The 57671-nt window shown below is 30.8% G+C and carries 58 protein-coding genes (2 of these 58 only partly in view); 41 read left to right on the forward strand and 17 right to left on the reverse strand.

Going from position 1 to position 57671, the window contains the following annotated elements; all coding sequences use genetic code 11:
* Positions 1-586, reverse strand: the start of a protein-coding gene (locus WH52_RS03630) for an NADH:ubiquinone reductase (Na(+)-transporting) subunit B (RefSeq protein ID WP_086029573.1). The gene continues 620 nt to the left of window position 1, outside the view; only the first 586 of its 1206 coding nucleotides appear in the window; its start codon is at positions 584-586; its stop codon lies off the left edge, out of view.
* Positions 587-589: 3 nt separating this feature from the next.
* Entirely contained in the window at positions 590-1942 is a 1353-nt protein-coding gene (locus WH52_RS03635) for a Na(+)-translocating NADH-quinone reductase subunit A (RefSeq protein ID WP_086029574.1), read from the reverse strand.
* 193 nt (positions 1943-2135) lie between these two features.
* On the opposite strand from WH52_RS03635, the gene WH52_RS03640 reads away from it, so the two are divergent.
* Genes WH52_RS03640 through WH52_RS03655 form a run of 4 tightly spaced genes read left to right on the forward strand, consistent with a single transcriptional unit; the run spans position 2136 to position 5451 of the window.
* Positions 2136-2678, forward strand: coding sequence for a hypothetical protein (locus tag WH52_RS03640; RefSeq protein ID WP_086029884.1), 543 nt, complete (start codon positions 2136-2138; stop codon positions 2676-2678).
* Positions 2671-3891, forward strand: coding sequence for a type IX secretion system plug protein (locus WH52_RS03645; protein WP_086029575.1), 1221 nt, complete (start codon positions 2671-2673; stop codon positions 3889-3891). The genes WH52_RS03640 and WH52_RS03645 overlap by 8 nt, the downstream gene beginning before the upstream one ends.
* A 52-nt stretch (positions 3892-3943) precedes the next feature.
* Positions 3944-4330 carry a Co2+/Mg2+ efflux protein ApaG gene (gene apaG / locus WH52_RS03650; RefSeq protein ID WP_086029576.1) on the forward strand — a complete coding sequence of 129 codons (387 nt, stop codon included), beginning with the start codon at positions 3944-3946 and terminating at the stop codon, positions 4328-4330.
* Complete coding sequence (locus WH52_RS03655; RefSeq protein ID WP_086029577.1) at positions 4330-5451, forward strand: DUF3667 domain-containing protein; 1122 nt, start codon at positions 4330-4332, stop codon at positions 5449-5451. Before apaG ends, WH52_RS03655 begins: the two co-directional genes overlap by 1 nt.
* Positions 5452-5457: 6 nt before the next feature.
* Here WH52_RS03655 and WH52_RS03660 read toward each other — a convergent pair whose 3' ends face one another.
* Positions 5458-6144, reverse strand: a complete 687-nt coding sequence (locus tag WH52_RS03660) for an NRDE family protein (protein ID WP_086029578.1) — start codon at positions 6142-6144, stop codon at positions 5458-5460.
* Between the two features lie 198 nt (positions 6145-6342).
* On the opposite strand from WH52_RS03660, the gene pruA reads away from it, so the two are divergent.
* From pruA to WH52_RS03675, 3 genes are all read left to right on the forward strand, one after another.
* On the forward strand, positions 6343-7968 hold the full coding sequence (gene pruA, locus WH52_RS03665) for an L-glutamate gamma-semialdehyde dehydrogenase (protein WP_086029579.1): 1626 nt from the start codon (positions 6343-6345) through the stop codon (positions 7966-7968).
* A gap of 143 nt (positions 7969-8111) precedes the next feature.
* Positions 8112-9182: an acetoacetate decarboxylase family protein gene (locus WH52_RS03670; protein WP_086029580.1), complete on the forward strand. Its 1071-nt coding sequence runs from the start codon at positions 8112-8114 to the stop codon at positions 9180-9182.
* Position 9183: 1 nt separating this feature from the next.
* Entirely contained in the window at positions 9184-10155 is a 972-nt protein-coding gene (locus tag WH52_RS03675; RefSeq protein ID WP_086029581.1) for an acetoacetate decarboxylase family protein, read from the forward strand.
* Positions 10156-10221: 66 nt separating this feature from the next.
* Here the strand turns inward: WH52_RS03675 and WH52_RS03680 are convergent, their stop codons facing one another.
* Entirely contained in the window at positions 10222-10857 is a 636-nt protein-coding gene (locus WH52_RS03680) for a YceI family protein (RefSeq protein ID WP_143592041.1), read from the reverse strand.
* A 127-nt stretch (positions 10858-10984) separates the two neighbouring features.
* Between WH52_RS03680 and WH52_RS03685 the strand changes: the two genes are divergently transcribed.
* The 4 genes from WH52_RS03685 to WH52_RS03700 all read left to right on the forward strand — a co-directional run bounded on the left by WH52_RS03685 (position 10985) and on the right by WH52_RS03700 (position 13812).
* Positions 10985-12217: a DEAD/DEAH box helicase gene (locus WH52_RS03685; protein ID WP_086029583.1), complete on the forward strand. Its 1233-nt coding sequence runs from the start codon at positions 10985-10987 to the stop codon at positions 12215-12217.
* 105 nt (positions 12218-12322) lie between these two features.
* The gene (locus tag WH52_RS03690) at positions 12323-12658 is read left to right on the forward strand and encodes an ArsR/SmtB family transcription factor (protein WP_086029584.1); all 336 of its coding nucleotides are present in this window, start codon (positions 12323-12325) and stop codon (positions 12656-12658) included.
* A 49-nt stretch (positions 12659-12707) separates the two neighbouring features.
* Positions 12708-13175 carry a DUF6428 family protein gene (locus WH52_RS03695; RefSeq protein WP_086029585.1) on the forward strand — a complete coding sequence of 156 codons (468 nt, stop codon included), beginning with the start codon at positions 12708-12710 and terminating at the stop codon, positions 13173-13175.
* A gap of 10 nt (positions 13176-13185) precedes the next feature.
* Entirely contained in the window at positions 13186-13812 is a 627-nt protein-coding gene (locus WH52_RS03700) for an arsenate reductase/protein-tyrosine-phosphatase family protein (RefSeq protein ID WP_086029586.1), read from the forward strand.
* Here the strand turns inward: WH52_RS03700 and rsmG are convergent, their stop codons facing one another.
* The gene (gene rsmG / locus WH52_RS03705) at positions 13813-14442 is read right to left on the reverse strand and encodes a 16S rRNA (guanine(527)-N(7))-methyltransferase RsmG (RefSeq protein WP_086029587.1); all 630 of its coding nucleotides are present in this window, start codon (positions 14440-14442) and stop codon (positions 13813-13815) included. It abuts the gene before it with no gap.
* A gap of 270 nt (positions 14443-14712) precedes the next feature.
* Between rsmG and WH52_RS03710 the strand changes: the two genes are divergently transcribed.
* Complete coding sequence (locus WH52_RS03710; RefSeq protein WP_086029588.1) at positions 14713-15804, forward strand: fatty acid desaturase family protein; 1092 nt, start codon at positions 14713-14715, stop codon at positions 15802-15804.
* 27 nt (positions 15805-15831) lie between these two features.
* Positions 15832-17019: a pyridoxal phosphate-dependent aminotransferase gene (locus tag WH52_RS03715; RefSeq protein WP_198938369.1), complete on the forward strand. Its 1188-nt coding sequence runs from the start codon at positions 15832-15834 to the stop codon at positions 17017-17019.
* Positions 17020-17076: 57 nt separating this feature from the next.
* Here WH52_RS03715 and WH52_RS03720 read toward each other — a convergent pair whose 3' ends face one another.
* Positions 17077-17292: a hypothetical protein gene (locus tag WH52_RS03720; protein WP_086029589.1), complete on the reverse strand. Its 216-nt coding sequence runs from the start codon at positions 17290-17292 to the stop codon at positions 17077-17079.
* Positions 17293-17479: 187 nt separating this feature from the next.
* Positions 17480-17962 carry a retropepsin-like aspartic protease gene (locus tag WH52_RS03725; RefSeq protein WP_086029590.1) on the reverse strand — a complete coding sequence of 161 codons (483 nt, stop codon included), beginning with the start codon at positions 17960-17962 and terminating at the stop codon, positions 17480-17482.
* 36 nt (positions 17963-17998) lie between these two features.
* On the opposite strand from WH52_RS03725, the gene WH52_RS03730 reads away from it, so the two are divergent.
* Genes WH52_RS03730 through WH52_RS03740 form a run of 3 tightly spaced genes read left to right on the forward strand, consistent with a single transcriptional unit; the run spans position 17999 to position 20367 of the window.
* Entirely contained in the window at positions 17999-18763 is a 765-nt protein-coding gene (locus WH52_RS03730; protein WP_086029591.1) for a TatD family hydrolase, read from the forward strand.
* Between the two features lie 16 nt (positions 18764-18779).
* Positions 18780-19877, forward strand: a complete 1098-nt coding sequence (locus tag WH52_RS03735) for a glycoside hydrolase family 3 N-terminal domain-containing protein (protein WP_086029592.1) — start codon at positions 18780-18782, stop codon at positions 19875-19877.
* A gap of 1 nt (position 19878) precedes the next feature.
* The gene (locus WH52_RS03740) at positions 19879-20367 is read left to right on the forward strand and encodes a methylated-DNA--[protein]-cysteine S-methyltransferase (protein WP_086029593.1); all 489 of its coding nucleotides are present in this window, start codon (positions 19879-19881) and stop codon (positions 20365-20367) included.
* Here the strand turns inward: WH52_RS03740 and WH52_RS03745 are convergent.
* Together WH52_RS03745 and WH52_RS03750 are read right to left on the reverse strand one after the other, a co-directional pair.
* Complete coding sequence (locus WH52_RS03745; protein ID WP_086029594.1) at positions 20364-20813, reverse strand: nucleoside deaminase; 450 nt, start codon at positions 20811-20813, stop codon at positions 20364-20366. The genes WH52_RS03740 and WH52_RS03745 overlap by 4 nt on opposite strands.
* Positions 20810-21364 (reverse strand): MOSC domain-containing protein, encoded by a 555-nt coding sequence (locus tag WH52_RS03750; protein WP_086029595.1) that lies wholly within the window; start codon positions 21362-21364, stop codon positions 20810-20812. The genes WH52_RS03745 and WH52_RS03750 overlap by 4 nt, the downstream gene beginning before the upstream one ends.
* Positions 21365-21424: 60 nt before the next feature.
* Here WH52_RS03750 and WH52_RS03755 point away from each other — a divergent pair, with 60 nt between their 5' ends.
* Entirely contained in the window at positions 21425-22189 is a 765-nt protein-coding gene (locus WH52_RS03755; RefSeq protein ID WP_086029596.1) for a UDP-2,3-diacylglucosamine diphosphatase, read from the forward strand.
* 37 nt (positions 22190-22226) lie between these two features.
* On the opposite strand, the gene WH52_RS03760 is transcribed toward WH52_RS03755, so the two are convergent.
* Positions 22227-24860, reverse strand: coding sequence for a TonB-dependent receptor (locus WH52_RS03760; protein ID WP_086029886.1), 2634 nt, complete (start codon positions 24858-24860; stop codon positions 22227-22229).
* A gap of 212 nt (positions 24861-25072) precedes the next feature.
* Here WH52_RS03760 and WH52_RS03765 point away from each other — a divergent pair, with 212 nt between their 5' ends.
* From WH52_RS03765 to WH52_RS03840, 16 genes are all read left to right on the forward strand, one after another.
* Positions 25073-26062 carry an AAA family ATPase gene (locus tag WH52_RS03765; protein ID WP_086029597.1) on the forward strand — a complete coding sequence of 330 codons (990 nt, stop codon included), beginning with the start codon at positions 25073-25075 and terminating at the stop codon, positions 26060-26062.
* A gap of 86 nt (positions 26063-26148) precedes the next feature.
* On the forward strand, positions 26149-26478 hold the full coding sequence (locus tag WH52_RS03770) for a hypothetical protein (RefSeq protein ID WP_086029598.1): 330 nt from the start codon (positions 26149-26151) through the stop codon (positions 26476-26478).
* 3 nt (positions 26479-26481) lie between these two features.
* Positions 26482-27348 carry a DUF58 domain-containing protein gene (locus tag WH52_RS03775; protein ID WP_086029599.1) on the forward strand — a complete coding sequence of 289 codons (867 nt, stop codon included), beginning with the start codon at positions 26482-26484 and terminating at the stop codon, positions 27346-27348.
* A 25-nt stretch (positions 27349-27373) separates the two neighbouring features.
* On the forward strand, positions 27374-28288 hold the full coding sequence (locus WH52_RS03780; RefSeq protein ID WP_086029600.1) for a hypothetical protein: 915 nt from the start codon (positions 27374-27376) through the stop codon (positions 28286-28288).
* Positions 28278-29282, forward strand: a complete 1005-nt coding sequence (locus tag WH52_RS03785; protein ID WP_086029601.1) for a vWA domain-containing protein — start codon at positions 28278-28280, stop codon at positions 29280-29282. The genes WH52_RS03780 and WH52_RS03785 overlap by 11 nt, the downstream gene beginning before the upstream one ends.
* Before the next feature lie 5 nt (positions 29283-29287).
* Positions 29288-30328: a VWA domain-containing protein gene (locus WH52_RS03790; protein WP_086029602.1), complete on the forward strand. Its 1041-nt coding sequence runs from the start codon at positions 29288-29290 to the stop codon at positions 30326-30328.
* A 12-nt stretch (positions 30329-30340) separates the two neighbouring features.
* Positions 30341-31150 carry a tetratricopeptide repeat protein gene (locus WH52_RS03795; RefSeq protein WP_086029603.1) on the forward strand — a complete coding sequence of 270 codons (810 nt, stop codon included), beginning with the start codon at positions 30341-30343 and terminating at the stop codon, positions 31148-31150.
* Between the two features lie 79 nt (positions 31151-31229).
* Complete coding sequence (locus WH52_RS03800) at positions 31230-32996, forward strand: BatD family protein (RefSeq protein ID WP_086029604.1); 1767 nt, start codon at positions 31230-31232, stop codon at positions 32994-32996.
* Positions 32996-33748, forward strand: a complete 753-nt coding sequence (locus WH52_RS03805) for an SH3 domain-containing protein (protein ID WP_086029605.1) — start codon at positions 32996-32998, stop codon at positions 33746-33748. Before WH52_RS03800 ends, WH52_RS03805 begins: the two co-directional genes overlap by 1 nt.
* Positions 33749-33813: 65 nt before the next feature.
* On the forward strand, positions 33814-34107 hold the full coding sequence (locus WH52_RS03810) for a hypothetical protein (RefSeq protein ID WP_086029606.1): 294 nt from the start codon (positions 33814-33816) through the stop codon (positions 34105-34107).
* Between the two features lie 113 nt (positions 34108-34220).
* The gene (locus WH52_RS03815; RefSeq protein ID WP_086029607.1) at positions 34221-35741 is read left to right on the forward strand and encodes a SulP family inorganic anion transporter; all 1521 of its coding nucleotides are present in this window, start codon (positions 34221-34223) and stop codon (positions 35739-35741) included.
* A 133-nt stretch (positions 35742-35874) separates the two neighbouring features.
* Positions 35875-37740, forward strand: coding sequence for a SulP family inorganic anion transporter (locus WH52_RS03820; protein ID WP_086029608.1), 1866 nt, complete (start codon positions 35875-35877; stop codon positions 37738-37740).
* A gap of 20 nt (positions 37741-37760) precedes the next feature.
* Positions 37761-38390, forward strand: a complete 630-nt coding sequence (locus WH52_RS03825; protein ID WP_086029609.1) for a carbonic anhydrase family protein — start codon at positions 37761-37763, stop codon at positions 38388-38390.
* Positions 38391-38717: 327 nt separating this feature from the next.
* Positions 38718-39026, forward strand: coding sequence for a hypothetical protein (locus tag WH52_RS03830; RefSeq protein ID WP_143592043.1), 309 nt, complete (start codon positions 38718-38720; stop codon positions 39024-39026).
* A 70-nt stretch (positions 39027-39096) separates the two neighbouring features.
* Entirely contained in the window at positions 39097-39861 is a 765-nt protein-coding gene (locus WH52_RS03835) for a GLPGLI family protein (RefSeq protein WP_086029611.1), read from the forward strand.
* Complete coding sequence (locus WH52_RS03840; protein ID WP_086029612.1) at positions 39837-42530, forward strand: carboxypeptidase-like regulatory domain-containing protein; 2694 nt, start codon at positions 39837-39839, stop codon at positions 42528-42530. Before WH52_RS03835 ends, WH52_RS03840 begins: the two co-directional genes overlap by 25 nt.
* A 24-nt stretch (positions 42531-42554) precedes the next feature.
* On the opposite strand, the gene WH52_RS03845 is transcribed toward WH52_RS03840, so the two are convergent.
* A complete protein-coding gene (locus WH52_RS03845) occupies positions 42555-43076 on the reverse strand; it encodes a CvpA family protein (RefSeq protein WP_086029613.1) in 522 nt (173 codons plus the stop codon).
* A gap of 67 nt (positions 43077-43143) precedes the next feature.
* On the opposite strand from WH52_RS03845, the gene WH52_RS03850 reads away from it, so the two are divergent.
* On the forward strand, positions 43144-43500 hold the full coding sequence (locus WH52_RS03850; protein WP_086029614.1) for a hypothetical protein: 357 nt from the start codon (positions 43144-43146) through the stop codon (positions 43498-43500).
* Here WH52_RS03850 and WH52_RS03855 read toward each other — a convergent pair.
* Positions 43493-44287, reverse strand: coding sequence for an SDR family oxidoreductase (locus WH52_RS03855; RefSeq protein ID WP_086029615.1), 795 nt, complete (start codon positions 44285-44287; stop codon positions 43493-43495). The two genes, WH52_RS03850 and WH52_RS03855, sit on opposite strands and share 8 nt — an antisense overlap.
* 127 nt (positions 44288-44414) lie before the next feature.
* On the opposite strand from WH52_RS03855, the gene WH52_RS03860 reads away from it, so the two are divergent.
* The gene (locus WH52_RS03860; protein WP_086029616.1) at positions 44415-45791 is read left to right on the forward strand and encodes a TlpA family protein disulfide reductase; all 1377 of its coding nucleotides are present in this window, start codon (positions 44415-44417) and stop codon (positions 45789-45791) included.
* An 11-nt stretch (positions 45792-45802) separates the two neighbouring features.
* On the opposite strand, the gene WH52_RS03865 is transcribed toward WH52_RS03860, so the two are convergent.
* From WH52_RS03865 to WH52_RS03875, 3 genes are all read right to left on the reverse strand, one after another.
* Positions 45803-46162 (reverse strand): YraN family protein, encoded by a 360-nt coding sequence (locus WH52_RS03865; RefSeq protein ID WP_086029617.1) that lies wholly within the window; start codon positions 46160-46162, stop codon positions 45803-45805.
* Entirely contained in the window at positions 46162-47229 is a 1068-nt protein-coding gene (locus WH52_RS03870; protein ID WP_086029618.1) for a cytochrome-c peroxidase, read from the reverse strand. The genes WH52_RS03865 and WH52_RS03870 overlap by 1 nt, the downstream gene beginning before the upstream one ends.
* 70 nt (positions 47230-47299) lie before the next feature.
* Complete coding sequence (locus WH52_RS03875; RefSeq protein WP_086029619.1) at positions 47300-48280, reverse strand: S66 peptidase family protein; 981 nt, start codon at positions 48278-48280, stop codon at positions 47300-47302.
* Positions 48281-48399: 119 nt separating this feature from the next.
* Between WH52_RS03875 and metG the strand changes: the two genes are divergently transcribed.
* From metG to WH52_RS03890, 3 genes are all read left to right on the forward strand, one after another.
* Positions 48400-50454: a methionine--tRNA ligase gene (metG, locus tag WH52_RS03880; protein WP_086029620.1), complete on the forward strand. Its 2055-nt coding sequence runs from the start codon at positions 48400-48402 to the stop codon at positions 50452-50454.
* A 65-nt stretch (positions 50455-50519) separates the two neighbouring features.
* Positions 50520-52076, forward strand: coding sequence for a hypothetical protein (locus WH52_RS03885; RefSeq protein WP_086029621.1), 1557 nt, complete (start codon positions 50520-50522; stop codon positions 52074-52076).
* 8 nt (positions 52077-52084) lie between these two features.
* Positions 52085-54208 carry a Tex family protein gene (locus tag WH52_RS03890; protein ID WP_086029622.1) on the forward strand — a complete coding sequence of 708 codons (2124 nt, stop codon included), beginning with the start codon at positions 52085-52087 and terminating at the stop codon, positions 54206-54208.
* A gap of 62 nt (positions 54209-54270) precedes the next feature.
* Here WH52_RS03890 and WH52_RS03895 read toward each other — a convergent pair whose 3' ends face one another.
* Positions 54271-54606 (reverse strand): single-stranded DNA-binding protein, encoded by a 336-nt coding sequence (locus tag WH52_RS03895; RefSeq protein ID WP_086029623.1) that lies wholly within the window; start codon positions 54604-54606, stop codon positions 54271-54273.
* Positions 54607-54765: 159 nt separating this feature from the next.
* Between WH52_RS03895 and WH52_RS03900 the strand changes: the two genes are divergently transcribed.
* Both WH52_RS03900 and WH52_RS03905 read left to right on the forward strand, forming a co-directional pair.
* Positions 54766-55308 (forward strand): GNAT family N-acetyltransferase, encoded by a 543-nt coding sequence (locus tag WH52_RS03900; protein ID WP_086029624.1) that lies wholly within the window; start codon positions 54766-54768, stop codon positions 55306-55308.
* Entirely contained in the window at positions 55298-55648 is a 351-nt protein-coding gene (locus WH52_RS03905) for a hypothetical protein (RefSeq protein ID WP_086029887.1), read from the forward strand. The genes WH52_RS03900 and WH52_RS03905 overlap by 11 nt, the downstream gene beginning before the upstream one ends.
* Before the next feature lies 1 nt (position 55649).
* Here WH52_RS03905 and WH52_RS03910 read toward each other — a convergent pair whose 3' ends face one another.
* Positions 55650-56117, reverse strand: a complete 468-nt coding sequence (locus WH52_RS03910) for a CBS domain-containing protein (RefSeq protein WP_086029625.1) — start codon at positions 56115-56117, stop codon at positions 55650-55652.
* A 105-nt stretch (positions 56118-56222) separates the two neighbouring features.
* Here WH52_RS03910 and WH52_RS03915 point away from each other — a divergent pair, with 105 nt between their 5' ends.
* Positions 56223-57671: the 5' portion of a M20/M25/M40 family metallo-hydrolase gene (locus tag WH52_RS03915; RefSeq protein ID WP_086029626.1), read on the forward strand. 849 nt of this gene lie beyond the right edge of the window; 1449 of the gene's 2298 nt are visible here — the first part of the coding sequence; it begins with the start codon at positions 56223-56225; its stop codon lies off the right edge, out of view.

Below are 57671 nucleotides of genomic sequence, written 5' to 3' on the forward strand. Positions count from 1 at the left end.
AAGTTGGATATGCAAAGAATAAAAATGCACGAATTGTTAATGCCGGATTTAAAATATTCATTCCTGTACCACCAAATACTTCTTTACCAATTACTACACCGAATGCTACAGCTACTGCTAACATCCATAATGGTAAATCTACTGGTACGATTAACGGAACTAACATTCCTGTTACTAAGTAACCTTCTTCTACTTCGTGTCCTTTAATTACTGCGAAGATGAATTCAATTACTAATCCTACTACATATGATACAATTACTAATGGTAAAATTTTCTTTAAACCAATTAAGAAATTGTCCATATTCCAGAAGTCTCCACTAAAGAAAGACATTCCTTCTGTAAATCCATTGATTGCAGCGTTGTGTTGGTAACCTGCATTAAACATTCCGAATAGTAAACACGGAACTAATGCCATAATTACGATATTCATCGTACGCTTTAAATCGTCTGCTGCCTTAATATGAGTTCCTCCATGAGTAATCTCATTAGGCAAATATAAAAAGGTGTGGATTGCGTTAAACGCAGGTGCCATCTTAGTACCTTTATATTTCTCTTTTAAATTATGTAAATTTTGTTTTAAGCCCATGTCTTATCCTAATTCTGAACGCATTAAATCTAATCCTTCACGAATGATTTTTTGATGCGGCTGTTTTGATACACAAATAAATTCTGTTAATGCAAAATCTTCTGGTGCAATTTCATAAGCTCCTAACCCTTCCATTTCGTCTAGGTCTTTGTACATACAAGCTTTTAATAATTGCATTGGGTAAATATCTAACGGGAATACTTCCTCATACGAACCAGTTACAACGAATGCTCTGTGCTCTCCGTTGGTATTTGTATTTAAATCGTATTTTTTCTTCGGATTTAACCAAGAGAACGTAAATGCTCTCGATGTAGATATTTTATTAAAGATTGGCTTGTTCCATCCGAAGAATTCGTAATCGTTTCCTTCTGGAATAGCAGTTACTTGATTATCATAATAACCTAAGAAACCGTCTTCACCAACTTGCTCTCCGCTTAAAACATTACCACTAATAACACGAGCGTTATCTCCTTCTAAATTACCTTTAGTAACATCAAAAAGTTGAGCTCCTGCTAATGCAGTAACATATTGTGGCTTGCTAAATTTAGATCCTGTTAATGCAACAGTTCTAGTAGCATTAAACTTACCTGTTAACAATAACTCGCCAATCACCACTAAATCTTGTGGAGTAACTACCCATACAACTTCTCCTTTATTAATAGGATCGATTTGTGCAATTTGAGTACTTACATTACCCACTGGGTGAGGACCAGAAACCTTGTGCAACTCAACTCCTTTAACATCTTTAAACGGAGATAATGTTGCATCTTTTGCTATTGAAACATGAACTTTACCTTCTGTTAACTTTGTTAACGCAGTTAAAGCAGTTTGCAATTCAGCTTCTTTACCTTTTAACGTGTAATCGTAATCTGCAGCTAATGGTGCACTTGCATAAGCAGATACAAAAATTGCTTTTGGCGCTTGGTTAGGGTTTGCAACAATATCATACGGACGTTGCTTAACAAATGGCCAACAACCTGAAGCAAACAAGTGATTTTTCACTTCTTCACCAGACATTGCATCTACATCTACCTTACCAAAATCTTTGTATTCTTGCTTACCATCGGCAGCAATTTTAATAGCTAAAACTTTTCTACGAGCTCCACGAACCACCTCAGTAACTTTCCCACTCACAGGACTAGGAAATAAAATACGTTCATCACTTTTATCATAAAAAAGTGCTTCACCTGCTTTTACTTCTGCTCCTTCTCTTGCTAAAAGTTTTGGGGTTATGCCGTGAAAATCATCTGGCTTAATCGCAAAAACACTACCTAATGGAAGATCGGTAGTTACCTGTTCTGCTTCGCCAACGAGCTTTATATCAAGCCCTTTCTTTATACGGATGTCTTTTGACATAGTAACTAATAATTTGATTTTCTTAAAAAACACGCAAATTTACAGATTTTGAAAACTTTGGGTAAGTTTTTGGTTTTTTATCTTTTCGAATACTCTTTATTTATATTTATTCTAAATTACACCTTAACCACATTTGGTGCTATTTTTGATTTAAGTATATTTGAGCGCACAACTTTTGGAAAAGATTTTTAAATTGAAAAAGTACATTAAACAAATTATAAAAGAAATTATACCTGTAATTCTTGGTATTTTAATTGCATTGTTTATAAATAATTGGAATGAAGAAAGGAAAGATAAAGCCTATGTCACCAAGGCTTACTTATCAATAAAAAAAGATTTAACAGAAACAAATAAAAAAATTAAAGAAAATTTCAAAAAACAACAAATACTTCTTGACACAGTTAACAAATATATTAATGATGATAAACTAACACTTTTAGAAGTAATGGTTAAAGCAAATGGACTTAACTTTCCTTCTATTAAAACAAATTCTTGGAAAGCACTTTCAAACTCAAAAATAGAATTATTAGATTACAAGAAAGTTATTCTACTATCAAATATAGATGACGGAAAAGAACTTTTAGATAAAAAAGTTCAGTACATACTTAATTTCACTTATAATAATGTCAAAAAAACAGAAAAAGAAAAGAAAGAGCTATTAAAACTATACTTACGTGAAATAATAGTAACTGAAAAAGGTTTACAAGAAGAAATTGAAAAAATCATCAATGAATAAAACATATTTATTTCTCTTTTTCCTTATAGCTTTTAATGTTTCTCATTCACAAAACATTAAAACCATCCAGCTCAGACCTCTTTTAAACAATAAGCAATATGCGGCTATTGTTCCTTTAGGTACTATTTTACAACTTTCGTTTGACGATTTGGATGCGGATAATAAAGATTATCAATACAAAATTGAGCATATGACTTATGATTGGAAAACTAGTAACTTAGCCACCAATCAATACATAGAAGGGTTTGAACAAAATGAAATTTTGAATTTTGAAAATTCTTTCAACACCTTACAACCTTACACACATTACTCGGTTAACATCCCCAATCAAAACACCATTATTACTAAAAGCGGAAATTATTTAATTTCTGTATTAAATGAAGATGACGAAGTTATTTTTTCAAGACGATGTGTATTTTACGAAGACATGACAACAGTTGGTGTCGCTGTCTATAGAAGTAGAAATACACAAACATTTAACGAACAACAAACGGTTCAGTTTTCTGTAAACTATCCTAATTTCAATATTGTAAATCCAGCACAAGAAATAAAGGTTACATTATTTCAAAATAACGATTGGAATACCGCCATAAATAATCTTCAACCGCAATTTTTCAATCCGAACAGATTGATTTATAATTACACTCTGAAAACCAACTTTTGGGGAGGAAATGAATTTTTAAATTTCGATAATAAATTTATCCGAAACACAAGTGTAGGAGTTGCTAGGACTGAACGTAAAGATATTTACCACAACTATCTTTACACCGATACTCCAAGAGCCGACAGACCTTACACCTACAATCCAGATATTAATGGTCAGTTTATTATAAGAACTCTAGAAGGTATAAATGCAAACACTGAAGCTGACTATGCTATGATGCATTTTTCATTAGATGCTTTTGAGCCTTACGAAGACAAAAACGTATATATTTTTGGTGCTTTTAACAATTTTGAATTGAATGAAGAAAACCTAATGACTTACAATTCAAAAAAACGAATGTACGAAGCCAGCATTTTATTAAAACAAGGCTTTTACAACTATGGTTTTGTAACTGTTGATAAAAATAATAATGTTAATCTTCATGAGATAGACGGCTCTTTCTTTCAAACTGAAAACGAGTACACTGTAATTGTTTATTACAAACCTTTTGGTGGTTTATACGACAGAGTTATTGGAGTTGGAAACGGTTTTTTCAATCAAAATCGTTAAGATTACTACTTACTTCTTGTAATAAAACATAAAAACCTTTATTTTTAGGGTAATGTTTCAACAAATTACTAAAGGCATAAAGGTTTCTGTAAAAACAGTTTTCAATGGAGCTGTTTATCGAGGGCATCAACAAAATTTTGCTTTTAGCTACTTTATTTCTATTGAAAACAAATCTAAAGATACTGTACAATTATTAGAACGTTTTTGGGTAATTCACGACTCTCTTAATGATGTAGAATATGTAGAAGGCGAAGGTGTTGTAGGACAAACTCCTACTTTAAATCCAAACGACCAATACAACTACAAGTCTAACTGTTTATTACTTTCTCAAATAGGGGCCATGTCGGGGCATTATAAAATGGTTAATTTAAATACTTCTGAAGAATTTTTAGTAACCATACCTACTTTTCAACTAACAACTACGCCTACTTTAAACTAATGCTTAAAAAGAACAAAGTAGTAATTATAAAAGAACCTAATTGCTTAAATTGTGGATATCCTTTTAACGGTCAAGAAAAATTCTGTCCAGATTGTGGACAAAAAAACAAAAAAGCAAAAATTACGTTTAAAAGCTTTTTAGCCGAAGTTTTTAATGGTTTTATTTCTTGGGATGCTAAATTTTGGAAAACTATAGTCCCTTTATTAATTTCTCCAGGAAAAGTATCGAAAGACTATATAGAAGGGAAAAGAGTTCGCTACACTAATCCGTTCCGATTTTATCTTACCGTTTCAATTTTATTCTTTTTAGTACTTGGTTTTATAAACACATACCAAAATTTCACTGACCTAAATAAAGATGAAGCTACAGTAACCACACCTAGCCAAATTAATTTTTCTGACCCCACTAAAAATTTAACAAAAAAGGAGTTAGATTCTATTAATACCACAATAAAAACTCAACTTAGCAAAGAACTTAAAAATGTAGATTCTACAACAAAAAAGCAGATTCTAAATTTAGTTCCAGACCTAGATTCTACAGCAATTAAAGAAGCTGGAAAAAGAAACCTTAATATTAATTTTGGAACCAGAATATCCAGAATGAAGAAGTTTCAATATAAGAACCCTCAACTACCAATTCAAACAGCTCTTGATAGTTTAAAAATTGAAAAAACTTTTTTTAATAAGTTCTTATACACTAGAGTAAATGTTATAAATTCTTGGGAAACTTCTAATGGAAAAGAGTTTTTTAAACAACTAATATCATATGCTTCTGTTTCGTTATTTGTATTACTCCCTATTTTCACGTTATTTATAAAATTTGTATACATAAGGAGAAAATTTACATATGTAGAACACTTAGTTTTTGTTTTTCATACACAAACAGTATTCTTTATTTTACTTATTTTATTTTTAATAATTTACTCTATAAATCATAACTCAGATGCTTGGTTAGTATTTACAGGAGCATTTTTAATCTATCTTTTTCTAGCCATGAAAAAGTTTTACCGACAGGGTTATATAAAAACTTTTATTAAATACTCTTTTGTAAACTTTGTTTTTGTAATACTTGCTGCCATAGGAGTTGCAATTATATCGTTTACAGCATTTATACTATCATAAACAAATTTAAGAGTTAATAAAATCCAAATACTGTAAAGATACTTTATCTTCTTTTTTATAGACAGAAGTAACGCTTACTGTCTCTACATAAGATCGTTTCATTTTTAAAGAAATTTCAGGATTCCCTTTGGTTTCATCTTGGTGGAAATCTACTATTTTTTCCTGCGGAAGAAAACTTGGATTCTCTTTTACCCAGCCTGCAAACCACTCTCTACGAAGTTGCTTCATCTCTTCATCATACAACGTAGATGATGACCATATTTTGGGCTCACTTCCTAATTTTTGGAAGTGTTTTTGTTCACCATCCCACACTAACTCATAGGCATTTAGTCCTTTTCCCCAATCAACTAACACAATTGTAAAAGGCTCTATTCCATCAAAATCAAAAGATTCAATTACCTCAACAGGGTTATTTACTTTTAATAATTCTTTTACTATAACTCCCCTACTCATTCTATAATTCTCAGCTCTTTGATGTTTAGTAAAGCCTCCATTTAATAAACAAATCAATCTGTTTTTTTCAGACAAACCAATCCAAGTACCTCCTGCTAACTCATCTTTAGGATAAGTTAATTTCACACCGTCTTCATCATAAGTTTTGGGAGCTATTGTTTTTCTCTTCGGATCTTCATCTCTGTTAGAAGTCAATATAAAATCGTTATTTTCTAAAGGTAAATAAGTTACCGTACACATATCGTATCTTTTTTGGTAAGTTAAGACGTAAAAACTACCTAGTAATTACTAAAAATAAGTGTTAACTTTGCGCCTCAAATCAATCTAAGATTGTTTGATTAAAGTAACACACATTAATCTTTGCAAATTAATAGTATTAGATTGTGTTTTTTACTTTTTAATTGAAAAAAATAACTTTTTAAACAAACAACATACAAAATGGCAAGAGGATTTTTTAATGTTCCGAAAGCAGTAAACGAACCTGTAAAAGGATACGCTCCTGGCTCTCCAGAAAGAGAAGAATTATTAGCTACTTACAAATCAATGTTTAACAGTAACATTGATGTACCTATGCATATTAACGGTAAAGAAGTTAGAACTGGAAATACCAGAAATATTACTCCTCCACATGACCATAAACATGTAGTTGGACAATACCATACTGCTGATAAAGCTCACGTAGAAAAAGCAATTGAAACTGCATTAGCTGCAAGAGAAGCTTGGTCTTCTGTTTCTTGGATGGAACGTGCTTCAATCTTCTTAAAAGCTGCTGAATTATTAGCAGGTCCTTACCGTGCTAAAATGAATGCTGCAACGATGATTGCACAATCTAAAAACGTACACCAAGCAGAAATTGATGCTGCTTGTGAAATGATAGATTTCTTCCGTTTTAATGTACAATACATGACGGATATCTTTAAAGATCAGCCAGAATCTGCTCCTGGAATTTGGAACAGAGTTGAGTACAGACCATTAGAAGGTTTTGTATACGCAATTACTCCATTTAACTTTACTTCGATTGCTGCTAACTTACCAGCTGCGGCTGCATTAATGGGGAACGTAGTAGTATGGAAACCATCTGACCACCAAGCATATTCTGCACAAGTAATTGTAGATTTATTTAAAGAAGCTGGTTTACCTGACGGTGTAATTAATGTTGTATATGGTGATCCAGTAATGATTACTGATACTGCATTATCTTCTCCTGATTTCTCTGGATTACACTTTACAGGATCTACACATGTTTTCAAACATTTATGGAAACAAATCGGTATGAATATTGAAACCTATAAAACATATCCAAGAATTGTAGGTGAAACTGGAGGTAAAGATTTTATATGGGCACACAATTCAGCAAATCCATTACAAGTTGCTACAGCAATTACAAGAGGTGCTTTTGAATACCAAGGACAAAAATGTTCTGCGGCTTCTCGTGCTTATATTTCTGCTTCAATGTGGGCAGATGTTAAAAAGCATTTAGAAGCGCAAACTTCTGAATTAAAAATGGGATCACCAGAAGATCCATCAAACTTTGTCAATGCAGTAATTCACGAAGGTTCTTTCGATAAGATTGCTAGCTATATTGATGCTGCTAAAGCAGATGCTGATGCAGAAGTTATTATTGGTGGTAACCACGATAAATCGAAAGGTTATTTTATTGAGCCAACAGTAATTCTTGCAAAGTCTCCAACATACGCAACAATGACTACTGAATTATTCGGACCTGTAATTACAATTTACATTTACGAAGATGCAGAGTGGGAAGCTTCTTTAAAATTAGTTGACGAATCTACTGAGTATGCATTAACTGGTGCTATTTTCTCAACTGACAGATATATCGTAGAAAAGGCATCAAAAGCATTAGAAAATGCTGCTGGTAATTTCTACATCAACGATAAGCCAACGGGTGCAGTTGTAGGACAACAACCATTTGGTGGGGCTAGAGCTTCTGGAACAAATGATAAAGCAGGTTCTGCTCAAAACTTATTACGTTGGACTTCTGTTCGATTAATTAAAGAAACTTTTGTTTCTCCAGAAAGTTATAAATATCCTTTCTTAGGATAGAAAATTTTATTCTGAATTAGTTTCAGAATTTTATAATAATTTAAAAAGCAACCTTATCAGGTTGCTTTTTTGTTGATTCTTAAACCACATACAGTCATTTAAATAAATTTTCACTTTCTAAATTAAACCTTTTAAAAATTTCAATGTCTATAGTACTAAACAAAAACTTTTTAGACATGAACAACTTAAAATCAATTTTAATCCTTCTTATAAGTATTATCTTCTTTTCTTGTGGTGAAGATGATAATATACCAGAACCCAAAGTAGTTGCCGATTTCGAAACAGAAGTCCTTTTAGGTGAGAACCAAGCCATTGTTACTATAAAGAATCTATCTCAAAATGCCACTTCTTACGAATGGTCATTTCCAGATGGAACTTCAGATAATACAACCGAAGAAAACCCTACTGTATCTTATATAAAAAACGGAACATATTCTATCACTTTAGTTTCTTCTAATGGAATATCAACAGATACTAAAACAGTAGAAATTACTATAGATAACATTCCTGATAACGGTCATACACCTTACCGTTATCTTGAAAATGATGGAATATTTATGTATTATGAAACAGATAATGAAGAAGTTTATAGAAGTTTAATTCCAGACGAGTTTGAAATGCCAAGTAGAATGGTTGTCTTTGCTTTCTTTAATGACTTTTATAAATTAGATTACGGAGCTACCCCTTATAAAGAAAATGCGCTATCTATACTTGTTAAATATCAAGGAGAAGAGTTTTTTCATTGTGTTTACATGCCTGTAACTGACGAACACTCGATGTGGGCAGGTATACTTGGATTAGGTTTACCAAAAACTATCGGAGAAGTTAATTTTACTAGAGACAATCCTATTTACTATGGAGATGCAAAAAATCAGTTAGACGGAACTATGGATATGAGTATTAATACTGAAAACTTTACCATAGATAATGATATAAAACAAGAAATGATTAATTTACAACTATTAAAATCTTTACAAATTAGAAACGGTAATATCGTTGTAGTTGGGAATACTGGCGGGAATTCGAATAGCGTTATTCAAACTGCTGAACAAGTTCCTAATAGAATAACATTAAAGTTTGGAGAAGCTACAATAACTACAAATACAGATGCTATTTCTTTTAATCATCCATTAGATTTAACTCCATCTCGTGTTATTGGTGGTTTCTACCTAAAAAATACAATTCCTTTTGGTTTAACTGGAAATCAATTTTAAAATGAAAAACACAACTATAATTACAGGGTTAACAGTAATCTTATTTACATGTTCTTCAATTGCTGGTTTTGCCCAAAAACAGAACAACAAACGATTTACTCCTGATAAGGTTCTTAGATTTTTAGATAGGAATAAAGATCAAAAAATCAGCAAACAAGAAGCTGATAGAGCAAAAAAATTAGCTCAAAACTTTATTTATCTTGACACAAATAACGATGGTTTTCTTACGCTAGATGAGTTAAAAAGATCTAATTCATCTAATAAATATACATACTTAGAAAACGACGGTATATTTATGTATTACGAAACCAAAGAGAAAGAAACTTATCGTAAACTTTTACCTGAAGAGTTTGATATGCCCAATCGTTTATTGGTTTATACATTTATAAGTGATTTTTATAAAATGAAAGGACAAACTCAACCTTATAAAGAAGCATCTATTTTTCTTTTAGGAAAGTATAACGGTGAAGAAATTTGGCATTGTATATATATGCCAGTTACAAGCGAAGAATCAATGAGAATGGGAGTTATCCGCTTAGGACTTCCTAAGACTATGGGAGAAATTGAGTTCTCTCGTTCTAAAACGACATATAACGCCACAGTTACAGATGGAAACAACAATACAATGTCGTTAAGTATAAACACAAAAGATTATTCATTTAACAACAACGAAGAGAAAGAACTTAAAGAACTGTCTTTAATTCCAAAAATGAATATTCTTCGTGGAAAAGTAATTAAGATGAGTAAAACGAATAATGGCAACGGAAGCAGCAAAAGTATTTTAGACATTGCTAAAGTAGTGCCAGATCGTATAACTCTTAAAGAAGGTCAAGGAAAAGTTACATTTAATATTTCTACTGAACAAAAAGATAGTAACACTGTAAGCCCTTTAGAGTTAAAACCATCTAGAATCATTGGAGCTTATTATATGCACAATACAATTCCTTTTGGTTTAACAGGTAGTGCATTTTAAAAAACTTCTAGTATAAAACAGTAAAAAAAGAACTAAATCTAAGGTTTAGTTCTTTTTTTATCTCTACTAGCACAAGTCAATTTTCATATTTAGATATAACCATTTGGTTGAAATCTCTTCAGACCTTCCATTTACCAATTTATCGTAATCAATTCCCCAATCAAATAAATTTACTTGTCCTTGTAACACTAATGAATTGGTCATAACATCATAAGTATTTCGAATCCCGGTAGCAAAAAACTTTACCTCTCTCTCTATTCCTTTTACTGTCATTTTTCCATTTATTTGATACCAATCTATTCCCATAGTATAAACATTGGTAGATTTAAAAATGATTTTTTCATCGTTATTTCCAATAAATACTCCTGGAGTTTTAATTCTTGAAGTTAATTCTACTTTATCTCCTCTACACGCCTTGAATGAATTCGGATCTACTTCAAAAGAAATACTTATATCTTCTAAAGGATTTCCCATATCAGATCGTACAGGAATATTCACATCTAAATTATCCACAACACCAGCAAAAGGAGTACTGCAATGTCCGTGAGTTACAAACATGTTAATCATTTTGTTCGTTTTGCTTACCATTTCTTCTTTTACTTCTTTCTTAAAAGATGTAGATGTTCTAGTTATATAACCACTTAGTAAAGCACCAGTCGCAATAATTCCTATTACAAAAATTCCTTTTTTAATTGTATTCATAATCTCGATTTTAATATTTCCATCTAAATTAATTTGACTTGTTTTTAAAAGTGTCAATGAAATGTAAAAAAAGTGTAAAACCTATAACATCACTTCTTTTAGTCTACCTTTGCAAAAAAAAGAATCAATGCAGTTTTCTGAATTACAATTACACCAAACCATATTAAAAGCTCTTACAGAAAGTAGACATCACACAGCTACTGAAGTACAACAACAAGTAATCCCTATTGTGTTGAACAAAAAAGATGTAATTGTAACCGCACAAACCGGAACTGGTAAAACCGCTGCATTTGCGCTACCTATAATTCAGAGTTTATTAAAAGAACAGGATACGGCAAAAGGTGGCAAAAAAATTAAAGCCTTAGTAATAAGCCCTACTCGAGAATTAGCAATTCAAATTCATGAAAGTTTTAAGCTCTACGGAAAATACACCAATCTCCGTAGCACTGCTATTTTTGGAGGAATGTCATTGCAACCACAAAAAGATGTATTAAACAAAGGAGTTGATGTTTTAATAGCTACTCCTGGTAGATTTATCGATCTTCATAAGCAAGGAGATATTGATTTACGCCAGCTAAAAGCATTAGTTTTAGACGAAGCCGATTTAATGCTCGATATGGGTTTTATAGAAGATGTAAAACGTATTGAAGAATTATGTCCTCGTAAAAAACAAACCTTATTGTTTTCTGCTACCATGCCAGATAAAATTAATGTGTTAGCAAAAAACATGCTTACTAATCCTGAGAAAATTTCAATTGCGCCATCAGGAAGTACTTCAAAAAATATTGGCCAGCTACTGTACTATGTTCCTAAGAGAAACAAAACTGACTTATGTTTACACTTATTACGAAATGAGATTCATGGTAAAATCATCATTTTTAGACGCACAAAATTTGGTGTTGATAAACTAGAACAGACCTTACTTAAAAACGGATACAAAGTTACCAGTATTCATGGTGATAAAACTCAAGCTATTCGCAATAAAGCTATTGAAGATTTTAAGGAGAAAAAGGCAACTATTTTAATTGCAACCGATGTTGCTGCACGTGGAATTGACATTAGTAAAGTAGATGCTGTTATTAATTTTGATTTACCTAACATACCCGAAACTTACATTCATAGAATTGGTAGAACTGGTAGGGCAGGAAAATCGGGGATTGCATTTTCATTATGTAGTAAAGATGAACTGAGCTATATAAAAACAATTCAAGAAACTTTAAAAAGAGAGATTAAAGTTATTGAAGACCATCCATTTCCTTTAGCTAAACCCAAACCTAAAAAACAACCCAATACGGTTAGTAAACATAAGAAAAGTAGGAAATCTGTCAACTCTAAAAAAAAGAAAAAGCGTTGGTACTAAACTTACTAAATAACCTATTCTAATAGAACCATAAGAAAATATTATTATGAAATTTTCTTTCAAATCAATTATTAATCGTAATATTGCAATATAGAAATAAAAGAAATGGGATTAACTAAATCTGAAATATTCACAACAGAACAAAACAACATTGCAACCATAGCAAAAGTATTGGGCCATCCTGCACGTATAGCTATTGTACAGCATTTGTTTAAAATTAACTCTTGTGTTTGTGGCGACTTAGTAGAAGTAATTGGTTTAGCACAACCTACCATTTCTCAACATTTAAAAGAATTAAAAAAGTTAAATATTATTCAAGGAACTATTGAAGGAACTAGTGTTTGTTACTGTATCAATACTGAAAAATGGAACGAAATTAAATCTCTTTTAACTCAGTTTCTTGATTTAGACATTGCAGCTAAAACTAACAATTGCTGTTAAAAAAATTTAAACACATTAATCGCAATATTACAATAAATAAATTATCATTATGAAATTATCAGAAATAAAAAAGCATTTATCAAATTTAGAAACCATCGCATTTCAATTACCAAATGGTGAATTAGTACCAAGACATTTTCATGTAACTGAAGTTGGAAAAATAACTAAACATTTTATTGATTGCGGAGGAACAGTAAGACACGACGAAGTAGTAAATTTTCAATTATGGGATGCTGATGATTATGATCACAGACTACACCCTGAAAAATTAATTCACATTATTGAATTATCTGAAAAAACATTAAATATTCCTGATTTAGAAATTGAAGTAGAATTTCAAGGTAGTACTATAGAAAAATACACCTTAGATTTTGACGGAACAAACTTTTTGTTAACCACAAAACACACCGATTGTTTAGCGAAAGACAACTGCGGAATTCCTCAAGAAAAGCCAAAAGTAAAATTATCAGAGTTACAGCTACAAACTGCTTGTGCTCCTAATTCAGGATGCTGTTAAAACTATATCAATGGAAACATTAAAAACAACACTATTTTCTGAAATATCAGAAACTATTTCTGGATTATCTTCAAAAGTAAGCGAAGAAAGAAAAGAAACATTACAACCTTTAATTGATTACATCCAAGAAAAAGTAGATGCGAAACAAGCGATTAATCTAAACTTTATTTGTACTCACAATTCAAGAAGAAGTCATTTATCACAAGTTTGGGCACAAGCCATGGCACATTACACGAATGCTCCTCAAGTGAATTGTTATTCTGGCGGAACAGAAACAACCGCAATGCATCCAAATGCAGTAAAAGCCCTATCAAAAAATGGATTTAAAATTCAACAGTTATCACAAGGAGAGAATCCTGTTTATGCTGTAAAATATGCTAAAAACAGCATGCCAATCATTGGGTTTTCTAAAAAATTTGATAATGATTTTAACCCAACTTCAGGTTTTTGTACAATCATGACTTGTTCTCAAGCAGATGAAGGTTGTCCTTTTATAGCTGGTGCAGAAAAAAGAGTTCCAATAACTTTTGAAGACCCTAAGGTGTATGACAATACGCCTTTACAAGAAGAAAAGTATTTAGAAAGAAGCTTGCAAATTGCTTCTGAAATGTTGTATGTATTTTCTTCGATTACCTAATTACCCCTTAAACTTAACTGGTAAGTGTACTACTTTTTTGGTTTCAAAGAAATCTTCATCAAAAAAGTCAGATAAATTATAAATGGTGGCTTTCGGAAACTTAGCAAGTTCTTCTGTTAAGTCACCTCCTTTTAAGTATAAAATTCCATTTTTAAGTTCGTGATTTTGCTTTTTTTGCACCTTATCTTTAATCCAACGATGAAAAGTTTCCATTTGTGCCACTGCTCTACTTACAATAAAATCGTACGTTTCTTTTACCTCTTCAACACGACCGTGAGTAGTTTTTACATTCTCTAAACCTAAACCTTCTACAACTTCATTTACCACTTTAATTTTCTTTCCGATAGAATCTACCAAATGAAAATTCGTTTCAGGAAATAATATTGCTAACGGAATACCAGGAAAACCACCTCCTGTACCAACATCCATAACCTTAGTCCCTGGTTCAAACTCCATAATCTTAGCTATTCCTAAAGAATGTAGTACGTGACGCATGTACAGTTCATCAATATCTTTACGAGATACCACATTAATTTTTAAGTTCCAATCTTCATACAATTCCTGAAGTTTAGAAAAATGTGCTATTTGTTGTTCTGTAAGATTATCAAAGTATTTATGTAAGATTTCCATGGGTACAAATTTCGGTGCAAAAATAGCAAACTAAATTGGTATTCGTTATTTATTAAACAAAAGATACTTCTGTCATTAAAAAGTAACTTTTTAGCAATAACTATGTACTAAAAACGTTTATTTTTGCGATTCAAACAAACAACAACAAATAATAACGAACATAAATTTTATTATTTAAAAGATAGATAATGAAATGGTTAAGGTTTATGTGAGTTACTGAATGATTTGAAATTTCTTTGAGCATTCAGAAAATTTAAAATTTTAAAACAGATGAAGACTGTTAATTTTTCAAGAATAGATAAAGCTAAATTCTTTAGAACGCTGAATAAGCGAGTTAACAATTATTTTAAAGAGAACGACATTAAAAGAACTGGTAACTGGAAGTTATACACCAAAGCCATTATTATGTTCGGAATTTTTATTGTTCCATTTATACTAATCCTTACTGTTGATATGTCTCAGTGGATTAAACTTTTACTAGCAGTAGTGATGGGTGTAGGTATGGCTGGAGTTGGTATGAATGTAATGCACGATGCTAACCACGAATCTTTTTCAAAAAGAAAATGGGTTAATAAATTAATGGGAAGCAGCATTTATATTTTAGCGGGAAACGTATATAACTGGAAGGTACAACACAATGTTTTACACCACACCTATACAAACATTCCAGATCATGATGAAGATATTGATGCTGGTAGAGTTATCCGTTTTTCTAAGCATGCAAAATGGTTATGGATTCATAAGTTTCAAAAATACTATTCAGTATTTTTATATGGTTTATTAACTATAAACTGGGCAATTACTACCGATTTTAAACAAATGCGTAGTTATTTAAAGCGTAAATTATCGTACGGCGAATTTCCAAATCCTGCTACTGAATGGACTAAATTGGTTATTTCTAAAATAGCTTACTATGCTTTATGGATTGTGTTACCAATTGCTGTTTTAGATATTGCTTGGTGGAAAGTATTAATCGGTTTCTTTGTAATGCACTATACAGCAGGTATTATTTTAAGTGTAATTTTTCAATTAGCACATATTGTACCTAAAACTGAAATGCCTACGCCAGATGAAAATGGAAACATGAAAAACACATGGGCGATTCATCAATTATATACAACCGCAAATTTTGCACCTAAAAACTGGTTAATTAATTTTTATACTGGTGGATTAAATCATCAAGTAGAACACCATATTTTCCCTCATATTTCTCATGTTCATTATAAGAAACTAGCAGAAATTGTAAAACAAACTGCTTTGGAGTTTAACTTACCTTATCACGAATATAAAACAACAAGAAGAGCTATCATAGAGCACTTTAAACATTTAGCTGAATTGGGAAAACAACCACAAATAGCATAATTAAAACACAATACAACAACACACAAAATGTCACAACATTTATCAGACAGAATTAACAGTTTGCCTGTATCTCAAACTTTAGCAATGGCCGCTAAAGCAAGGGAATTAAAAGCTTTAGGAAAAGATATTATTAGCTTAAGTTTAGGAGAACCAGATTTTAACACTCCCGATTTTATTAAAGACGCAGCTATTGAAGCTATCAACCAAGATTATAATTCATATACTCCTGTTGACGGTTATGCTGAATTAAAAGAAGCTATTTGCGAGAAGTTTAAGAGAGATAATAATCTAACTTACAAACCTAGTCAAGTAGTCGTTTCTACAGGGGCTAAACAATCTATAGCCAATGTAGCGCAAGTTTTATTAAATCCTGGAGACGAAGTTTTATTACCAGCACCATACTGGGTAAGTTACTCAGCAATAGCAATGCTTTGTGAAGCTAAATTTGTAGAAATTCCATCTTCGATTGATACAGATTTTAAAATCACTCCAGAGCAATTAGAAGCTGCTATTACTCCAAAAACTAAAATGGTATTCTTTAATTCGCCAAATAACCCAAGTGGTTCTATTTACAGTGAAGAAGAATACAGAGCATTAGCTAAAGTATTAGAAAAATATCCTGATATTTTTGTACTATCAGATGAAATTTATGAGCATATAAACTACGGAACCAAACCTTTTAGTTTTGCTGCAATCGAAAGTATGTACGACAGAACAATCACTGTAAACGGATTAGCAAAAGCGTTTGCTATGACAGGTTGGAGAATTGGTTTTATCGGAGCTCCAGAGTGGATTGCCAAAGCGTGTACAAAAATGCAAGGGCAAATTACTTCTGGAACTAATTGTATCGCACAACGTGCAGCAATTACAGCAGTAAAGGCATCTCCTGAAAAAGTGCAATATATGGTTGATGAATTTAAAAACCGTAGAGATTTAGTATTACAACTTTTAGGTGAAATAGATGGTTTTAAATTGAATGTTCCTGAAGGTGCGTTTTATATCTTCCCTGATATTTCTGCTTTCTTCGGAAAAACAATTCAAGGAAAAAAGATTGAAAATGCTAACGATTTTTCTATGCTTTTATTAGAAGAAGCTAATGTAGCTACCGTAACTGGTGAAGCATTTGGTGCACCAAATTGCATACGCTTATCATATGCTGCTTCTGAATTACAATTACGTGAGGCTGTTAAAAGAATAAAAAAGGTTTTAAGCTAAACAACTTCTACATATAACTTATAAAATCTCATGACATTAGTTATGAGATTTTTTTATTTATACAACTAGTAGTACTAAGATGATTGCAAACATTGAAACTTTTAAAGCAATGGCAGTTTCACTATAAAATTTCGCGCTATCATTTTTTAATTTATTTTTAATTCTAGACAATGATTCAGATTTCATTGAACGAATGTTTCTTTTAATTTCTTGTTTGTAAACGGAGGATAAAATTCCTCTTTCTAATACTAAGTTATTTACTGATGATTTCATGGTTGTTGATTTAAATGATTTACATCTATTCGACGTACACCATAAAAAAATGTTACATACTTTTTTGCACGTAACATTTTGTAAAACATCAATTATTTTTCAAAAAACTCAGTAAAATTGGTTTACGTAAATCGATAAAAAATGTATAAACCGAGTTCTAATTTTAACATTTTTTAACAAAAAAACTCTAAAAAGGCACTTTAAAAAGTTTCTTTAACTGCTTCTTTTTCAACCTTCTTAGATACAATACTTTTTTATCATAATCTATAAATGCCTTTCCACTTTCTAAAACATCGGCACCAATAATTCCATGAACCTCGTCAGCATTATGCTGCGTTAAAGCGGTGTTTACATGCGACAGATCGAATAAAACTACATTAAATTGCTTATTCTTCCACTTTCCTATTTTTAGTGAATTGTTTTCAGATTTGTGAGTTTCCATATCAACAGCACCTGCGCCAGCAGCTTTTACATCACTTTCTTCTGATGTCATGTTGAAATGTTCTTTCAAATCTAACCCAATACAAGAATTAGAAGCGCCTGTATCTAAAATAAATCGACCTTTCACACCATTTAATTCTGCAGTTAACTCTAAGTGATTGGTAACTATTTTTTTTAGTTTAATTTTTACGTACTTCTTTTTTCGTAATACTTTTTTCAAACTTGCCATTTCTTGTACTTTTGCTCCCGCAAAGATACGTATATAATGATTACAGATACACATACACACTTATACTCAGAGCAATTTGATGAAGACAGAGATTTAATGATGCAACGTGCTAAAGATGCTGGGATATCGCGTTTTTTTATTCCTGCAATCGACAGTTCTTATACCGAAAGAATGTTAACTCTTGAACAAAATTACCCTAACGATGTGTACTTAATGATGGGCTTACACCCAACATCTGTAAAAGAGAATTACAAAGAAGAATTACAGCATGTTAAAGAGTGGATTGACAAACGTAATTTTTACGCTATTGGCGAAATAGGAATCGATTTGTATTGGGATAAATCCTTTCTACCTCAACAACAAGAAGCTTTTAGAACACAAATACAATGGGCTAAAGAAAAAAAACTTCCTATTGTGATTCATTGTAGAGAAGCTTTTGATGAAATTTTTGAAGTATTAGAAACTGAAAAAGGAAATGATTTATTCGGGATTTTTCACTGTTTCACTGGAACGTTAGAGCAAGCAAAAAAAGCCATATCATATAATATGAAATTAGGTATTGGTGGTGTTGCTACTTTTAAAAATGGAAAAATCGACAAATTCTTAAATGAAATAGATTTATCGCATATCGTTTTAGAAACAGATGCTCCTTACCTAGCTCCTACTCCATACAGAGGAAAACGCAACGAAAGTTCTTATATAACTAATGTGATAGACAAATTAGTAGACATTTATGGTTTAAGTTTCGAAGAAATTTCAGAAATTACAACTCAGAATTCTAAAGAAGTGTTTAAAATATAATTCACATCCTAATTTTATGAAAAAAGCAGTATTAACTTTATTTTTCTTATTGAATTGTATTCTAGGTTTTAGCCAAGATAAACAGTTCAATTTACAAGATTTTTACAAGTATAATTCAGAATTAGAACATAAGGTACATACTGTTTTTCAATCGTTAAATGATTCTGCAAGAGTTTCTCAAATGATTGTTACATCTGCTGGAGAACTAGGAAAAGACAACGCTACGGTTAAAAAATTAGTTCAACAAAATAAAGTCGGCGGAGTTATTTATTTAAAAGGAACTAAAAAAAGTCATAAAAGTCTTATTACTGATTTAAATAGTATTGCTTCAAAAAACAAACAACTCCCATTATTACATAGTATGGACGCTGAACCTGGTTTGTTAAAAGGACGAATTAAAGGATCGCAACCATTACCAAATGCTATTGATATTAAAAACAGTAAAGAATGTGATAGTGTTGTTAATATTATCAACAAAGAGCTTTTAAGCTTAGGTATTCGTCAAAATTTTGCTCCTGTTGTAGACATAAGCCCTAACAATGAAGCTATAAAAAGCAGAAGCTTTGGTAGCGACAAAAACAATGTAATAAAACTAAGTAAAGCCTTTATCAATAGCACACAAAAAGGTCAGATAATTGGTACTGCTAAACATTTTCCTGGTCATGGATTGGTTAAAGGCGATACGCACAAACAATCTGTTTATATAGATGGTGAGTTACAAGAATTAGACATTTATAAACCGTTAATAAATGCAGATGTTTTATCTATTATGATAGCGCATATTACTGTAAAGAACAACGATCAATACGCTACTAATGGTTTACCTGCAAGTTGTTCGAAAAATATTGTTACCAACCTATTAAAAGATAAATTAAACTTTAAAGGATTAATTATTACAGATGCCATGAATATTATGAAGGCAGTAACTTACTTAGAAGACGCTCCTTTAAAAGCTTCAAAAGCTGGTTGCGATATGATATTAATGCCTATTGATGAAGTTGATACTCAACACAAAATTTTAGCCGAAATGAATATCGATGCTGCGTATAAAGCCCAAGTATATCAATCGGTAAAAAAGATTATTCGTTTAAAAATTTGCTTAGGTTTACTGTAAATTGGATTTAGTTACTACATATTATAAAACTCCTATCGGAATTGCCAAAATTATTGGGAATGATAACGGAATTCAAGCAATTTCTGTGATAGATGATGCTTCGACTACGCTCAGCATCCCAAAAGAAATTCCGAATGTTTTACAAGATTGTGTACTTCAATTAGAAGAGTATTTTGATGGTAAACGAAAGAAATTTGATTTGAAACTAAATCCACAAGGAACCGATTTTCAGAAATCGGTTTGGAAAGAATTATTGAATATTCCTTTTAACAAAACACGAAGTTATTTACAGCAAACCAAAGCTCTAGGTGATGTAAAAGCGATTAGAGCGGTTGCTTCTGCCAATGGTAAAAATCCAATTTGGATTGTAATCCCATGTCATAGAGTCATCGGATCTGATGGTTCGTTAACTGGATACGCAGGTGGAGTTTGGAGAAAAAAGTGGTTATTAGAACACGAAAGTGGTACTAAACAACAGACATTATTTTAATTCAAATTTCGTTTTTCAATAAAAAATTTTTTCAACAAGAAACTACATTCTTCTTCCAAAATACCTGAAACAACTTTTGTTTTTGGGTGGATTCGAGTATTCAAAACACTAAAGCCTTGTTTTGGCTCACTTGCTCCATATACAATTTTTCCTATCTGCGCCCAATAACTAGCTCCTGCACACATTTGGCAAGGTTCTAGCGTAACATATAATGTACAATCTTTTAAATATTTTCCGCCTAAAAAATCGGCAGCAGCAGTAAAGGCTTGCATTTCTGCATGCGCAGTAACATCATTGAGCATTTCTGTTAAATTATGCGCCCTTGCAATTATTTGATCTTTATGAGTAATCACAGCTCCTACAGGAACTTCTCCTTTATCAAAAGCCAATTGTGCTTCTTGCAAAGCTTTTTTCATAAAGTACACATCGTCAAAAGGATTTATCATGATTTTTCTTTTCTCTTTTTAGTATAAATATCAGCAATCGTAGGTTGAGTTTTATCAGACGACAATAATTCAAACTGATCTCCTTTCTTCACATTTCCTGCCTGCAACACTTTAAAGTACACACCACTTTTTGTAGAGTTCCAAAATTGTTTAACCACTTTCATATCGTTAAATCGAACTCCCAACTTCATACAAGGTTGTCGTGGTTTGGTTACTTCTAAAATTGTTTCTCCAACTTTATAAGTATCACCTACATGAACCTCAGTTTCTTCAAGAGTAGACAAGGTGAGATTTTCTCCAAACATTCCGAACTCCCAATCTAAATCAGGGTATAATTGTTTAAAATAATCGTAATGTTTGATTGAATATGCATATACAGCTTGATCTACACCTCCATGATGTTCACGATTACAAATAACATCATTTTTAACTTCTTCAACATCTAAAAACAAAGGCTCATTAACAGGAAATTTAAAAATACCTGTAGTTACTATTTTTCCTTTCCAATTAATTTCTCTTTTTTCTCCTAGGTTAGTCGATTCAATATACATACGAAAGCTTTTTACAAAGTTAGCCAAATAAAAATAGCTATTTTTACCAAAAATTTGAGTTTGATTTCTATTACGACATCAGAAAATAAAAAAGTATACTTTGCTTCCGACCAGCATTTAGGAGCTCCTACACCTGAACAAAGTTTTCCTAGAGAACAAAAATTTGTTGCTTGGTTAAATGAAATAAAAAAAGACGCAGAAGCTATTTTTTTATTAGGTGATTTGTTCGATTTTTGGTTTGAGTACAAAACAGTAGTCCCTAAAGGATTTGTTCGTGTTTTAGGAAAGTTAGCCGAAATTAAAGATAGTGGTATTCCTATTTATTTTTTTGTAGGAAACCATGATTTATGGATGAATGATTATTTTGAAAAAGAACTAAATATCCCTGTATATCATAAACCCCAAGAGTTTTCTATTAACGGAAAGTTATTCTTGATTGGTCATGGTGATGGGTTGGGACCTCATGATAAAGGATACAAACGCATGAAAAAAGTCTTTACTTTTAAACCTTTTCAGTGGATGTTTCGCTGGTTACACCCAGACTTAGGAGTTCGATTAGGTCAATACATGTCGGTAAAAAACAAATTGATATCTGGTGATGAAGACGCAAAGTTTTTAGGTGAAGAGAATGAATGGTTAGTTCAATATTGCAAGCGAAAGCTAACAACTAAACATTACGATTATTTTATTTTTGGTCATAGACATTTACCAATGAATATTTCTCTAAATGATAAAAGTACTTACCTAAACATTGGAGATTGGATTAACTATTATACTTACGGAGTTTTTGAAAATCAAGAATTAAAACTAGAAGAATACAAATAAAAAAAGCACCTAAATTTAGGTGCTTTTTTCTGTTTCATTAAAATTTAAACGTAAGTCCTGCTTTAAAAGAAGTACCGTTAAACCCGAATTGATTCACTTCCCAAGGATATCTAAACCTTCCTCCTAAATCGGTAACTGGATCTCCAAAAGTATTTATCTCATCAGGAAAAACATCAAATAAGTTATTTACCTGAATTCTAGCAGAAATAACTTTAGAAAACTCATAACCTAAAGATAAATCAGTAACTATTTTACCTGAGAAAGTTTGATCTTTTCCTGGGTCAGATGCATGCAACCAAGTTACTTCTCCAAAGTATGTATTATTAAGGTTTGCTGTAAACTTGTTTATTTTATAATCTAAGCCTAATAAATATTTCATATTTGGTCTTGCGCTAACAATTCTAGATTGTTCTTTACGGTTAAATATCTTATTCTTATAATTACTAAGTTGAGTAGGAGTTTTCACTGTTCCTTCTAACTCTGTTCTGTTAAGGTTTAATGCTGAATTAATTCCTAATTTACCTCCCGCAAAATCAATGTTTTTCAAACGCATCGTGTAATCTAAACCTTGAGTAACTGTATTAGCTGCATTAATAAAGAATTTGATACTTGTTACTGAGTTGTTTGTTAAAATTTGTTGTACCGCAGCATTTACATTTCCGTTATCATCAGTCGCTCCTATTTCTCCACTAAAAACAACTCTATCTTCAACTTTTACATTATAATAATCTAATGAGATTGTAAAATCTTTTGAAGCTTTAATAGTTAAACCAGCAGAAATATTTTTTGAAGTTTCAGCAAATAATGATGCCACACCTAAGTCTTGAGTAACTTGACTCACATTATTAAAAGTTCCTTGATTTGAGATTGTCCCTCCAGAAACTAATGTTTGTACGTTACTTAAATATACCTGATGTAATGATGGAGCCCTAAAACCAGTGCTATAAGATGCCCTTAACACACCTGTTTCAGCTATTTTATATCTTGAATTTATCTTCCATGAAGTGTTTCCTCCAAAATCTGAATAATTTTCATATCGAACTGCACCTCCAATTAAAAAATCATCGGAAATATCCCAATCTAAAGTACCATAAGCACCGATATTGGTTCTTGTTTCATTTAATGCATTACCTGGCTGTAACCCAGGAAAAGATTGAGCTCCTGGAGAATATTGATTACCATTAGGGTCTAATTGAGGCCCTTGTACATAAGAAGCCTCTTCCCCTGCAGTTACTTTAAATCTTTCTTGTCTTCCTTCTAAACCTAAACCTATACTCACATCTCCAAAAGAACGATTAACATCAAAATTTCCAATAATATTACTAAAAGAATAGGCTCCAGCATCAAAAGAAGTTGGACTATTAGCTCCCAAACTTTGACTAATAGTATTCCCTATAGTATAATCAACAGAGTTCCCTCCGTAAGAAACACTTGCATCTGCATTAAACTCACCCAACTTAAACTTTGAACCAGCTGTGAATAAGACATCTGTAATATCAGTTTCAAACGTTGGTTGAAAACCATTATACGTTGCTCCTTGAGGTGTCAATAATCCGAAGTCTGTAGTTACCCAATAAGGGGTTCTGTAAAGTGCAAAACTTTTACCTTTTCTTAAATTAAATCCTCCAAAAGCATACAACTTAGTATTATCATTTAAAGGATACTCTGCATTCACAAATAAATCTCCTTTAGTCATTTGTGGTTGACCAATAATCATCCCTAAATCAGGGTTATCTTTTGTCCATTGATTATTCACCCCAAATAAATCATCTTTTCCTGGCTCACCCGCTCTGTCTGTATAATCTTGGTGACTAAATCCTAAAGTTGTATTTACAAAACCACCTTCTCCAAAAGTAAAAGTATGATTTACGTCTGCATCAACATTAAACCCATCTCCTCTTGAAGTAACCCCAGAATTTGCATTTACTTGGGTAAAGCTTACATCTTTTTTTAAGATAATATTGATAACCCCAGCCACTGCATCTGAACCGTATTGAGCAGAAGCACCATCTCTAAGAACTTCAACTCTTTCTATAGCTGCAGTTGGTATACTTTTCATATCTACCCCTACTTCACCTTTTCCTGGAGTATCATTTACATAAACCAATGCACTTTGATTTTTACGTTTTCCGTTAATTAAAACTAATGTTCTACTTGGTCCTAAACCTCTTAAATCTGCAGGGTCGAAATGCGCAGTAGCATCAGAAACTGTTTGATTTGTAGAGTTATATGATGGCACTGTAAATGTTAACATTTGATCAATACTAGTTTGTCCAGTAGCTTGTAATTCTGCAACACCAATATTATCAATAGGGACTGCAGAATCTAATATTGTTCTCGGCTTAGAACGATTACCTGTTAAAACAACTTCGTCTAAAACATTTCCTTCTTTTAAAACAATAGTAAATGAAGAAGTATCACTTACTGTTTTCTCTATGGTATTAAACCCTACAGATGAAAACACAATAGTGGTAGGTATACTTTTTACTTGCAGTTCAAAATCCCCCTCATTATTTGTAGTAGTTCCGTTAGATGTATCTTTTTCAAGTACATTTACATAAGGTATTGGCTCACCACTTTCATCGGTAACCTTACCTTTAATTTTCTGAGCATTTATAGTAAATGCTAGCATTAAAAAACTGAATAAAAAAATTTTAGTTTTAAAATTCATAATATCATTTTTATGGTTAGTTACTAACAATAATAACAATTATCCTCCTAAAAACCTTATAAACAAACCATTAAATACTAAAAAATAGTACAATCACTGTATTAACAATATTTTAAAAGAATTCCTTTTTTGGTTTAACCTTACTTTAACAAGAGTTATTTTCTTATTATTGTAGCTTTGTTTCACTAAAAATCTAACGCATAATATCAACTATGGAAGTAGATGTAAGAGCAATAAATGAAAAGATAGAAAGAGAAAGTGCTTTTGTTGACCTATTGGTTAACGAAATGAACAAAGTAATTGTTGGTCAAAAATACATGATTGAACGATTATTAATTGGTTTACTAGGAAATGGGCACATTCTACTTGAAGGTGTGCCAGGTTTAGCAAAAACACTTGCTATTAATACATTATCAAAAGCTGTACAAGGAAGTTTTAGCAGAGTTCAGTTTACCCCAGATTTATTACCTGCAGATGTTGTAGGAACAATGATTTATAACATGAAGGACAACGATTTTTCTATTAAGAAAGGCCCTATTTTTGCAAACTTCGTATTGGCAGATGAGATTAACCGTGCCCCAGCAAAAGTTCAATCTGCTTTACTTGAAGCGATGCAAGAGCGTCAAATTACTATTGGTGATGAAACTTTTAAGTTAGACGAACCTTTTTTAGTAATGGCAACTCAAAACCCTGTGGAGCAAGAAGGAACCTATCCTTTACCAGAAGCTCAAGTAGACCGTTTTATGCTTAAAACTGTAATTGATTATCCAAAAATAGAGGACGAGCAAATTATAATGCGTGCAAACTTAAACGGAAGTTTTGGAAAAGTAAATCCTGTAATTTCTATCGACCAAATAATTAAAGCACGTGAAGCTGTAAATGAAGTATACATGGATGAAAAAATTGAAAAATACATCCTAGATATTATTTTTGCTACTCGTTATCCAGAAAGATACAATTTAGAAAAATTGCAACCGTTAATTAGCTTTGGATCTTCTCCTCGTGGAAGTATTGCTTTAGCAAAAGCTGCAAAATGTTACGCATTTATTAAACGTCGTGGATATGTAATTCCAGAAGATGTAAGAGCTGTAGTTTACGATGTTCTTCGTCATAGAATAGGAATTACCTACGAAGCAGAAGCAGAAAATGTTTCTTCTATAGACATTATTAACTCTATAATAAATGAAGTAGAGGTTCCATAAAAACAACAATAAAAAATCATTGTTAGCTAACCAAACAACACACGCTCGAAAAAGAAGAAAATCGTCAACCCCTTAATCTAGCTATAATGACATTCAAATTAACAACGTACAAAACCCTAACAGGTACAAAGAAAATTTTAGAATTACCAAGAAAGAAAAACACTGAAGCTATCATTTATCAAGATGACAAACCTGCTTTTCATGTAGATTGTTTTGATTTACAAACAGAATCAAACTTACAAATGAATAGTTTGGTCTTAGCTCAAAAGAGAAACATTGTAGAAGTAATCGAAGAGATTGGCAAAAAGAACAATGTAAATTTATCTATTAAAGAAAAACCTTTTTTAGCAATAGAAAAAGAAAGTAAGCTTACTGAGGTGGAATTACCTCCATTACCAGAAGCATGGTTAAACTAACACATGGATACAAAAGAATTACTCAAAAAAGTACGTAAAATAGAGATTAAGACAAGACGATTGTCTAATCATATTTTTGGCGGAGAATACCACTCTACTTTTAAAGGTAGAGGTATGACCTTTTCTGAGGTTCGACAATATCAATTTGGCGATGACATTCGAGCTATAGACTGGAATGTCACTGCCAGATATAACGAACCTTATGTAAAAGTTTTTGAGGAAGAACGTGAACTTACCATGATGTTAATGGTAGATGTTTCTGGTTCAGAATTCTTTGGAACTACCAATCAACTTAAAAAAGACACTGTTACTGAAATTGCTGCAACTTTAGCGTTTTCAGCAATTCAAAATAACGATAAAGTTGGTTTAATTCTTTTTTCAGATGATATTGAATTATTCATTCCTCCTAAAAAAGGAAAAAGTCATGTGCTTAGAATTATTCGAGAGCTGATTGAATTTCAACCAAAAAGTAAACAAACTGACGTTGCACAAGCATTTAAGTTTTTATCGAACGTAATGAAAAAGAAAGCCATTGTTTTTATGCTTTCTGATTTTATGGACGATGATTACGAACAAACCTTAAAACTTGTAGGCAACAAGCACGATGTAACCGGAATTCGTATTTACGACAAACACGATGAAGAAATTCCAAATTTAGGAATGGTTCCAATGCTCGATGCAGAAACAGGTGAAGTTAACTTAGTAAATACAAGTTCTAAATCTGTAAGAACTCAATACAAAGCCAACGCACTTCGATTAGCAGATTATTTCCATAATGCTTTTAAAAGAAGTGGAGCTGGTACAATCAACACAAGAGTTGATGAAAGTTATGTAAAAAAACTTTTAGGGTATTTTAAACAAAAAGGTTAAATCTATTCGATTGAACGTAACATTTATGAAACAAAGATTACTATACTTTTTTCTATTACTATCGGCTATTTCTTTTGCGCAAAACTCTTTAGTTAAAGCAGAATTAGACACGACGAACATTCGCATTGGAGAACAGTTTCAACTTAAAATCTCTGTGAATGAAACTCAAAATGTTATTATTCCAAAACTTGAAGGACTTCAAGGACTTGAAGTTATAGACACCTTAAAAACAGATACGCTAAAAAATAAACTTGTAAAAAAATTCATTTTAACTGGTTTTGATAGCGGTGCTTTTTATATTCCTCAACAACAAATATTTGTTAAAAATCAAGCGTATCTCACAGATAGTTTATTAGTAAATGTAGCTACCGTAGCTATTGACACTACTAAAGTTAAAAAATTTCCTATTAAAGGAATTAAAGGAGAACCTTATCAATTCGATGATTTTAAATCGTACATCTATTGGGCAATCGGAATCCTAGTTCTTATTGCTGCTTTATTATATTTCTTCGTATTTAAAAAGAAAAAAGAAACAGAAGAAATCATAGTAGAACCTGCACTTCCTCCATACGAAGAAGCTATGAGTAAGTTTAAAGAACTAGATAAAAAACTTCTTTGGCAAAACAATAAGGTTAAAAAATATTATAGTGAGTTAACAGGAATTATTCGTCACTACATAGAACGTGAGCTTTCTGTTCCTGCTTTAGAAAGTACTACCGATGAATTAATGGAAACATTGAATGATCTGGAAGAGACTTCATCAATAGAAACAAATAAAGAAACTCTAAAAAGGTTAAAAGCGCTATTACAAGAAGCAGATTTAGTGAAATTTGCAAAATCGAAGCCTTTATCTCATGAAATAGAAGAAGATAGAAAAGATGCAGAACAGGTAGTAAATAATTTGAAACCAAAACAAATTGTAGAAGAAAATGCTGAATAATTTTGAATTTCATAGTCCAGAATTTTTATGGTTATTAGCACTAATACCCTTATTAGCCTTTTGGAATTTTTACACTCGCAAAAAAGATAGTGCTCAATTAAAAATGTCGAGTACTAAAGGTTTCAAGATAAAAGGAAACATATTACCTAAATTAAAACCGCTCTTATATATACTTCGCTTAGCAGCTATTTCCTTTTTAATTATTGGATTGGCTAGACCTAGAAACGTAGCAGTAAGTAAAAAAACAAAAGCAAATCGCGGAATTGATATCGTAATGGCAATCGATGTTTCTGCAAGTATGTTAGCAAAAGATTTAAAACCTAACCGATTAGAAGCCTTAAAAAGAGTAGCTACTAACTTCGTAGAAAGACGACCTAACGATCGTATCGGAATTGTAGTTTATGCTGGTGAAAGCTTCACTCAAACCCCAATTACCAGTGATAAATCTATTGTAAAAAGAACCATTTCTGATATTAAATGGGGACAATTAGATGGTGGTACTGCTATTGGAATGGGATTAGGATCAGCAGTAAACAGACTAAAAGAAAGTAAAGCAAAAAGTAAAGTTATTATTCTTTTGACAGATGGAGTTAATAATGCTGGATTTGTAGACCCTAAAACAGCTACCGAACTTGCTAAAGGAAATAATATTAAAGTATATACTATTGGAATTGGAACTAATGGAATGGCACCTTTTCCTTGGGCAAAAGATCCTAGAACTGGACAAATTTCATTCAGAAATCAAAAAGTAGAAATTGATGAAGCATTACTAAAACATATTGCTTCAGAAACTGAAGGAAAATACTTTAGAGCCACAAATAACTCAAAATTAAAAGCTATTTATGACGAGATAGATAAGCTTGAAAAAACAAAAATAGAAGAGTTCAAATATTATAATTACACCGAAAAGTATCGTTTTTGGGTATTTTTAGCTGGTTTATTACTGTTATTAGAATTCACTTTAAAAAACACCTTATTTAAAAGCTTTATATAATTATTATGTATAAACTTGAAGAACCTATATATTTTTATCTATTAGCAATTATTCCTTTTTTAATTGTTGTTTTCTTATTGGTTTTATGGTGGAAAAAACGCACGCAAAAAAAGTTTGCCAATGCCGATTTATTAAAAAAGCTGGCACCAAATAGTTCTGTTTTTAAATCAGTATTAAAACTTACTTTTTTAATCATCGGTTTATTCTTTTTAATCATTGCTTTGGTAAATCCCAAAATGGGAACCAAACTTAAAACTGTAAAAAGAGAAGGTGTTGATGTTGTTTTTGCGTTAGATGTTTCTAAAAGTATGCTTGCCGAAGATATTGCCCCTAACAGACTTGAAAAGGCAAAACAAATCATTTCAAAAATTATTGACAAGTTAGGAAGCGACAGAGTTGGAATTATTATTTATGCTGGTAATGCGTACCCTTTATTACCCATTACTACTGATCATGCAGCAGCAAAAATGTTTCTTCAAAATGCAACCCCAGATATGGTTTCAAGTCAAGGAACAGCCATAAACGAAGCCTTAGATTTAACCAAAACTTATTATAATAATGATGAGCAAACCAACAAATTTCTTATCATTATTTCAGATGGTGAAGATCATCAAGAAGAAACAAAACAAATTGCTCAGAATATTGCTAACGAAGGTGTAAAAGTATATACAATTGGGGTGGGAACTGAAAAAGGAGGACCAATTCCAATTAAACTAAATGATGCTTTAATTGGTTATAAAAAAGATCGTAAAGGAGAAACGGTTATTACACAAAGAAAACCATCGGTATTACAAAGTATTGCTGAAATTGGAAACGGCACATACATTGATGGTAATAAAACAGAAAAACCCGTTAAAACTATAGAAAAAATTATTGGAAATGCACAAAAAAGCGAGTTTGAAACTAAACAGTTTTCAGATTACAAAGATCAGTTTCAATGGTTTTTAGCTATCGGTTTATTTTTCTTAATCATTGATATTTTCTTCTTAGAAAGAAAAACGAAATGGGTTAGGAAAGTAGATTTATTTAATGAAGAAGATAAATAAAAGAAGCCCTAAATGAAGTTTACATACAAAATCATATTATTTCTCTTATTTATAACTGTAAATGTAACTGCACAAATAGATACTTTAAAGCTTCAAAGAGAAGCTCGTGCATTACTTAGAGAAGGAAATAAATTATACAACAAACAAAAGTTTGGAGATGCCGCTATTGCTTATAGAAAAGCTTTAGGTAAAGACAGTAAGTATGACAAAGCTAGTTATAACTACGGAAATGCTTTGTACCAAGATAAAAACTATAAAGAGTCTATTGCTCAATACGAGTTAACCACAAAAACTTCTAAAGATAAGTTTGCTAAAGCTGAAGCGTATCATAATATTGGCAATGCTTTAATGGAGCAAAAACAATATCAACAAGCAGTAGAAGCTTATAAAAATTCGTTAAGAAATAATCCGAAAGACGACGAAACAAGGTATAACTTGGCAGTTGCTCAAAAAGAAGCTAAAAAACAACAGCAAAATCAAAAGAACAACAAAGACAAGAATAAAAAAGACCAAAAAAACAAGGATAAGAATAAAGAACAAGATAAAAAGAACGACAAAAATAAAGATCAGAAAGACGGAAACGATAAAGATAAAAAAGATCAAAAGAAGGATCCGAAAGACGATCAAAACCAAAATAAAAACAAGCCTAACGATCAAAAGAAAGATCAACAGAACAAGCCTAAACCTCAACAAGGGAAAATGAGTCCTGAACAAATTAAGCAGTTGTTAGAAAGCTTAAATAATGAGGAGAAAAAAACGCAAAAGAAAATGAATGCAAAAAAGGCTAAAGGCAGAAAAGTTAAACAAGAAAAAGATTGGTAAAATATTCACATTTCTTTAAAAGAAATGACACTGGTTTAGCTTATAAAAATTACTATTTTTACGCGATTAGAAATTACGAATGAAGTTTAAACTATACATAACTATATTATTCAGCTTTTTTAGCTTTTTTATAACTGCGCAAAAAAAAACAACCTTTACAACTACAGTTAGTAAAAACAAGCTAGGTGTAAATCAGCGTTTAAAAGTAGATTTTATAATTAATAAACGAGGAGCTGATAATTTTAAAGAACCAAGCTTCAAAAACTTTAATGTAGTTGGGGGGCCAAGTCAAGCTGTAAGCCAATCGTATGTTAATGGTAAATTTTCATATTCAAAATCATATTCTTTTATTCTTCAACCTAAAAAAAGAGGTGAATTAACAATTGCTCCTGCTTCTATAGAAATAGATGGAAAAACTTTAAATTCTAACCCTGTTAAGGTTATTGTATTAAAAGCTGTTGATATTCCTAAAAATCCAAACGACCCAAATTACATTGCTCAACAAAACATTCATTTAGTAGCAGAGGCTTCAAAATCGAGCCCTTATGTTGGTGAAGGTATTTATGTAGAATATCGCCTGTACTTTAGTGAAAATGTAGGTATTTACGATTCTTCTATTACCGAAGCTCCGCAGTACAATGGTTTTTGGAATCAGGAGATTAAACAAAATAGATTACAAGCAAAAATTGGAACGTATAATGGAGAACGTTACCGCTATGCTGTGTTACATAAATCATTATTAATTCCAACAAAATCAGGAAAATTAACGATTGACCCAATGAAAATGGATATTTTGGTTGATGTTCCTACTGGTCGTGCCGATTTCTTTGGAAATGCCATTACAAGAAGAGTTCGCAAGCAATTTTCTTCTGCTAAAAAAATTATTCGAGCACAAGAATTACCATTAGCTAATAAGCCTGAAAGTTTTAATGGAGCCGTTGGTGAATTTGATTTTAATGTTGATTTAAGTAAAAACACTTTAAAAGCAAATGAATCTTCTCAAATTAAAGTTGCTGTTAGCGGTAAAGGAAATTTAAAATTATTCGAATTACCTAAAATAGAGACTCCGAAAGAACTTGAGGTTTACCAACCAGAAAGAAAAGAAAAAGTAACTATTTCTGCTAGCGGTTTAAGAGGTAGTGTTACTGATAGTTATACGGTTGTCCCTGAGTTTAAAGGAAAATACAAAATACCAAAAGTTAGTTTTTCTTATTTCAACCCGAAAACAAAAGAATATAAAACTATTACTACTGAAGATTTATATGTTGATGTTTTACAAGGAAAAGAGTTAAACACAAATTCTGATGCAAATTCGGTTGTAAAACAAGATGTAAAAGTTACAGGTACTAATTTTAGATATATTCAGAACAGCACTTCTTTTGAAACTCAAGAAAAATCTGATTTCTTTAAATCTACACCTTTTTATATTCTTTTATTGTTACCACTTTTAGCAATACCTGTAGGGATTTTTGTTCATAAAAAACAAGAAGAAAAAGCTGGAGATGTATTAGGGAACAAACTAAGAAAAGCAGACAAACTAGCTAAGAAATATTTATCAGAAGCTCAAAAACAACTAGGTAATAAAGAGGCTTTTTATGAAGCATTAGAAAGGGCTCTACATAATTATTTAAAAGCGAAACTAGGTGTTGAAACTTCTGAAATTAGTAGAGAAAAAATAACAGAATTACTTAAAAATAAAAATATTGACACTACTACAATCAATAGTTTCATTGATGTATTAAACGATTGTGATTTTGCACGTTATACTCCGATAGACAACGTACAAATGAATCAAGAATACGAAAAGGCAAAACAAGTAATAACTCAAATAGATAAGCAATTATAATGAAGAAGATTATTATAGTATTACTATTGTTTATTTCTAGCATATCGAATGCTCAAAATGCTGATGCAGTATTTTCAAACGCTAATGCATTATACAAAGAAGGTAAGTACAGTGAAGCTATTAAATTGTATGAAGAAGTAATCGATCAAAACAAAGTATCATCAGAGTTATATTATAATTTAGGAAATGCTTATTACAAATTAAATAAAGTAGCTCCTTCTATTTATTATTACGAAAAAGCAATTCAATTAGCCCCATTGAATGAAGATGCTCAGAATAACTTAATATTCGCAAAACGATTAACACTAGATAGAATTGAAGAATTACCAAAATCGGTTTTTCAAAAATTCAACGAAAACTATTTGCAAAAGTTAACCTATAATAGTTGGGCAGTTGTAACTGTTTTATTTTCTTTTTTAGCAGGAATACTTTTCTTACTGTTTTATTTTGCTTTAGAGCCTTCAAAAAAACGATTGTATTTTGTAACCAGCATGCTTTCGTTTTTATTACTAATCGTTACATTAAGTATTACATTTACTCAATACAGTGACGCACAAAAAAACATACAGGCTATAATTTTTTCTGAAGAAGTTTCTGTAAACAATGCTCCTACTGCTAACTCAGAAGAAGTATTTACTTTACACGAAGGAACCAAAGTCAAAGTTTTAGATAGCGTTGATGATTGGAAAAAAATAAAATTAGCAGATGGTAAAATTGGATGGATGAAAGCCAATTCCTTGAAAATTTTATAATTTTTTGACTTTCTTTAACATCATCACTAATTTTTTAATGTTACATTTGTTTTTTTCTGAAAAGAATGAACAAACCACTCTTTACATACTTTTTAGCTTTTGTACTGTTAGCAAGTGTTGCAGTACCTTCTTATATTAGTATTACAGAAGAAGTATGTGAAACCTCATTAGTCTTAGATATTGAAGATGAAAATGACAGTGAAAATTCTAAAGAAGCTGAATTTAAAATAGTTCCTTTATCTTTTGAATTTTCTTCAACTTATACACTAGCATTCGGTTTTCAAAAAAACATATACAAATCAACTCAATACGATTCTATTTATAGAAAGTTAGAATCTCCTCCTCCTGAATTTAGTTAATCTAAAAAATCTACCTATAGTGTTTTGTTTCACAAGGCACTCTAAATCATTATTATATATTTTTTTAACTATATAACCACTAAACAAAGTGGTTACAAAGATTTTATTTGACTATGTTCAAAACAATTAAAAACGATTTACCCGCAAGTATCGTAGTATTTTTCGTCGCATTACCATTATGTTTAGGTATTGCATTAGCCAGTGGAGCTCCATTATTTTCTGGATTAATTGCCGGAATCGTAGGTGGTGTTGTAGTAGGAAGTATTAGTGGCTCTAAAATTGGAGTTAGTGGTCCTGCAGCTGGTTTAGCAGCAATAGTATTAGTAGCTATTCAAGATTTAGGTTTTGAAACCTTTTTAGTTGCTGTAGTTTTAGCTGGAGTATTTCAAATCCTTTTAGGATTAGTTAAAGCTGGTGTTATTGGATATTATTTCCCATCATCAGTTATTAAAGGTATGTTAACAGGTATTGGTATTATTATCTTTATGAAACAAATTCCTTTTTTCTTCGGATTTGACGGAAAGTTAAAAGACCTTTTTACTAATTTCGGAGCTATCGAAATGGGATCTACTGTTTTAGGTATTGTTAGTTTAGCTATTTTATTACTTTGGAGTAGTGTATTAGCTAAAAAAGGTAAAATTTTCCAAATAGTACAAGGACCTATCGTAGTTGTAGTTTTGGGTGTTATTTATTATTTACTTACTAAAGACACAAGTTTAAATATTGCTGGTAAAAATATTGTAAATGTTCCTAGCATAGACACCTATATAAACGATTTCAAGCTTCCTAATTTTGCAGAAATCACAAATCCTAAAGTACTATTAACTGCCTTTACTATTGGTTTAGTAGCAAGTTTAGAAACTTTATTATGTGTTGAGGCAACAGATAAACTAGACCCTCATAAAAATGTAACTCCAACTAACAGAGAATTATTTGCTCAAGGAGCTGGGAATATTGTTTCTGGTTTAATTGGTGGTTTACCTGTAACTCAGGTAATTGTTCGTAGTTCTGCTAACATTAACTCAGGAGGTAGAACAAAATTATCAGCAATTATTCATGGTTTCCTTTTAATAGTGGCAGTGGTATTAGTACCAAACTTAATGAACTTAATTCCATTAGCTGTATTAGCTGCTGTGTTATTAATAGTAGGTTATAAGCTAGCAAAACCTTCATTATTTAAGAAAATGTACGAGTTAGGTTGGCAACAATTTTTACCATTTATAGTAACTGTAGTTGGTATTGTTGGTTTAGATTTATTAAAAGGAATTGCTTTAGGTTTAGTTGTAGGTATTGTTGTTATCTTAATTAAAAGTTATAGAAACTCTCACTTTTTACACAAAGAGGATAAAAGTAATGGAGAGCAAAAAATGAAAATGACTTTGGCAGAAGAAGTTACTTTTATAAACAAAGGAACCATCTTGAAAGAATTAGATAGCTTACCTGAAAATTCTTATTTAGAATTAGATGTTAGAAAAACACGTTATTTAGATTATGATATTATTGAAATTCTTGAAGATTTTGCTTTAAAAGCTAAAGAAAGAAATATTAATATCAAATTATATTCAGAAAGAGGTATCGTTGAAAACCCTGAAAGCTTTATAGAGTTCTTCAAATTAAGACCAAAAACAGCTTAAAAAATAAGTAAAAGTGTTTGTGTGTTTTTTATGCAAACACTTTTAACAAAAACATAAAACACTAATAACCAGCAAAAAAAACTTATTAAAGCTTTAAAAAAATTAGTATTTTTAAGTACTAACTTTCTTTAATATGAAAAACTTATTTTCTAACATTCGTGGGGATATTTTTGGCGGTGTTACTGCCGGAATTGTTGCTTTGCCATTAGCCTTAGCTTTCGGTGTATCTTCTGGTTTAGGACCTAGCGCCGGTTTATATGGTGCCATTTTAATTGCCTTTTTTGCTGCTCTTTTTGGTGGAACAGACACTCAAATTTCTGGTCCAACTGCACCTATGACAGCAGTAAGTATGGTAGTTATTGCAACTATTATTGCTGCTAACGATGGAGACATCAACAAAGCAATGCCTATAATTTTAACGGTATTTCTATTAGCAGGTTTAATGCAAATTGGTTTAGGAGCCATCGGTTTAGGAAAATATATTCGATATATTCCTTATCCGGTTGTATCTGGATTTATGACTGCTATTGGGGTAATTATTTTGGTAACACAAATACTTCCATCGGTAGGATATTATGCTAAAGAAGATGCATCTTATGTAGAGAAATTTAAACCTTTAGCAGAAGAAATAATTTTAGAAAATATTTTAAAGGAAGAAGCTGAAGAAGGTATTTTAGTTTTAGAAGATTTTAAAGAAACTATAAAACGTGCTGAATTAATTACTCAAGAAGATATTCTTAACGAAAGTAAAACTCTTGCAGGCAAAGAAGCGTCTGGAGTGATTGGTACTTTTAATGTCTTACCAAGGGCTCTAAAAAATATTAATTGGTTAGAACTAGCTTTAGCGCTGGGAACCATATTTATAATTTACGGTTTTAAACGAATTACTACTGTAGTACCAAGTACATTGGTAGCTTTAGTGGTAATGACAGGTATAGCGGTAGCGTTTGGTTTAAACTATAGACCTATTGAGGAAATTCCTCAAGGATTTCCAGCACCAAATCTTGAAATTTTCACAGGTTTTAAACTCTCTAATATTACACCCTACTTTTTTACAGCATTAACCTTAGCGCTTTTAGGAGCCATCGATTCATTGCTTACTTCGGTAGTGGCAGATAATATGACTAAAACTAAACACAAACCCAACAAAGAATTAGTTGGACAAGGAATTGGTAATACTATTGCTGCTGTTTTTGGAGGAATCCCAGGTGCTGGTGCAACAATTAGAACCGTTGTTAACATCAATTCAGGAGGTAAAACCAAATTATCGGGTATGATAGCTGGTGTTATGCTTTTAATTATCCTGTTAGGATTAGGTCCAATCGCTTCTAAAATTCCTGCTGCTGTATTAGCTGGTATTTTAATTACCGTTGGTATTGGAGTAATGGATTATAAAGGACTAAAAGCAATACCTTCTTTGCCAAAAGACATTGAATTAGGGCCTATAAAACTAAGCTCAGAAGTATTAATTATGTTAGTGGTATTAGTGCTATCTACTTTTTGGAATTTAGTATACGCAGTAGGTATTGGTTTAATTATCGCTTCTTTAATGTTTATGAAGAAAATTGGTGATTTAACCGCAGAGCGTTCAGAAGTTTTAACTTTTGAAGAAGCATGGGATGACGAAGTAGACTTCCCTATAGAACTGAAAGAAGAAGTATTTATAAAGCATATTAAAGGACCTTTATTTTTCGGGTACACCAGTGATTTCCAAGCAATGACTAAACAAATTCCTAAAACTGCTACCACAGTTATTATGCGTTTAGATTTGATGCAATATATGGATCAATCTGGGTTATATGCGATGGAAGATATGATTCAAGATTTAAAATCAAACGGAACCCACGTTCAGGTATTATTTGTTGGCTTATTAAGACAACCACGCTATATGATGGAACGTATTGGTTTAATTCCAGATTTTATTCCTGAAGATCATATTTTTGAAACATTTAAAGAATGCCAAACTTGGGCAAAAGAAAATATAGAAGACATTTATTAAAAAAATAACTTAAAACAATTATGAGAAATACGGCAATTACAAAAGAAGTACAATTAGGTTTAACTGCAGATTCTGTATTGCAAGATTTATTAGAAGGTAACAATCGTTATGTAAACAATAACCTAACAGCTTCTAATGTTTCAGATTTAGTAGAACAAACAACAGGAGGTCAATTTCCTAAAGCAGTAATTTTATCTTGTATCGATTCTCGTGTACCAGTAGAAATGGTTTTCGATCAATCTATTGGAGATGTTTTTGTTGCTCGTGTAGCAGGAAACTTTGAGAACGTAGACATTTTAGGAAGTATGGAATACTCTTGTAAAGTTGCAGGAAGTAAATTAGTTTTAGTATTAGGGCACGAAAGCTGTGGAGCTGTTAAAGCTGCATGTGATGGTGTAGAGTTAGGTAACATTACTGCAATGTTAGACAATATTGTACCTGCTGTTAAAAAAGCATCTGAAGAAGTAGAAGGAGAAACTAATTCTTCTAACAGTGAATTTGTTGCTAAAACTGTTGAAAACAACGTGAAGTTAACTATGGACAGAATCCGTGAAAAGAGCCCTATTTTAGCTGAAATGGAGAAAAACGGAGAAATTCAAATCGTTGGTGGAGTATACTCTTTACAAAACGGAGAAGTTACAATGTTATAAAAACATCACTAACTTTTATAAAACAAAACTCCGAAGTTATTAGCTTCGGAGTTTTTGTTTTTTACACTGTAAATGTTAAAGAAAAATAGGGTTAACCCTATTTTAGTTAGGGTTAACCCTAATAAAGATTTAGGGTTAGTAGGTATTGTACAGCATACTCTCTCTTCTTAAATTTATTCCAAGTAAAAATTGCTATTCTTAAAACCTTATTGAAAACAAAATACTAGTCATTTGTTATTAAAGCTTTATCAGTCTAAGTAACTTTTACTTTTGGTCGAAAACTAACCACTCAAGACCTTAATGGAGTATTTAAAATTTTATATTATTATGAAAAAAGTAATATTTATCTTAGCTTTTATGCTAATGGGAACCTATGTATCTGCCAACACTCTAGAAATCCCAATTATTGACAACACAAAAACTGAACTTATTAAAAGTGATGTTAATGATGGTTTAAAAGTATCTATAAAAACAGTTATTGAAGTAGATATTTGTACTGTAACAGTTACTTATACGACATCTGACGGTGTAAGACATAGTGCTACCGCATCAAACAATAGAGGTGATTGTGGTAAAGCTGAAGCACTTGCTAATAAAACAGCATTGAAAATGGCACAAGATCATATTAGTAATTAATAAAATGAGCAGCCTTACATGGTGAGGCTGTTTATCTACTCCCCTTTTTGATATAAACTTTCTAAAAAAAATGAAAAAAACAATTCTACACCTATTTTTATACTTAGTAACATCATCTATTTTTAGCCAAAATTCATTAGAGGTACAATATGATGTTATCACAAATATTAGTCATTTATATAAAACTACTGGTGTTTTAAAGATCAGTAGTAACAAATCACACTATATAGTATTAAAAGCGAATAATGGATTTAAAAAAGATACTGAAAAAAGGATAAATGGAGAGTTACACATTACCCTTGCAGAATCTGACAATAGACCACAAGTTTATACTGATATTAATAAGAATTTATTACTATCTGGACGTAACAAAATAAAAATGCTTAAAGAACAATTACCTAAAATTAATTGGAAAATAACAGATGAATTTAAAAAAATAGGTGAGTATAAATGTCAAAAAGCAACAGGATATTTTAGAGGCAGAACCTATACCACTTGGTTTGCAAATAAAATACCAGTACCTTTTGGACCTTGGAAATTACAAGGATTACCTGGTTTAATAATTGAGGTTAAGGACAACAGAAAAGAAGTATACTTTAGGGCTACTAAAGTGAGTTTTAAAGATAATGTAACTATTAACAATTTTCCTGATGAAGAAAAAGCAATACCATTAAGAGAGTATATTGAAGTTATTCTTCCTAAGAAACAGAAAGAATTAATTTCAAAAATAAATGCACAGAACAGCGATAGAAACACCACTATAACCACAACATCTATTGACAAAAATTCTAAAAAAGAAAGAATCTACGAATGGGAAGAAAAAGTAAAACAATAGTAAACACACTACTTCCTATTTTATTCTTTTTCTTTATTAGCATATACGGTTTTTCACAAACCATAATTTCGGGTACTTTAAAAGACAGTAAGGATAATTTAATTATAGGTAATATTGTTTTAAAAGATAGTTTACTTAAAAGTTATATATCCTATACGTATTCAAACAACAAAGGTTATTATCAACTTAAATTAAATAAAAAAACAGGGAGTTTTAATTTAGTATTTTCTTCTTTAGGATATAAACCTAAAACAATTCCTATATCAATTAACAAAGAGCAAGATAATATTACTGTTAATGTAGTTTTACAAGATGATAATATTAGTTTAAATGAAGTTATTATAAAAGCAGAAAAAGCAGTTTTTATACAAAAAGACACTATCCGATTCAGAACAAAAGCATTTACGAACGGTACTGAACAGACGGTTGAAGATTTACTAAAAAAAATACCTGGATTAAATATTGATAATGAAGGAAAAATTAAGGTAGGCAACCAAGAAATAGAAAAATTAATGGTTGATGGTGATGATTTTTTTGAAAAAGGCTATAAAATACTTTCAAAAAATATGCCTGCACACCCAATAGAAGAAGTAGAAATATTGAAACACTTTTCTAATAATAGATTATTAAAAGGGGTGGAAAATAGTGATAAAGTAGCTTTAAATTTAAAACTTAATGAAAAAGCTAAACGTGTTTGGTTTGGTAACGTCAGTTTGGGTTATGGGTTGTTTTTTGAAAATCGTTATGAAACAAAAGCCAACCTTATGAACTTCGGAAAAAAGAATAAATACTTTTTTTTAACGAGTCTTAACAATACAGGTATAGATGTTACAGGTAATATAAATCACTTAATAAATCCTTTGCGTTATAACGAACCAGGAAGTATTGGCGATAATCAATCTACAAGTAATTTGTTAAATTTATCTATCTACAATTCATTTTTTGATAAAGGAAGAACCAATTTTAACAATACCGAATTGGCTTCATTAAATGCCATTTTTAATCCATCAAAAAAAATAAAAATAAAAGCACTAAGTTTTTTAAATTGGGATGAAAATAGCGACACTAAAACAAGTATTGATAATATAAACACTACCAATACTAGTTTTACTAATACTGAAAACAATATATTAAATAATAAAAGTACCATAGCTTTTGGTAAAGTTGATGTAATTTATAACATCAATAAAAATAAAATGTTGTCAGCAACAACCAAATATAAATATGGTGATTTTAATGACACTTCTAATTTAACTTTTAACGGATATAGTACCTCCGAAAATTTAAAACATCAAAATAATATTTTTGATCAAAAAATAATTTTTACAAATAGACTTTCTAAAAAAGCTGTTTATGTTACTACTGGTCGTTTTATCAACGAAAAATCACCTCAAAAATATAAAATAAATCAATTTTTATTTCAAGATTTATTTCCGAATTCTACCAATGCAAATAACATAAAACAATTAAGTGATAACGAAATGACATTTGCAGGTGTTAACACACACTTACTAACTAGAAAAAATAATGGCGATTTATTAGAAGTACAATTAGGAAATGAATATAGGAGTGATAAATTAAATACACAACTTACCTTATTAAACAACAATAATGTTATAAATATAACAGGTGCTTATAAAAACACTACACAATACAAGGTTAACAATACGTATTTAAAAGGTAAATATCATTTAAAAATAAAAAAAATGCGTCTTATTGGTGAATTAAATTTTCATAACCTTACTAATAACTTAAATGATATTACTCTTAACAAAAGTGAAAATTATTTTTATATAAATCCAAGTATTGGTTTTGATTGGGTAATAAACGATAGCAACAAAATAACCTCTTCTGTTTCATACAACACTACAAATGCTAAAATAGTTGATGTGTATAACAATTTTGCTTTAACAAGTTTCCGATCTTTCTCTAAAGGTACAGGTAACTTTAATCAGCTAAACGCATCAAGTGCAAATTTAAACTACTCTTTGGGTGATTATAATGATCGGTTTTTTGCTTATTTCAGCTTATTTTATACTAAAAATTATGATTTCTTTTCGAGCAATAGCTTAATTCAACAGAACTACACACAAACAGAAAAAATTGTAGTAAAAAATAGAGAATATATTAGTATAAACTCAAAAATAGATTATTATTTTAAATCAATAACTTCTAATCTTAAATTAGACATTGGATATATTAAAAGTGAATACAAAAACAGGGTAAATAATGCTGATTTACGAAAAGTAACCTCAAACAACTATAACTATGGTTTAAATTTGCGTTCTGGTTTTAGAGGTTTTTTTAATTATCATTTTGGTACTAAATGGAATACTGCTGCAATAAAACAATCTGGTTTTAAAACCTCAAACACAAACAACAAAAGTTTCTTAGACTTGTCTTTTGTTTTTAATGACAAGTTAAATGCAAATATAAAATCAGAACGCTACTATTTTGGCAATTTAAAGAAAGACAACACCTATTATTTCTTAGATTTTGAAGCAATATATCAAATTAAAAAAGACAAAATGTTACTAGAACTATCAGGAAGAAACCTTTTTAATACACAGAAATTCAAAAGCTTTTCAATTAGTGATATAGGAACATCTACAACCGAATATAGACTTTTACCAAGATTTGTTTTACTAAAACTAATTTATCGTTTTTAAAAACTTATTAACCTATTTTAATTTCTAAACCTCACTTTCATCTTCTTTCTTCTCAACCTCTTCTTCATCTTTAATTATAGAAGGAAAAATAGTCGGAGCAATTTTCTTCACTGGCTTATATAAAATAGACTCTCCTAAACTTTCTTGAGAAACAAACGGAATGGTATCGTTCATCTTTCCGAAGAAAATAAAAATAACACTTAATATTAATCCTATTTTTAAAGCTCCAAATACACCTCCTAAAATTTTGTTCAGAATTCCTAAAGAAGCAAAATCAGCAATCTTAGTTAAGATTTTACCTAGCAATGCAATTATCACAATAATAACCACAAATGTTGCTGCAAAAGCAGCTAACGAAACGTATTTCTCATCCCAATCTACACTGTCCTTTAACCAATCACCAATAAAATACGAAAAATGAATTGCACCATATACCCCAGCAACAAGAGCTACTAAAGAAGCTACCTCAACAAACAGCCCTTTCATTAATCCTCGAACAAAACCAAAAAGTAATAAAGCAGCAATTATAATATCAAATGTATTCATAGTTATTTAAGTCTTTCTGTGTAAATATACACAACTCCTCATTATCTTTGCGCTTTCAATATAAAATATGGATAAAGAAACTAGTTTAAAGGAAAAGTGGGATTTTTTAACCAAAGAATTATCTCAACAATTTGCAGAAGGTGATGAACTAACTATAGATGCTATTATCTACTTAATTGGTGTTCAAGAATTAGGACAAGGACGTCGTAGATTTAAAAAAGACGAAAAAGTAAATCTAATGCATATTGCTATTTGCAAGCTTTTAGAGCCTTACGGATATTATGAGTTTGATTTTTTTGATAACGATGGTTGGCCACACTATAAAACACTTACCGAGTTACCTAGTTTAAAACCTGGTGAGCAAACTGTGTTAATGAAAGAAGCTATTATTAATTATTTTGAAGCTCTTAACTTTTTTAAGTAACACTCAACTTTCTAATCATTATTGATAATAACTTAGGAAAAAAACGTTTTACATAAACTCCTAATTTTTCTTTAGCTCCAGCAATATAAACTTCCTCTTTCTTTTGTTTAATTGCTTTCAGCATTAATTTAGCAAAACGATCAGGGTCTATTCCATTTTGTGTTGCCTTATCCATTGAGTTTTGCGGAGATCCATCACCCGTTAATGCATTTTTTGAAACATTTGTTGTAACAAAACCTGGGCACACCAATGTTACAGCAATATTATCTTTAAAATGTTCTGCTCGAAGACTATCAAAAAACCCATGTAAAGCATGTTTAGTTGCAGCATAAGTTGATCGTAAAGGTGTTCCTATTTTACCAACAATACTTGTAGTAACAACATAATGACCCGATTTTTGAGCTATAAAATGAGGTAATAAAGCTTTAGTAAGTGCTACAGTTCCTAAATAATTAATATCCATCAAACGCTTATCAACTTCAATAGAAGTATCTTTTACTAAAGAACGTTGGCTAATTCCTCCGTTATTTACCAGAACATCAACATGACCAAAAAATGAAATAGCTTCTCGAGTTTTTCCTTCTAAGCTTGAATAATTTTCCAAATCTAGTGGCAAAATCTTCACGCTATTTGGATAAGCACAGAGTTGTTGAACTTCTTTCAATTTTTCTTCATTTCTTGATGATAATATTAGTTCAACATTATGCTTTGAAAGTTCAATAGCTAATGATTTTCCAATACCCGAAGAAGCACCTGTTATCCAAAAAACTGATTTTTCTAACTTCATTTTTTAAAATTTTCTCTGCAATGTACCTATTTTAAATTAGAAATATTAAATTTGGTACGTTTCTTGACTAGCTAACATAAAACCCTAGTTTTTAAACATAAATAATAACCCTTATCTTACTTACATTATGATAAAAAGATTACTTGCACTATTAGTATTTGCTACCACGGTTGTAAATGCTCAGTACACAGTTAAAGGAACAATGACCCCTCCAGATAAAGGTGATTGGGTTACTCTACACAAACTACAAGGTGTAAAACCTAAATTTATTACGCATTCAACCATAAAGTTTGATACTGTTTTAATTGGTGGAGAAAAGCAAGTTCTTGGTCGTTTTGCCTTACAATTACCAGAAAATGCTACCAAAGGAGAATATAGAGTTACCTATAGAAATAAAGGAGCTGGTTTTGTTGATTTTATTTTTAACAAAGAAGATGTAGAATTTATTTTCAATCCAAAATTCCCAGACGAATCTGTAGTTTTTACTCGCTCTAGAGAAAATAAAGTATTTAAAGATTACGAACAACAAACTCGTAAAATTCAAAAAGATATAGATTCTCTTCAGTTAGAGTACTTTAAAAACCCTACAAAAGACACTAAAAAAGCTTATAAAAAAGCAGTTGGTTTATTAGAAGATACTCAAGAAGCTTTTGATAATAAATCAGAAGGAATGTTAGTAAATAGCTATATTAAAGCTTCAGAACGTTATAACGACTCTGGTATTAACGATAACTTAGAAGAGTATGCGGCTGCTATTAAAGAGAATTACTTTAAAAACTTAGATTTTGAAAGTAAAGACTTATACAATTCTTCAATTTTTGTAGATAAGATTACAGATTATATTTTATTCTTAAACTTTTCTGATGATCAACCAACATTAAGAAAATTATATAAAGAATCAATTGATGTAGTAATGGATAAAATTTCTGAAGATCAATTGAAAAAAGATATTACTGAATACTTAATTACAACATTTACCGACAAAAGAGATTCTGAAATTGTAGATTGGTTATTTGCTAAGTATTATAGAAAATTACCTGCTGCAATGCAAGATGCTGCCTTTAAAAGAAAGAAGCTTGGTTTATTAACCGCTACTGTAGGTAGAGTTGCTCCTAACTTTTCTTGGAAAGAAGATGGAACAGAAAAAACTTTAGCAGGGTTAAATGATGGTCAAAAATACTTGTTAGTTTTCTGGAGCACATCATGCTCTCACTGTGTTAGAGAAATTCCTGAGTTACACAAAATCATAAAGAATGACGGAAATGTTTCTGTAGTTTCTTTTAGTATTGAAGAAAATGAGTTAGACTGGACAGAGTTTATTAAAAACTTACCTAATTGGCATAATGCTGTTGGAACACACCCAGATTACAAATTCGATAATGAAACTGTAAAAAAATACAACCTTTTAGGAACACCTACTTATTTTATATTAGATAGTAATAAAAAGATTATTGCAATGCCTGATGGTATTGAAGATGTTAAAAAATACTTTAACAAATCGTAAGTAGTAAACTTTTAAAAATATAAGAAAGCGTCTTTTAAATGTTCAATTTGAAAGACGTTTTTGTTTTTAATAATCGCTATAATATCGAATCGAATTTCTACATCTAAATCATTTTCAATAACATAATTATCTATTGCAGAAACAAGTAGTTTTATTTTTTTTGGATTCACAAAATCTTGCGGATTACCAAAATAATCGGTAGAACGTGTTTTAACCTCTAGAACTGCCAATACATTATTCTTTTGTGCAATAATATCTATTTCAGCTTTTTGAAATCGGTAATTCTTTTCAACTATTGAATATCCGTTTTCAATTAAATATTCAATCGCTAAAAGTTCTCCTTGCTTACCTAAATCGTTATGTTGTGCCATTATTCAAACGGATTCGAATATCTAGAATCCTTTAATAAATCTTCGTCAGTTAAAGTTAGTAAAAAAGCTTTTAAGTCTATTTTGTCTTGATTACTTAATTGTAATCCACCAGATTTTGCAATAATACTCAATGTAACGTTGGTGTTTCTATCAGATTTAACTCCTGAATTATAATGCTCAATTACCTCATCTAATGTTTTGAACCTTCCGTCGTGCATATAAGGAGCTGTAACCGCTATATTTCGCAACGAAGGAACTTTGAATGCTCCTTTTGTTAAGAACCCTCTTTTAACAGCGTCTCTACCTAAATCTTTTAAATCTCTATCTAAATCTAATCCATTATTCATATAATCATCATTTTCAAAATTAGCCTCTCCATGACATTGAGCACAATTAGCTCCTTTTCCGCTTCTAAAACCGCCAAAGAAAATTTCTTTCCCTCTTTCTTCTGAAGCAGTAAAAAAAGCTTTTCCTTCATTATTTTTATCAAACTTACTTCTGTTGGAAACTATTGAATTCATAAACTGTTCTAATGCTAAAGAAATAGTAACTTCAGAAATTTCTTTATTTGGAAATGCTCTTTTAAAACGCTCTTTATAATCTTTAAGTGTTTGTAGTTTTGCAACGACACGTTCTAAAGTTTCATCCATTTCTAAAGTATCTTGAATAGGCAATAATGATTGATCTCTCAATAAATGTGCTCTACCATCCCAAAAGAACTCATTGGTATTCCATAACATATTAAAAATAGCCATAGCTTGTCTTTTCCCCTTTAGTTTTCTAACACCTTCAGAAAATTTTCTAGGATCGGAAAAAGCATTTTCTTGACGGTGACAAGAAGCACAAGAAATAGAATTGTCTTTACTTAACGCAGTTTCATAAAACAATCTTCTACCTAGCTCAACACCTTCTTCTGTTAATTGGTTATCTTTAGGTATACTTGGTCTTGGCAATCCGTTAAATTCTAAATTATAACGAACTGGTTTGTATGTTTCTACCAATCCTTTATTTTGACAAGAACTGATTAAAAAAGTAGTTAATAAGAAAAAAACATAGAGTTTTCTCATAGCTTTATGAAGTTGAATTATAAGACAAACTTATTAAAAGCTACAAGGGCAAAATTTGATTTAAATCACATTATTTAAAAATTACTTCAGTAGAATTTTTAGTAATATTTACGTCTACTTTTCTTCCCATAATCAAAGCTCTATTATCTGGTTCATGGCCAGCAGGAAAATTAAATAGAATAGGAGTATCTTTAGGTACAATATCTAAAACGAGTTGTTCAATAGAGCTTCCCCAAGGCGTTGTATTCTTTTTTATCTTAGTCATATCACCAACAATAACTGCTTTTACTTTTGAAAAATATCCTGCACGTTTTAAGCTTTGTAACATACGATCTATTGCATATTTATACTCGCCAATTTCTTCTATAAAAAGTATTTTCCCTTCCGTAGAAATCTGACTCGAAGAACCTAACATCGAAGCTAAAATAGCAATATTACCTCCTACCAATTCTCCTGAAACTTGTCCTACCCTATTATATTTTGAAGTTGGAATCTTATACACCAAATTTTCACCGAATAATGCTTTTCGTAACGATTCTACACTTTTAGCTATTACTTCTGGCTTATCTTGAAAACTTGTGCCCATAATTCCATGAACAGTTTCAATTCCTAGATTATGTACATGATTATGAAATGCAGTAATATCAGAATAACCAACAATCCATTTAGGAGATTCTTTAAATTGTGTAAAATCAAGTTTATCTAAAATTCGTACAGAACCGTATCCTCCTCTTGCGCTCCAAATTGCTTTTATATTCGGATTATCTAGTGCCTTTTGAAAATCTTCACAACGCTCTTCATCGGTACCCGCAAAATGATGTTCTTGATTAAACATATTCTTCCCATACACAACATTTAGTCCCCAACTTTCAGCTACCTCCTTTGCTTTATCAATTACATGTTTTCGGTTCTTTAAAATTCCTGCAGGAGCAACTATAGCTATCGTATCACCTTTTGTAAGATAAGGTGGTGTTTGTAACTTCATAGGTTTTGTTTGAGAAAAAACTGATGAAACCATCATCATTAAAAACAATATTCTTATTTCCTTCATAAATAAGTCTTACTTCATAATTCTAAAAACTAGAATCAACATTAAGTAAATGTACCCAATTTATAGCAGTTTAAAAAATTGCTTTTTTGTACTTTTGCCCTTTAATTTTATACAAAGAGATGAGTACACCAAAAAGATATACCCTTACTGCTGCTTTACCGTATACCAACGGACCTATTCATATTGGTCATTTAGCAGGAGTATATGTTCCTGGAGATATTTACGCACGTTATTTAAGAGCTACAGGTAACGACGTTGCCTACATTTGTGGTTCAGACGAACATGGAGTAGCGATACCAATGCGTGCGAAGAAAGAAGGTGTAACTCCTCAAGAAATTATTGATAAATACCACGGAATTATTAAAAAATCATTCCAAGATTTTGGTATTTCTTTCGATAATTATTCACGTACTTCGGCAAAGATCCATCATAAAACTGCTTCTGACTTTTTTAAGAAGTTATATGAAGATGGTGAGTTTATTGAAGAAGTGACTGAACAATTATACGATGCTGAAGCTGATCAATATTTAGCGGATCGTTTTGTAATTGGAACATGTCCAAAATGTGGAAATGAAGAAAGTTACGGTGATCAATGTGAAAAATGTGGAACGAGTCATAATGCTACGGATTTAATCAACCCAAAATCGGCAATTACTGGGAATGTTCCAACTTTAAAAGAAACAAAACACTGGTTTTTACCATTAGATAAACACGAAGATTTTTTACGTGAATGGATTATAGAAGGTCATAAAAATGACTGGAAGCCAAATGTATTAGGACAAGTAAAATCTTGGGTAGACGATGGTTTACGTCCACGTGCCGTTACTCGTGATTTAGATTGGGGAATTCCTGTTCCTGTTGAAGGAGCTGACGGAAAAGTATTATATGTTTGGTTCGATGCTCCTATCGGATATATTTCTGCAACCAAAGAATGGGCAGAACGCGAAGGTAAAAACTGGGAAGACTATTGGAAAAATGAAGATACGCAGTTAGTGCACTTTATAGGAAAAGACAATATAGTATTCCACTGTATCATTTTCCCATCAATGTTAAAAGCTCATGGAGGTTATATTTTACCAGAAAATGTGCCAGCTAATGAGTTCTTAAACTTAGAAGGAAACAAACTATCTACTTCTAAAAATTGGGCAGTTTGGTTACACGAATATTTAGAAGATTTTCCAAATCAACAAGATGTATTACGTTATACCTTAACTGCAAACGCACCAGAAAATAAAGACAACGACTTTACTTGGAAAGATTTTCAAGCAAAGAATAACAATGAGTTGGTTGCTATCTTCGGAAACTTTATTAACCGTGTAGTGGTTTTAACCAATAAATATTATAACGGAGTTGTACCTACTGCAGGTGATTTTTCTGAAGAAGACAAAGATGCATTACATCAATTACAACAATTCCCAGAAGTTATTGGTAAATCTATAGAGCGTTATCGCTTTAGAGAAGCATCTCAAGAGCTAATGAATTTAGCTCGCTTAGGAAATAAATATTTAGCAGATGAAGAGCCTTGGAAAGTAATTAAGCAAGATGAAGAGCGCGTAAAAACAATTATGAATGTAGCCTTACAAATTGCTACAGGATTAGCTGTTTTATGTGAACCTTTCTTACCATTTACATCTACTAAATTAAAAGGAATTTTAAATATTGATAATTCACTTACTTGGACAGATATTACTGAAAAAGAGGTATTATTAGACGCTGAACATCAAATAGGAAAAGCTGAATTATTATTCGCTAAGATAGAAGACAAAACTATCGAAGCTCAATTAGAAAAATTAGAAGCTACGAAAAAAGCAAACGAAGCAGCTAACAAAACTGTTGAACCTCAAAAAGAAACTATTGAGTTCGATGATTTTACTAAAATGGACATGCGTGTTGGTACTATTTTAGAAGCAGAAAAAGTTGCCAAAGCTAAGAAGTTATTAAAATTAAAAGTAGACGTTGGTATAGATGTTCGTACTATAGTTTCTGGAATTGCTGAGCATTACAAGCCAGAAGATGTAGTTGGAAAACAAGTTACTGTACTTTGTAATTTAGCTCCGAGAAAAATACGTGGAGTAGAAAGTCAAGGAATGATTTTAATGGCAGATACACCAGAAGGTGGATTAGCTTTCGTTGAACCTCAACAAAAAGTAACCAACGGAGAACAGATTTGTTAAATCGATATAACATTTTATTATATTTGAAGCCTCACTTTTAGTGAGGCTTCAGTTTTTTATTGCTTATGAAAAAAATTCTTCTAGTACTAATACTATTCAATTTCGCACAAGCTAATTCTCAAGAAAAAATAGGAGAATTTAATCATAAAAGTAAAACTTCTAATAATGATATTATTCGATCAACTTCAATCTTCAATTATAAGAATAATAATATTGCTACATTCATTCTAAAAGGGGAAAATATATATGGGTATTTACTCAATAGTAACTTCCAATTTATTAAAAAAATAAATATTAAAAATATTAACCCAAAGTATAACATTTTAATTGGTAGTTTTTATGATAAAAATGACAGCTACAACTTAATCCTATCAAATAAAATCAAAAATAAATTTATATTTATTACATTTTCTTTCAATTCAAATAACACAGTTACTAGGTTTCATAACCTTAAGAACAATAATTTAGTTTTTCTTCAAAGTGTTAGTAAAAGTAATATTTGTTATCTCCTGTTTTTAAACAAAAAAAACTCTAATATTATCTCTAAAAGTTATAATAGTAGCGGAGAAAAATCAACTAGAGTTTTCGACTTTCATAAAACTAATTTCTTAATTAATGAAACAAAAAGAGTTTCTTTAAAAAAGCTTATAACAGATTTCACCAAACCTAACAATAATAAAATCAAAAACCTAGAATATGAATTAACTAAGATTAATGAGACTACTCAAAAAAACAGTGTAGACGAAAAACCTTTCTTCAATAATTCTATTCAAAAGAGCTATACACCTCCACACTCTATAGAAATTACTTCGCGTTTCAGTAAATTGTATGTTAGAGATAATACTACTATTATAACTTTAGATAAAAATAGATTTTATACTCAAATTCTAAAATTGAATTTAGATAAAGGTGATTATACTTTTGAAAAAATTAAAAAGCCTTTGTTTAAAGAAAAAAGTATACGAAAAAGATCTAATTCTTTTATTCATGAAGATAAAATTTTTCTTATTACTGCAACAAAAAAGAAGCTTAACTGTTCTATTCATAATTTACATACTTTAAAAAAAATAAAGGAAATTAAAGCTAATTATAATAGTCCTATAAGTTTTAAAAATTCACTTATAACTCAAGAAGGTGGTGCTTTTAAAAAGCATAGAGAATTTGATAATACAAGTAAATTCTTACGTAAAGTATCAGAAAGTAATATAGGTATAGGTGTTATAAAAAACAACACAGAATATGAGATGATAATTGGGAGTGAAAAATTAGCTGAAGATGGATATAATATGGTTTTTGACGCTATAAGTTTAGGATTAGGTATTTATACTAATTCTTTAAGTTATGGTTCTTTTTCATCTTATTTAACAACGAAATCTGTAAAATTTCATTCTTTATTTGATGAAAATCTTAATCACAAAAAAGGAAAAATTAAAAAAAACATTTACGATAATATAATCGTGTTTATTAAGCTAGATAAACAACAAAACATCGATGATGTTTATTACTCACAAATAGAAGATTTAAATCAACCTAAAGGGATAAATATATTTAAATTGAATAATAATATTGTTCTAGGTTATTATCATCCAAAAACTCAAAAATATCTTTTTCATAAATTTTAATTATCAATATGCTGCTTACTAATTATATAGCTTCTCATCTACAACTTCCAGTAAAATCAATTGAAAACACCATTGAATTACTAAACGAGGATTGTACCATACCTTTTATTGCTCGTTATCGAAAAGAAAAAACAGGAAATTTAGACGAGGTTCAAATTGGTGAAATCGTTCAATTAAAAGAACAATTCGAAGCTTTAGAAAAAAGAAAAAAAGCAATTCTTAAAGCTATTGAAGAACAAGGTTTGTTGACTGAAGAATTAAAAAATAAAATTGACAACACTGATAATTTAACTGCTTTAGAAGATTTGTATTTACCATTTAAAAAGAAGCGTAAAACCAAAGCAGAAACAGCTCGTAAAAACGGATTGGAACCGTTGGCTAAAATCATCATGAGTCAACGAAATGATGATGTAGAATCTGTTGCTTCAAGATATATAAATAATGAAGTAACTAATGTTGATAAAGCCTTAGAAGGCGCACGCCATATTATCGCAGAATGGATTAACGAACGCACCGATATTCGTAATTTAATACGTAGAGAGTTAGAGCGATTTTCTACCATAAACACAAAAGTTGTTAAAACTAAAAAAGACGAACCAGAAGCTCAGAAATACAAAGATTATTTCGATTGGTCTGAAAACTTAAAGAGAATTCCTTCTCATAGAATGCTAGCTATTTTACGTGCAGAAAAAGAAGGTTTTATTCGTGTAAAAATTGAAATTGACAACGAACATGTTCTTCAAAAAATAGACAACAAAATTATCAAAGCGAATAACGAATCTGGTGCAGAAATTCAGTTAGCAATCGACGATTCGTATAAACGACTGTTATTCCCTTCTCTAACAACCGAAGCAATGAATATTGCTAAAGAAATTGCAGATGAAGCAGCGATTAAAGTATTTGCTAAAAACTTACAGCAATTATTGCTTGGATCTCCATTAGGTGAAAAAAGAATTTTAGCAATTGACCCTGGGTTTAGAACAGGTTGTAAAGTTGTTTGTTTAAATGCTCAAGGAGATTTATTACACAACGAAACTATTTTCCCACATCCACCGCAGAATAAAAGTACCGAAGCAAAATACACCATTGAACATTTGGTAAAGAGATATCAAATTGAAGCAATTTCTATTGGTAATGGAACCGCTTCGAGAGAAACAGAACGATTGGTAAAAAGTATTTCGTTTAAAAATTCTGTTGAGATTTTTGTGGTAAGTGAAGCTGGAGCATCAATTTATTCGGCTTCAAAAATTGCTCGTGATGAATTTCCGAATCAAGATGTTACTGTAAGAGGAGCAATTTCTATCGGAAGAAGATTGGCTGATCCTTTAGCGGAATTGGTTAAAATAGATGCAAAATCAATAGGAATTGGGCAATATCAGCATGATGTAGATCAATCGAAATTAAAGAACTCTTTAGATACTGTTGTTTCACATTGTGTAAATAAAGTGGGCGTAAATATTAATACTGCAAGTGCTTCTTTACTAAGTTATGTTTCTGGAATTGGCCCTAAACTTGCTGAAAATATTGTAAACTACAGAAACGAAAATGGCGCTTTTCAAAACAGATTAGCTATAAAGAAAGTTCCTCGTTTAGGTGGAAAAGCTTTTGAACAATCGGGTGGTTTTTTAAGAATTAAAAACGGGACTAATCCGTTAGATGATTCAGCTGTACATCCAGAACGATATAGTTTGGTAAAACAAATTTCGAAAGACACTGGTGTTAATATTGATGATTTAATTGGAAACACATCTGTTTTAAAGCAGATAAAACTTCAAAAGTATGTAACCGATTCTTACGGGCTTCCTACTTTACAAGACATTATAAAAGAATTAGAAAAACCTGGGTTAGATCCTCGTGAAAAAGCCAAAGCTTTTAGCTTTAATGAACATATTAAAACTATTGACGATGTTAAAACAGGAATGGTTTTACCTGGAATTGTAAACAACATTACCAACTTTGGTTGCTTTGTAGATATTGGTATTAAAGAAAGCGGATTGGTACATGTTTCTAATCTTGCAAATACTTTTGTAAAAGATGTTAATGAGCATGTTAGTCTACATCAACACGTACAAGTAAAAGTTTTAGAAGTAGACCTGCAAAGGAAAAGAATTCAATTAAGCATGAATTTTTAAACATAAAAAACGAGCTAAAATTATTTAGCTCGTTTTTTCTTTTTCTTAGCAAACTTTCCCACTTATTTAGTACCTAACATTAGTAATTCATTACAAACCACCTCAGTTACATACCGCTTATTCCCTTCTTTATCTTCAAAAGATCTTGAGGTTAATTTTCCTTCAACAATCACTTCACTTCCTTTTTGTAAATATTGTTCAATAATTTCTGCTGTTTTGTTCCAAGCAACAATATAATGCCATTGTGTATCTGTTACTTTTTGTCCTTGACTATTCTTATAAGTCTCGTTTGTTGCTAATGAAAATTTAGCCAATTTTTTTCCACTATCTAAAGTGATAATTTCTGGATTATTACCTAAGTTTCCAATTAACTGTACTTTGTTTTTTAATGCGTTCATAATATTTGTTTTTCGTTAAACAGTTAAGACATTGCCGTTTAAATAAATCGACACTGCAAATATCTAACACTATAGAAGCTATAACTGGTTAGTAATCGTTTGTTTTCGATTGTAATTGAATGTTATCGGATAATTATTTATATTTGAGACAAAAACAACATGAAATTTTATTTAGAAACCGAACGATTAATTTTAAGAGAATTCCAAGATAAAGACACTGATGGTATTTTTGAATTAGACTCAAATCCTGAAGTGCATAAATACTTAGGAAACAACCCTATTACCAACCATAAACAAGCGGAAGACATTATTGCTTTCTTTCATAAACAATATAAAGAAAATGGTATTGGCCGTTTTGCTGCTTTTGAAAAAGAATCGGGTAATTTTATTGGTTGGTCTGGTTTAAAATTAAACAAAGGAGAAAAAGAAGAACTTAATGGGTTTACCAACTTTATTGATATTGGTTATCGTTTAATTCCAAAGTATTGGGGAAAAGGATATGCTTCAGAATCTGCTATTGCTTGTTTAGATTTTGGCTTTAAGCAAATGAATTATGATATTATTTACGGTGCTGCTGAAACCGATAATATTGGTTCCAACAAAATCTTACAAAAAATTGGACTTCAATATGTAAACAACTTCCTTTTTGAAGGAACAGATGCTAAATGGTACGAACTTAAAAAAACCGATTATGAGCGTTAAAAAATGTTTAGAATGTGGTGAAAAAGTTATTGGAAGAATAGACAAGAAGTTTTGTTCTGATTATTGCAGAAATTCCTTCAACAACAAAGTAAATAAGGAAAGTAAAAATTTAATTAGAAATACCAATAATCGTTTACGTAAAAACTATAAAATCCTTTCAGAATTAAACACTTTAGGTAAAACTAAAGTTAGCAGACGTAAGTTATTTGACAGAGGTTTCGATTTTAAATTTATCACCTCAACATACACCACAAAAACAGGCAACACCTATTTTTACGTGTACGATCAAGGGTATTTAGAATTAGAGAATGAATTGTACTTATTGGTAAAGCAAGATTAATTTATTTCCAAGTATTTCCTTTTAATTGCATTGCTGCTTTTAAAACATCTTTTTGACTAATTAAACCTACTAATTTTCCGTTTTCAACAATAGGAAAACGACGTCTTTTAGAATTTAAAAATTTATTCGCAGCATCAAAAATATTCATATTACCATCTATGGTTTCAACTTGTTTAATCATGGCTTTTCCTACAGTATTGTTTTTATCAATTGGTAAATTATAATACCTGCTTTCAGAAATTTGTTTCATACAATCTCCTTCAGAAATTATTCCAATTAATTCATTTTTTTCGTTCACTACTGGTCCGCCAGAAATTTTATTCTTTATTAAAGTATCAATCACATCTTCAATAGATTGATCTTCTTTAAACGTAATAAGATTTTTACTCATATGATCTGAAACCAAAATTGGCTCGTGTTTCTTTTCTGGTTGATTAGTTCGCTTACCTTGAAAGTTTATAATTCCCATAATAGTTTAGTTTTTAGGTTATTAAATATACTGATTTTTAGCTCTTTATAAAATTTTAGTCTTAACGAATTAAATTTTATTACATTTAAGCAAATAAATTCTTCTATGAAATCACTCTCAAAACTAGCTGCTCTTTTAATTGTTGTTACAACTATTTATTGGAGTTTTAGTGATATTATTCCTTCAAAAAACTATTCTGAAAAAACTGAAAAACCTACCGATTTTTCAATCAACAATGCGTTGTACCATTTAAAAAATATATCTAAAAAATCGCATCATGTTGGTACAGATGAACACAAAGTAGTTCAAGATTATTTAGTAAATGAATTGAAAAAATTAGGATTAAAACCCGAAGTTCAATATCAAACAGCTATTAATACAAAATGGAGAGCTGGTACCACTGCCGAAAATATTTTAGCAAGAATTAAAGGTAGTGGAAACGGAAAAGCTTTAATGTTATTGAGTCATTACGATTCTAATCCACATTCATCTCTTGGAGCTAGTGATGCTGGTTCTGGAATCGTTACAATTTTAGAAGGAGTTAGAGCTTTTTTAGCGCAAAATAAAACACCTAAAAACGATATTATCATTTTATTTTCAGATGCCGAAGAATTAGGTTTATTAGGTGCACAAGCTTTTGTAGAAAAGCATCCTTGGGCAAAAGATGTTGGATTAGTTTTAAATTTCGAAGCCAGAGGAAGTGGCGGCTCTAGTTTTATGTTGATGGAAACCAACGGAAAAAACAAAACGCTTTTACATGAGTTTATGAAGGCGAATCCGAATTATCCTGCTGCAAATTCATTAATGTACGATGTCTATAAAAAATTACCCAACGACACCGATTTAACTGTATTTAGAGAAATTGGAGATATTAACGGATTTAATTTTGCTTTTATTGATGATCATTTCGATTATCACACAGCTCAAGATTCTTACGAGCGATTAAATAGAGAAACTTTATTACATCAAGCAGATTATTTAACGACTACTTTAAGTTACTTTGCTAATTCAAATCTGACTAATTTAAAAAGCGACGAAGATTATATTTATACAAACTTCCCTATTAGTAAACTTATTAGTTATCCATTTTCTTGGGTACTACCAATGTTAATAATTGCTTGTATTCTTTTTGTCTTATTATTCATTATTGGACTTAAAAAAAGAAAATTTACTATTGAAGGTACAGTAAAAGGTTTTATTCCTTTTTTAATTTCTTTAGTTATTGCAAGTGCAGTTTCTTTTGGTTTGTGGAAATTACTCGTATTAATTCATCCGCAATACAAAGATATTTTACATGGATTTACCTATAATGGACATCAATACATAGCTACTTTTGTGTTCTTAACTTTATGGATTCTTTTCAAAATTTACAACTATTTTAAAGATCAAAACATCGAAGATTTATTAGTAGCTCCAATAGTTTTTGGATTACTTATAAATTTTGTTGTTTTTAAATACTTACAAGGTGCTGGGTTTTTAATTATTCCTGTTTTTATTTCACTTTTAGTATTGGCAATTTTAGTGTTTAAGAACCTTAAACAAAATTCAAAGCCT

Origin of the sequence: Tenacibaculum holothuriorum (genome assembly GCF_002120225.1) — a bacterium.
GTDB lineage: Bacteria > Bacteroidota > Bacteroidia > Flavobacteriales > Flavobacteriaceae > Polaribacter > Polaribacter holothuriorum.

What these genes read in the sequence shown, in the direction of transcription:
- WH52_RS03635 (WP_086029574.1), bottom strand. Translation starts at nt 1,942, where the DNA reads ATGTCAAAAGACATCCGTATAAAGAAAGGGCTTGATATAAAGCTCGTT.
- WH52_RS03645 (WP_086029575.1), top strand. Translation starts at nt 2,671, where the DNA reads ATGAATAAAACATATTTATTTCTCTTTTTCCTTATAGCTTTTAATGTT.
- apaG (WP_086029576.1), top strand. Translation starts at nt 3,944, where the DNA reads ATGTTTCAACAAATTACTAAAGGCATAAAGGTTTCTGTAAAAACAGTT.
- WH52_RS03655 (WP_086029577.1), top strand. Translation starts at nt 4,330, where the DNA reads ATGCTTAAAAAGAACAAAGTAGTAATTATAAAAGAACCTAATTGCTTA.
- WH52_RS03660 (WP_086029578.1), bottom strand. Translation starts at nt 6,144, where the DNA reads ATGTGTACGGTAACTTATTTACCTTTAGAAAATAACGATTTTATATTG.
- pruA (WP_086029579.1), top strand. Translation starts at nt 6,343, where the DNA reads ATGGCAAGAGGATTTTTTAATGTTCCGAAAGCAGTAAACGAACCTGTA.
- WH52_RS03670 (WP_086029580.1), top strand. Translation starts at nt 8,112, where the DNA reads ATGTCTATAGTACTAAACAAAAACTTTTTAGACATGAACAACTTAAAA.
- WH52_RS03675 (WP_086029581.1), top strand. Translation starts at nt 9,184, where the DNA reads ATGAAAAACACAACTATAATTACAGGGTTAACAGTAATCTTATTTACA.
- WH52_RS03680 (WP_143592041.1), bottom strand. Translation starts at nt 10,857, where the DNA reads ATGAATACAATTAAAAAAGGAATTTTTGTAATAGGAATTATTGCGACT.
- WH52_RS03685 (WP_086029583.1), top strand. Translation starts at nt 10,985, where the DNA reads ATGCAGTTTTCTGAATTACAATTACACCAAACCATATTAAAAGCTCTT.
- WH52_RS03690 (WP_086029584.1), top strand. Translation starts at nt 12,323, where the DNA reads ATGGGATTAACTAAATCTGAAATATTCACAACAGAACAAAACAACATT.
- WH52_RS03695 (WP_086029585.1), top strand. Translation starts at nt 12,708, where the DNA reads ATGAAATTATCAGAAATAAAAAAGCATTTATCAAATTTAGAAACCATC.
- WH52_RS03700 (WP_086029586.1), top strand. Translation starts at nt 13,186, where the DNA reads ATGGAAACATTAAAAACAACACTATTTTCTGAAATATCAGAAACTATT.
- rsmG (WP_086029587.1), bottom strand. Translation starts at nt 14,442, where the DNA reads ATGGAAATCTTACATAAATACTTTGATAATCTTACAGAACAACAAATA.
- WH52_RS03710 (WP_086029588.1), top strand. Translation starts at nt 14,713, where the DNA reads ATGAAGACTGTTAATTTTTCAAGAATAGATAAAGCTAAATTCTTTAGA.
- WH52_RS03715 (WP_198938369.1), top strand. Translation starts at nt 15,832, where the DNA reads ATGTCACAACATTTATCAGACAGAATTAACAGTTTGCCTGTATCTCAA.
- WH52_RS03720 (WP_086029589.1), bottom strand. Translation starts at nt 17,292, where the DNA reads ATGAAATCATCAGTAAATAACTTAGTATTAGAAAGAGGAATTTTATCC.
- WH52_RS03725 (WP_086029590.1), bottom strand. Translation starts at nt 17,962, where the DNA reads ATGGCAAGTTTGAAAAAAGTATTACGAAAAAAGAAGTACGTAAAAATT.
- WH52_RS03730 (WP_086029591.1), top strand. Translation starts at nt 17,999, where the DNA reads ATGATTACAGATACACATACACACTTATACTCAGAGCAATTTGATGAA.
- WH52_RS03735 (WP_086029592.1), top strand. Translation starts at nt 18,780, where the DNA reads ATGAAAAAAGCAGTATTAACTTTATTTTTCTTATTGAATTGTATTCTA.
- WH52_RS03745 (WP_086029594.1), bottom strand. Translation starts at nt 20,813, where the DNA reads ATGATAAATCCTTTTGACGATGTGTACTTTATGAAAAAAGCTTTGCAA.
- WH52_RS03750 (WP_086029595.1), bottom strand. Translation starts at nt 21,364, where the DNA reads ATGTATATTGAATCGACTAACCTAGGAGAAAAAAGAGAAATTAATTGG.
- WH52_RS03760 (WP_086029886.1), bottom strand. Translation starts at nt 24,860, where the DNA reads ATGAATTTTAAAACTAAAATTTTTTTATTCAGTTTTTTAATGCTAGCA.
- WH52_RS03765 (WP_086029597.1), top strand. Translation starts at nt 25,073, where the DNA reads ATGGAAGTAGATGTAAGAGCAATAAATGAAAAGATAGAAAGAGAAAGT.
- WH52_RS03770 (WP_086029598.1), top strand. Translation starts at nt 26,149, where the DNA reads ATGACATTCAAATTAACAACGTACAAAACCCTAACAGGTACAAAGAAA.
- WH52_RS03775 (WP_086029599.1), top strand. Translation starts at nt 26,482, where the DNA reads ATGGATACAAAAGAATTACTCAAAAAAGTACGTAAAATAGAGATTAAG.
- WH52_RS03780 (WP_086029600.1), top strand. Translation starts at nt 27,374, where the DNA reads ATGAAACAAAGATTACTATACTTTTTTCTATTACTATCGGCTATTTCT.
- WH52_RS03785 (WP_086029601.1), top strand. Translation starts at nt 28,278, where the DNA reads ATGCTGAATAATTTTGAATTTCATAGTCCAGAATTTTTATGGTTATTA.
- WH52_RS03790 (WP_086029602.1), top strand. Translation starts at nt 29,288, where the DNA reads ATGTATAAACTTGAAGAACCTATATATTTTTATCTATTAGCAATTATT.
- WH52_RS03795 (WP_086029603.1), top strand. Translation starts at nt 30,341, where the DNA reads ATGAAGTTTACATACAAAATCATATTATTTCTCTTATTTATAACTGTA.
- WH52_RS03800 (WP_086029604.1), top strand. Translation starts at nt 31,230, where the DNA reads ATGAAGTTTAAACTATACATAACTATATTATTCAGCTTTTTTAGCTTT.
- WH52_RS03805 (WP_086029605.1), top strand. Translation starts at nt 32,996, where the DNA reads ATGAAGAAGATTATTATAGTATTACTATTGTTTATTTCTAGCATATCG.
- WH52_RS03810 (WP_086029606.1), top strand. Translation starts at nt 33,814, where the DNA reads ATGAACAAACCACTCTTTACATACTTTTTAGCTTTTGTACTGTTAGCA.
- WH52_RS03815 (WP_086029607.1), top strand. Translation starts at nt 34,221, where the DNA reads ATGTTCAAAACAATTAAAAACGATTTACCCGCAAGTATCGTAGTATTT.
- WH52_RS03820 (WP_086029608.1), top strand. Translation starts at nt 35,875, where the DNA reads ATGAAAAACTTATTTTCTAACATTCGTGGGGATATTTTTGGCGGTGTT.
- WH52_RS03825 (WP_086029609.1), top strand. Translation starts at nt 37,761, where the DNA reads ATGAGAAATACGGCAATTACAAAAGAAGTACAATTAGGTTTAACTGCA.
- WH52_RS03830 (WP_143592043.1), top strand. Translation starts at nt 38,718, where the DNA reads ATGAAAAAAGTAATATTTATCTTAGCTTTTATGCTAATGGGAACCTAT.
- WH52_RS03835 (WP_086029611.1), top strand. Translation starts at nt 39,097, where the DNA reads ATGAAAAAAACAATTCTACACCTATTTTTATACTTAGTAACATCATCT.
- WH52_RS03840 (WP_086029612.1), top strand. Translation starts at nt 39,837, where the DNA reads ATGGGAAGAAAAAGTAAAACAATAGTAAACACACTACTTCCTATTTTA.
- WH52_RS03845 (WP_086029613.1), bottom strand. Translation starts at nt 43,076, where the DNA reads ATGAATACATTTGATATTATAATTGCTGCTTTATTACTTTTTGGTTTT.
- WH52_RS03850 (WP_086029614.1), top strand. Translation starts at nt 43,144, where the DNA reads ATGGATAAAGAAACTAGTTTAAAGGAAAAGTGGGATTTTTTAACCAAA.
- WH52_RS03855 (WP_086029615.1), bottom strand. Translation starts at nt 44,287, where the DNA reads ATGAAGTTAGAAAAATCAGTTTTTTGGATAACAGGTGCTTCTTCGGGT.
- WH52_RS03860 (WP_086029616.1), top strand. Translation starts at nt 44,415, where the DNA reads ATGATAAAAAGATTACTTGCACTATTAGTATTTGCTACCACGGTTGTA.
- WH52_RS03865 (WP_086029617.1), bottom strand. Translation starts at nt 46,162, where the DNA reads ATGGCACAACATAACGATTTAGGTAAGCAAGGAGAACTTTTAGCGATT.
- WH52_RS03870 (WP_086029618.1), bottom strand. Translation starts at nt 47,229, where the DNA reads ATGAGAAAACTCTATGTTTTTTTCTTATTAACTACTTTTTTAATCAGT.
- WH52_RS03875 (WP_086029619.1), bottom strand. Translation starts at nt 48,280, where the DNA reads ATGAAGGAAATAAGAATATTGTTTTTAATGATGATGGTTTCATCAGTT.
- metG (WP_086029620.1), top strand. Translation starts at nt 48,400, where the DNA reads ATGAGTACACCAAAAAGATATACCCTTACTGCTGCTTTACCGTATACC.
- WH52_RS03885 (WP_086029621.1), top strand. Translation starts at nt 50,520, where the DNA reads ATGAAAAAAATTCTTCTAGTACTAATACTATTCAATTTCGCACAAGCT.
- WH52_RS03890 (WP_086029622.1), top strand. Translation starts at nt 52,085, where the DNA reads ATGCTGCTTACTAATTATATAGCTTCTCATCTACAACTTCCAGTAAAA.
- WH52_RS03895 (WP_086029623.1), bottom strand. Translation starts at nt 54,606, where the DNA reads ATGAACGCATTAAAAAACAAAGTACAGTTAATTGGAAACTTAGGTAAT.
- WH52_RS03900 (WP_086029624.1), top strand. Translation starts at nt 54,766, where the DNA reads ATGAAATTTTATTTAGAAACCGAACGATTAATTTTAAGAGAATTCCAA.
- WH52_RS03905 (WP_086029887.1), top strand. Translation starts at nt 55,298, where the DNA reads ATGAGCGTTAAAAAATGTTTAGAATGTGGTGAAAAAGTTATTGGAAGA.
- WH52_RS03910 (WP_086029625.1), bottom strand. Translation starts at nt 56,117, where the DNA reads ATGGGAATTATAAACTTTCAAGGTAAGCGAACTAATCAACCAGAAAAG.